General features: G+C 40.5%; 53 protein-coding genes and 2 pseudogenes (1 of these 55 running past the window's edge). 13 read left to right on the top strand and 42 right to left on the bottom strand.

All coding sequences use genetic code 11. The features are described 5' to 3' along the window. The 4 genes from PHA78_RS03635 to PHA78_RS03620 all read right to left on the bottom strand — a co-directional run. Window positions 1–3,668, bottom strand: partial view of a ZmpA/ZmpB/ZmpC family metallo-endopeptidase gene (locus PHA78_RS03635; RefSeq protein ID WP_272158464.1) — the start only. It extends 4,261 nt beyond the left edge of the window; the window shows 3,668 of its 7,929 coding nt (coding positions 1–3,668); the start codon lies at window positions 3,666–3,668; its stop codon lies off the left edge, out of view. 170 nt (window positions 3,669–3,838) lie between these two features. After that, entirely contained in the window at window positions 3,839–6,076 is a 2,238-nt protein-coding gene (locus tag PHA78_RS03630; protein ID WP_099807220.1) for a DNA internalization-related competence protein ComEC/Rec2, read from the bottom strand. Further along, entirely contained in the window at window positions 6,060–6,722 is a 663-nt protein-coding gene (locus PHA78_RS03625; RefSeq protein ID WP_099807221.1) for a helix-hairpin-helix domain-containing protein, read from the bottom strand. Before PHA78_RS03625 ends, PHA78_RS03630 begins: the two co-directional genes overlap by 17 nt. Before the next feature lie 69 nt (window positions 6,723–6,791). Beyond that, on the bottom strand, window positions 6,792–7,538 hold the full coding sequence (locus tag PHA78_RS03620; RefSeq protein WP_014735985.1) for a lysophospholipid acyltransferase family protein: 747 nt from the start codon (window positions 7,536–7,538) through the stop codon (window positions 6,792–6,794). Window positions 7,539–7,685: 147 nt separating this feature from the next. Here PHA78_RS03620 and PHA78_RS03615 point away from each other — a divergent pair, with 147 nt between their 5' ends. The 5 genes from PHA78_RS03615 (at window position 7,686) to PHA78_RS03595 (ending at window position 13,047) form a co-directional block, all read left to right on the top strand. Beyond that, window positions 7,686–9,131 carry a UDP-N-acetylmuramoyl-L-alanyl-D-glutamate--L-lysine ligase gene (locus tag PHA78_RS03615; RefSeq protein WP_272158463.1) on the top strand — a complete coding sequence of 482 codons (1,446 nt, stop codon included), beginning with the start codon at window positions 7,686–7,688 and terminating at the stop codon, window positions 9,129–9,131. Between the two features lie 151 nt (window positions 9,132–9,282). Then, on the top strand, window positions 9,283–10,068 hold the full coding sequence (locus tag PHA78_RS03610; protein WP_272158462.1) for an ABC transporter ATP-binding protein: 786 nt from the start codon (window positions 9,283–9,285) through the stop codon (window positions 10,066–10,068). 12 nt (window positions 10,069–10,080) lie between these two features. Next, a complete protein-coding gene (locus PHA78_RS03605) occupies window positions 10,081–11,010 on the top strand; it encodes an ABC transporter substrate-binding protein (RefSeq protein WP_029178642.1) in 930 nt (309 codons plus the stop codon). Between the two features lie 13 nt (window positions 11,011–11,023). Continuing rightward, window positions 11,024–12,049, top strand: a complete 1,026-nt coding sequence (locus tag PHA78_RS03600) for a FecCD family ABC transporter permease (protein ID WP_272158461.1) — start codon at window positions 11,024–11,026, stop codon at window positions 12,047–12,049. Beyond that, window positions 12,046–13,047, top strand: coding sequence for a FecCD family ABC transporter permease (locus PHA78_RS03595; RefSeq protein WP_024377155.1), 1,002 nt, complete (start codon window positions 12,046–12,048; stop codon window positions 13,045–13,047). The genes PHA78_RS03600 and PHA78_RS03595 overlap by 4 nt, the downstream gene beginning before the upstream one ends. Before the next feature lie 18 nt (window positions 13,048–13,065). Here the strand turns inward: PHA78_RS03595 and PHA78_RS03590 are convergent, their stop codons facing one another. From PHA78_RS03590 to PHA78_RS03580, 3 genes are read right to left on the bottom strand one after another with little or no spacing between them, the layout of a single operon-like run. Continuing rightward, a complete protein-coding gene (locus PHA78_RS03590) occupies window positions 13,066–13,506 on the bottom strand; it encodes a glutathione peroxidase (RefSeq protein ID WP_272158460.1) in 441 nt (146 codons plus the stop codon). Beyond that, window positions 13,503–13,700, bottom strand: a complete 198-nt coding sequence (locus tag PHA78_RS03585; RefSeq protein WP_029176557.1) for a hypothetical protein — start codon at window positions 13,698–13,700, stop codon at window positions 13,503–13,505. The genes PHA78_RS03590 and PHA78_RS03585 overlap by 4 nt, the downstream gene beginning before the upstream one ends. Before the next feature lie 13 nt (window positions 13,701–13,713). Continuing rightward, window positions 13,714–14,430, bottom strand: coding sequence for a pseudouridine synthase (locus PHA78_RS03580; RefSeq protein ID WP_024377156.1), 717 nt, complete (start codon window positions 14,428–14,430; stop codon window positions 13,714–13,716). Window positions 14,431–14,568: 138 nt separating this feature from the next. On the opposite strand from PHA78_RS03580, the gene PHA78_RS03575 reads away from it, so the two are divergent. After that, window positions 14,569–15,525, top strand: a complete 957-nt coding sequence (locus PHA78_RS03575) for a glutathione S-transferase family protein (protein WP_099807132.1) — start codon at window positions 14,569–14,571, stop codon at window positions 15,523–15,525. 73 nt (window positions 15,526–15,598) lie between these two features. After that, a pseudogene (locus PHA78_RS03570) lies at window positions 15,599–16,716 on the top strand (low temperature requirement protein A). An 88-nt stretch (window positions 16,717–16,804) separates the two neighbouring features. Here the strand turns inward: PHA78_RS03570 and dltD are convergent. From dltD to PHA78_RS03530, 7 genes are all read right to left on the bottom strand, one after another. Then, window positions 16,805–18,070, bottom strand: coding sequence for a D-alanyl-lipoteichoic acid biosynthesis protein DltD (gene dltD, locus PHA78_RS03560; RefSeq protein WP_029175855.1), 1,266 nt, complete (start codon window positions 18,068–18,070; stop codon window positions 16,805–16,807). Then, window positions 18,063–18,302, bottom strand: a complete 240-nt coding sequence (dltC, locus tag PHA78_RS03555) for a D-alanine--poly(phosphoribitol) ligase subunit DltC (RefSeq protein WP_002937198.1) — start codon at window positions 18,300–18,302, stop codon at window positions 18,063–18,065. Before dltC ends, dltD begins: the two co-directional genes overlap by 8 nt. Window positions 18,303–18,344: 42 nt before the next feature. Next, window positions 18,345–19,586, bottom strand: a complete 1,242-nt coding sequence (gene dltB / locus PHA78_RS03550; RefSeq protein WP_024399067.1) for a D-alanyl-lipoteichoic acid biosynthesis protein DltB — start codon at window positions 19,584–19,586, stop codon at window positions 18,345–18,347. Further along, entirely contained in the window at window positions 19,583–21,145 is a 1,563-nt protein-coding gene (gene dltA / locus PHA78_RS03545) for a D-alanine--poly(phosphoribitol) ligase subunit DltA (protein WP_029694236.1), read from the bottom strand. Before dltA ends, dltB begins: the two co-directional genes overlap by 4 nt. Continuing rightward, a complete protein-coding gene (gene dltX, locus PHA78_RS03540) occupies window positions 21,135–21,260 on the bottom strand; it encodes a teichoic acid D-Ala incorporation-associated protein DltX (protein ID WP_002937209.1) in 126 nt (41 codons plus the stop codon). Before dltX ends, dltA begins: the two co-directional genes overlap by 11 nt. Before the next feature lie 519 nt (window positions 21,261–21,779). Further along, entirely contained in the window at window positions 21,780–22,073 is a 294-nt protein-coding gene (locus PHA78_RS03535; protein ID WP_050572102.1) for an SSU0592/SSU0593 family protein, read from the bottom strand. Between the two features lie 903 nt (window positions 22,074–22,976). Then, window positions 22,977–23,681, bottom strand: coding sequence for a glucosamine-6-phosphate deaminase (locus tag PHA78_RS03530; RefSeq protein WP_024378249.1), 705 nt, complete (start codon window positions 23,679–23,681; stop codon window positions 22,977–22,979). Between the two features lie 348 nt (window positions 23,682–24,029). Between PHA78_RS03530 and queA the strand changes: the two genes are divergently transcribed. After that, window positions 24,030–25,058: a tRNA preQ1(34) S-adenosylmethionine ribosyltransferase-isomerase QueA gene (gene queA, locus PHA78_RS03525; protein ID WP_002941714.1), complete on the top strand. Its 1,029-nt coding sequence runs from the start codon at window positions 24,030–24,032 to the stop codon at window positions 25,056–25,058. 63 nt (window positions 25,059–25,121) lie between these two features. Continuing rightward, window positions 25,122–25,595: an arginine repressor gene (locus PHA78_RS03520; protein WP_002941715.1), complete on the top strand. Its 474-nt coding sequence runs from the start codon at window positions 25,122–25,124 to the stop codon at window positions 25,593–25,595. A 324-nt stretch (window positions 25,596–25,919) separates the two neighbouring features. Here the strand turns inward: PHA78_RS03520 and PHA78_RS03515 are convergent, their stop codons facing one another. The 16 genes and pseudogenes from PHA78_RS03515 to PHA78_RS03440 form a co-directional block, all read right to left on the bottom strand. Next, window positions 25,920–27,260: a dipeptidase gene (locus PHA78_RS03515; RefSeq protein ID WP_272158458.1), complete on the bottom strand. Its 1,341-nt coding sequence runs from the start codon at window positions 27,258–27,260 to the stop codon at window positions 25,920–25,922. A 115-nt stretch (window positions 27,261–27,375) separates the two neighbouring features. Next, a complete protein-coding gene (locus PHA78_RS03510) occupies window positions 27,376–28,881 on the bottom strand; it encodes a YfcC family protein (protein ID WP_172012833.1) in 1,506 nt (501 codons plus the stop codon). 488 nt (window positions 28,882–29,369) lie between these two features. Beyond that, entirely contained in the window at window positions 29,370–30,317 is a 948-nt protein-coding gene (gene arcC, locus PHA78_RS03505; RefSeq protein ID WP_002941719.1) for a carbamate kinase, read from the bottom strand. 117 nt (window positions 30,318–30,434) lie between these two features. After that, the gene (gene argF, locus PHA78_RS03500) at window positions 30,435–31,448 is read right to left on the bottom strand and encodes an ornithine carbamoyltransferase (RefSeq protein ID WP_002941720.1); all 1,014 of its coding nucleotides are present in this window, start codon (window positions 31,446–31,448) and stop codon (window positions 30,435–30,437) included. Between the two features lie 18 nt (window positions 31,449–31,466). Then, complete coding sequence (locus tag PHA78_RS03495; protein ID WP_002941721.1) at window positions 31,467–31,907, bottom strand: GNAT family N-acetyltransferase; 441 nt, start codon at window positions 31,905–31,907, stop codon at window positions 31,467–31,469. Then, window positions 31,907–33,136, bottom strand: coding sequence for an arginine deiminase (gene arcA, locus PHA78_RS03490; protein WP_029694239.1), 1,230 nt, complete (start codon window positions 33,134–33,136; stop codon window positions 31,907–31,909). Before arcA ends, PHA78_RS03495 begins: the two co-directional genes overlap by 1 nt. Window positions 33,137–33,397: 261 nt before the next feature. Then, entirely contained in the window at window positions 33,398–34,093 is a 696-nt protein-coding gene (locus PHA78_RS03485; protein ID WP_024377168.1) for a Crp/Fnr family transcriptional regulator, read from the bottom strand. Between the two features lie 129 nt (window positions 34,094–34,222). Beyond that, the gene (gene whiA / locus PHA78_RS03480) at window positions 34,223–35,134 is read right to left on the bottom strand and encodes a DNA-binding protein WhiA (RefSeq protein WP_272158457.1); all 912 of its coding nucleotides are present in this window, start codon (window positions 35,132–35,134) and stop codon (window positions 34,223–34,225) included. Beyond that, window positions 35,131–36,105: a YvcK family protein gene (locus PHA78_RS03475; protein ID WP_024399077.1), complete on the bottom strand. Its 975-nt coding sequence runs from the start codon at window positions 36,103–36,105 to the stop codon at window positions 35,131–35,133. The genes whiA and PHA78_RS03475 overlap by 4 nt, the downstream gene beginning before the upstream one ends. After that, window positions 36,102–36,989 (bottom strand): RNase adapter RapZ, encoded by an 888-nt coding sequence (rapZ, locus tag PHA78_RS03470; protein ID WP_024378988.1) that lies wholly within the window; start codon window positions 36,987–36,989, stop codon window positions 36,102–36,104. The genes PHA78_RS03475 and rapZ overlap by 4 nt, the downstream gene beginning before the upstream one ends. Window positions 36,990–37,010: 21 nt before the next feature. Then, the gene (locus tag PHA78_RS03465; protein ID WP_002937263.1) at window positions 37,011–37,388 is read right to left on the bottom strand and encodes a RidA family protein; all 378 of its coding nucleotides are present in this window, start codon (window positions 37,386–37,388) and stop codon (window positions 37,011–37,013) included. A 50-nt stretch (window positions 37,389–37,438) separates the two neighbouring features. Next, a pseudogene (locus PHA78_RS03460) lies at window positions 37,439–38,284 on the bottom strand (MATE family efflux transporter); the annotation flags it as partial. A gap of 197 nt (window positions 38,285–38,481) precedes the next feature. Next, entirely contained in the window at window positions 38,482–39,081 is a 600-nt protein-coding gene (locus PHA78_RS03455) for an MATE family efflux transporter (protein WP_272158456.1), read from the bottom strand. A gap of 103 nt (window positions 39,082–39,184) precedes the next feature. Then, complete coding sequence (asnS, locus tag PHA78_RS03450) at window positions 39,185–40,531, bottom strand: asparagine--tRNA ligase (protein WP_002941729.1); 1,347 nt, start codon at window positions 40,529–40,531, stop codon at window positions 39,185–39,187. A 14-nt stretch (window positions 40,532–40,545) separates the two neighbouring features. Next, the gene (locus PHA78_RS03445) at window positions 40,546–41,727 is read right to left on the bottom strand and encodes a pyridoxal phosphate-dependent aminotransferase (protein WP_272158455.1); all 1,182 of its coding nucleotides are present in this window, start codon (window positions 41,725–41,727) and stop codon (window positions 40,546–40,548) included. Next, window positions 41,724–42,221: a cell wall elongation regulator TseB-like domain-containing protein gene (locus tag PHA78_RS03440; protein WP_024415987.1), complete on the bottom strand. Its 498-nt coding sequence runs from the start codon at window positions 42,219–42,221 to the stop codon at window positions 41,724–41,726. The genes PHA78_RS03445 and PHA78_RS03440 overlap by 4 nt, the downstream gene beginning before the upstream one ends. A 213-nt stretch (window positions 42,222–42,434) precedes the next feature. Here PHA78_RS03440 and PHA78_RS03435 point away from each other — a divergent pair, with 213 nt between their 5' ends. Next, on the top strand, window positions 42,435–42,884 hold the full coding sequence (locus PHA78_RS03435; RefSeq protein ID WP_024415988.1) for a MarR family winged helix-turn-helix transcriptional regulator: 450 nt from the start codon (window positions 42,435–42,437) through the stop codon (window positions 42,882–42,884). A 62-nt stretch (window positions 42,885–42,946) separates the two neighbouring features. Then, a complete protein-coding gene (locus tag PHA78_RS03430) occupies window positions 42,947–43,492 on the top strand; it encodes an NADPH-dependent FMN reductase (RefSeq protein ID WP_272158454.1) in 546 nt (181 codons plus the stop codon). A 250-nt stretch (window positions 43,493–43,742) separates the two neighbouring features. On the opposite strand, the gene glf is transcribed toward PHA78_RS03430, so the two are convergent. Genes glf through PHA78_RS03410 form a run of 4 tightly spaced genes read right to left on the bottom strand, consistent with a single transcriptional unit; the run spans window position 43,743 to window position 46,304 of the window. Then, entirely contained in the window at window positions 43,743–44,861 is a 1,119-nt protein-coding gene (gene glf / locus PHA78_RS03425; RefSeq protein WP_272158453.1) for a UDP-galactopyranose mutase, read from the bottom strand. An 18-nt stretch (window positions 44,862–44,879) separates the two neighbouring features. Next, window positions 44,880–45,101, bottom strand: a complete 222-nt coding sequence (locus tag PHA78_RS03420) for a hypothetical protein (protein WP_024378909.1) — start codon at window positions 45,099–45,101, stop codon at window positions 44,880–44,882. 12 nt (window positions 45,102–45,113) lie between these two features. Continuing rightward, window positions 45,114–45,347 (bottom strand): hypothetical protein, encoded by a 234-nt coding sequence (locus tag PHA78_RS03415; protein ID WP_029176568.1) that lies wholly within the window; start codon window positions 45,345–45,347, stop codon window positions 45,114–45,116. 12 nt (window positions 45,348–45,359) lie between these two features. Then, window positions 45,360–46,304 (bottom strand): Rpn family recombination-promoting nuclease/putative transposase, encoded by a 945-nt coding sequence (locus tag PHA78_RS03410; protein ID WP_029185292.1) that lies wholly within the window; start codon window positions 46,302–46,304, stop codon window positions 45,360–45,362. A gap of 425 nt (window positions 46,305–46,729) precedes the next feature. Between PHA78_RS03410 and PHA78_RS03405 the strand changes: the two genes are divergently transcribed. Continuing rightward, window positions 46,730–48,085, top strand: a complete 1,356-nt coding sequence (locus tag PHA78_RS03405) for an ATP-binding protein (RefSeq protein ID WP_024378234.1) — start codon at window positions 46,730–46,732, stop codon at window positions 48,083–48,085. Further along, window positions 48,075–48,818 (top strand): hypothetical protein, encoded by a 744-nt coding sequence (locus PHA78_RS03400; protein WP_044673300.1) that lies wholly within the window; start codon window positions 48,075–48,077, stop codon window positions 48,816–48,818. The genes PHA78_RS03405 and PHA78_RS03400 overlap by 11 nt, the downstream gene beginning before the upstream one ends. 86 nt (window positions 48,819–48,904) lie before the next feature. Here PHA78_RS03400 and tnpB read toward each other — a convergent pair whose 3' ends face one another. The 8 genes from tnpB to PHA78_RS03355 form a co-directional block, all read right to left on the bottom strand. Next, window positions 48,905–49,255 (bottom strand): IS66 family insertion sequence element accessory protein TnpB, encoded by a 351-nt coding sequence (gene tnpB / locus PHA78_RS03395; RefSeq protein ID WP_105129658.1) that lies wholly within the window; start codon window positions 49,253–49,255, stop codon window positions 48,905–48,907. 535 nt (window positions 49,256–49,790) lie between these two features. Continuing rightward, the gene (locus PHA78_RS03385) at window positions 49,791–50,987 is read right to left on the bottom strand and encodes a polysaccharide biosynthesis C-terminal domain-containing protein (protein ID WP_024415928.1); all 1,197 of its coding nucleotides are present in this window, start codon (window positions 50,985–50,987) and stop codon (window positions 49,791–49,793) included. Window positions 50,988–50,998: 11 nt separating this feature from the next. After that, window positions 50,999–52,174 (bottom strand): non-hydrolyzing UDP-N-acetylglucosamine 2-epimerase, encoded by a 1,176-nt coding sequence (gene wecB / locus PHA78_RS03380; protein ID WP_172042709.1) that lies wholly within the window; start codon window positions 52,172–52,174, stop codon window positions 50,999–51,001. A 6-nt stretch (window positions 52,175–52,180) separates the two neighbouring features. Beyond that, window positions 52,181–53,212: a polysaccharide biosynthesis protein gene (locus tag PHA78_RS03375; RefSeq protein WP_044755403.1), complete on the bottom strand. Its 1,032-nt coding sequence runs from the start codon at window positions 53,210–53,212 to the stop codon at window positions 52,181–52,183. Further along, the gene (locus PHA78_RS03370; RefSeq protein WP_105104889.1) at window positions 53,205–54,161 is read right to left on the bottom strand and encodes a glycosyltransferase; all 957 of its coding nucleotides are present in this window, start codon (window positions 54,159–54,161) and stop codon (window positions 53,205–53,207) included. Before PHA78_RS03370 ends, PHA78_RS03375 begins: the two co-directional genes overlap by 8 nt. Continuing rightward, window positions 54,161–55,021 (bottom strand): hypothetical protein, encoded by an 861-nt coding sequence (locus tag PHA78_RS03365; RefSeq protein WP_044755402.1) that lies wholly within the window; start codon window positions 55,019–55,021, stop codon window positions 54,161–54,163. The genes PHA78_RS03370 and PHA78_RS03365 overlap by 1 nt, the downstream gene beginning before the upstream one ends. A 17-nt stretch (window positions 55,022–55,038) precedes the next feature. Then, a complete protein-coding gene (locus PHA78_RS03360) occupies window positions 55,039–56,283 on the bottom strand; it encodes a lipopolysaccharide biosynthesis protein (RefSeq protein ID WP_105104888.1) in 1,245 nt (414 codons plus the stop codon). Window positions 56,284–56,293: 10 nt separating this feature from the next. Then, complete coding sequence (locus PHA78_RS03355) at window positions 56,294–57,649, bottom strand: O-antigen polymerase (protein WP_272158452.1); 1,356 nt, start codon at window positions 57,647–57,649, stop codon at window positions 56,294–56,296. Window positions 57,650–57,671: the final 22 nt, after the last annotated feature.

Below are 57,671 nucleotides of genomic sequence, written 5' to 3'. Positions count from 1 at the left end.
GATACTTGTTCAGACAAGGTCACATCTGCCCGATTAACCAGTGAAAGACTTTGGATATTTTGTAAGTTAAGGCCATAAACACGCGCAGTATCAATTGTAACAGTATTGTCTAAACTCGCACTTCCATCTATGGATTTCAAACTGCTAGATTTTGAAATGACTGCAACTGGGCCCTCAACAAGAGCCCCATTGGCACCAGAAAGAATAATTCCATTATCGGCACTAACAAAATCCGACAAAATCGAAATCGTCACCGGAATGCTACTTGTCGAATCAGCATTTCCTGCGTAGATTGTGTTAAATCGTGTATCTGAACTTCCGTTAGTAATGGTGATTTGACCATGACTTCCTGCTGGATCGCCCGTACGAGAGCCGGCAACCAGGCTTGGACGGAGATTGCTTTGAGCTTGACTTATGGTTGTAGAAACCCTATCAAAGGTCAAATGGTAACCATTGGCATAGATTGTTGCTTGTTGACTGGCATCTACAATCATATTCAGCGTCATGTTGGCAAAGGTTACATCATTCCCCAATTCTACATTTGGACCTCGGAAGGTGAGGCGATGCCCTTGACCATCAATTGTGACTGCCTTATTGATAAGGAAAGGCGTTTCTTGACGATGTTGAACATCACTTACCAATTTGATTGTATCACCATCTTTAGCTTGAGAAAGTGCATAAGATAAACTTTGATATGGATTTGTTTCCGTTCCCTGACCATCGGTAGAGGTCTCAGCACCATCGGTAACATAGAGCTCACGCGCCTTTGGTTGACTGTAAATACTTGTACGGAATTCATTTGTATCTTTCAAATATGCTTGGAAAATCTGATTTTTCAACTCTCTAACAGCATTTACACCAGTTGACAAAAGAACGTTATTATTTGCGTTGACTTTAAGTTGTTGTAAGTCTTTAGCAATGGCTTCATCCATTTTAGTTTGAATTGCAGTAAAATCACTGGCTACACTAGTGGGTTTTAGCTCAGACACCTTGGCAATGCGGCGATTGAACATAGCCTTCTTAAAGGTTGCTAAATTCCCATCGAATTCAGGCATAATAGCTGCAAGAGCTTCCTTATCGTTTGCATATTGGTCAGAAAGGTAGGCCACCATCCCTTTTTCATAGCCGTACTCGCCTAAAATTTCATAGGCATTCCGTTTAAAGCTAATATCACCTCCGCTACCCGAATCATTTTGTAGAGCCGCATAAATCGGTTCAAAGAGAGGAATGGTATAGTAAGAATTGGTTCGAGCAGTTCCTCTGGTTTCCATACCATTGAACTTATACCGTCCCGAAATTAAGCCTTGATCTACAAAATCAGCAATCGTCTGTAAGTTAGCAGCTGAAGTCGTATCAATGGAGTTTACAATTTCAGTCGTTTTTCCGCCACCATTATTAGCTGGATTTGGAATGAGACTGATTTTATTAAGCAGAACAGCCCTTTCATCAGGAGCCTTCTTCAAGATTGACTGGGCCTCTGCATAATCTAAAGTATAGAGGACATCTAGCATTCCCTGCATATAGGTTTTCAAATCTGTAGAGGTTTGGAAACGACTTGGATGCCCATTTTGGGTTCTATCGCCCGAAATAGTATAAGCAGTATTGAGGTTAAAAATCGGATCTGAAGTCGGTGATGCAGACATATTCAACGATTCAAATAACCCTCTCGCAAATACTTCCTGCAACTGATCTGGTCGACGACCATGCCCATTTAACCAAACGGTCTTATCCAACATGTGTGTCAACTCATGAGTGTAGACAGCATGACCATCATTAGTTAATGACTTATAGAGGAAATTGTTCATACTATTTGTGCCATTTGCTTGACCGCCTGCACGAACAAAATTGATATAAAGATTCATGGGGCCGATAAATTCCTGCACTCCTGTCAAGGCTTTAGGACCTGATTTAGGCGACCACAATTGTTCTGCAGAAGCCTTTCCAGTTGAATAGGCTTGCAGAGAATCGGTTACAATAATCGGCTCATAAGTTTTTAATCGTTCACTCTGTTCACTAATACGATACCAAAAATCCAAAAAAGCTTGTTGATGAGTTGCATAATCAGCTATTGTAGTTTTTAAAGCAGCTCGGTTGCTATCGTTTTTTTCGGCCAGATAGGTATCTACCGCACCATAAGTGATGGTATTTGTCGTACTAATGGCATAGAGCGAATCATCACTCAGGTTCAGAAGAGGCAAAATGTGGTTCTGCCACCGCTGGCTATCTCGCAAGGTGGTGTAGAGTTTTGTTTGACCATGAGGACTGCTAGCTTCAACAATATAAGCCTTGGAAGTATCTTTAAACCAAGCTGAAACATCTTCTTGACCCGTCCAACGTGGAACTTGACTTTCAATAAACTGAATTGCATCAGCATGATTAGTAATCGAGCTTAGTTTCCGTTGGTAGGTCACTAAGTTATTTCTCAACTCCAAATCAGCATAAGCCAAATCGCCTATCGCCAATAAATTGGTCAAGGGTTCACTGCTATTTCCAAACACTTCTGGATGGTACAAAATGAGGTCTTTGGCTGAAAAATTACCAAATTGAAACCCATACTGACGGTCAAGATAGGTCAAGCCTAGTAAAATCTTCTCTTTGTTTGCTTTGATTGTATTAGCATCGACTGTAGTCGTTTTTTCAAAAACACCAGCCAAAATACTATCCAAATTTGTCTGAACAACATTAAAGCTATCCCGCATATCTAACTGGTCCATATAGACCTGTCGCTTGCGATTGGCCAACTCTTCAGCCGTTGGCTCTTGCCCATTCTTCTCTCTCTTCAACTCCTGGGCAATAGCAAAGCCATCTAAGAAACGTTCCGTATGATTTAAGCCATCATAGAGACTTTCATAGGTGACTGCTTTTAAGTCTGATGAAACAGCAGTGACCAAATCAGCTATATTTTGACTGTTCTTGACGGTTGGGGTGTTGGCTGTAGTGACCGCTTCTACTTGACTGGTACCATCTGCAAACACTGTTTGTAGTTTAACAGCCGATTGATTAGTCAAAGAAGTTACCAGCTTTCCATTGGCATCTAGTGGCAGTCTAGCCAACTCCTGAGCTGCCACACTGCGTGCTCTTCGTGCTGAACGTAACACAGGCTGAACGACTTCTTCTACTGTTGCTGTCTCAGTTGGCTGAAATGGTTGAGTAACCTCGTCCGTTGAACCTGTTGGTTCTTGTGCCGTTTGAATAGATTTTGGTTCTACTTGCTCAATAATCTGATGAGAATTTTCGACTGTGAGAGTGCTCTCATCACCAGCTGTATTTGACTGCTCTTCTACAGTCTGTTCTTGCCCTGCTTCTGCTGGAAGTGCTGCTTGGGGGGCTGAAATGTCTTGAAAGACCACTTCCTTCTGAATAGCTGGTTCTACTTCCACAAGCTGGCTTTCTTGAGCTGGGTTCTCCTGTGTGGCTTGGTTTAATGAGGAACCAACAGTTTCTGGAATTTGAACAGTTACCTCATTGGTTTCCTGCAGTTGATTTGCTTGATCTGTCACTGCCTGACTCGTTTGCTGGCTACTAACAGGAGTTTGTCTTGCCTCTTGGGCAGCCGCAACCTGCCCTCCAGCAACACTAAAGCTAATTGCTAAGGCAACAGATACGACACCGATAGAAAACTTACGGATTCCAAAATGGTGCTTTTTTTGTAAAAAATGTAAATTCATTAAAATATAGTCTCCTTTTTGAGCCAAATAAAAAATCTACTACAATTATACAATAAATAAGAATGCAACACAAAGAAAACGCTGACAAATTTATCGCAACGAAAAATTTCCCAACAATAACCGTCAGGAAACCAATAAAAACTATTATTTTGTATCAAATCGTTCAAACTTCATTCCCTCACCGTTTCAATCCTCCACTCCCTCCAACCTCGGAAGCGAATGGCTCCTTGCTGGTCTGTGCGATAGACTTGGATATTCCGATTGTCAAATCGTTCCAAGGTTGCTTGGTGGGGGTGTTTGTAACGATTGTTTTCTCCTGCTGATACCAGAGCAATCTTGGCTCCGATATGGTCTAGAAATTCAGGATAGGAAGAACCTTTTGAGCCATGGTGCCCAGCCTTGAGGACATCGACAGGCAGGTTGGGATAGGTTTTAAGCAAGTCCAACTCCCCCTGCTCCAAGTCCCCAGTAAAAAGAAAATTAGTTTTCAGCAAGCGGCCATAAAGAACGATGGAATCATTATTCCCACCGTCTCCTGTCCCATCTGGATAAAGGACTTCCAGGTAAGAGTCAAAAATCGGCAATCGGTCGCCCACCTCCACCACATGAACAGGTACATTGATTTCTTTCAGAGTTGCTACAAAGTCAGGCTCAGTCAGACTTCCCGGCGACACGATAATCCGACCAATCTGGACCTGCTTGGCCACTTCCAGCACATCGCCCACATGATCTGTGTCTGTGTGGGTCAGCACTAGACTATCAATCCTATCCATACCTCGACTGTGCAGATAGGGAATCAAGGTCCGCTCTGCATTTGTCTGCCGAGACCGCTCCTGCCACTCTTCCTTGGCCGCGAAATCGATTCGTCCGCCTACATCAATCAGAACCGTCCGCCCCCGCATATCCCGCAAAAAGATGCTGTCCCCCTGCCCGATGTCCACCACCGTCACCTCGTTTTCCAGCGGGTGTTTGGTAATGAAAAATAGCAGAGCGAGGACCAGCCCTAGTCCTAAGAGCCATTTCTTCCTCCTGTGAAAATCGTAGAGCATGAATAGGCTGACCAGCAAGAGCAAAAGGACCAGCTCAGACGGCTTGCCCAGTATCCAAGGCCGAAAACCCAAATCAGCCACCCAGACAATGATTTTTTCCATAAAGACGAAAAATCCGTTGACCCAAGTAATCTTAACCAAGGGCGATAGAAGAAAAATGACCGACAATCCTGGCAAAAGCAGGACATCAAAGACAAAGGAAAAGACAAAGGTCAAGAGGATAGACAAAGGCTGAAAGGCATAGAAATAGGTCATAAGCACCGGCAAAATTCCCAGCGAAATACTGAGGCTCTCCACCGCAGCCTTTTTGACCTGCCCCAAGTCTTCAAAATCAAAGACTGTCAGTAAAAAAGCATAGGTAAAGGTCAGGACACCACCAGCTGTCAGCAGAAATCGGGGCAGTATCAACAGACAGACAAAGACTGTCACCGCAAAGTTATCCAGCTTCCGCAAGCCCAGATTGCCTAAAATTTTTTGGACCAAGGACCGCACCACAGACACAGAAAAACCTGTCAAACCAGCATAAACAATGGAAAAGGGAAGCTGCAATTTATCCACCGTTTCCTTGGTCAAGCCCAGACGCAACAACATCCAGCGAAACTTGTCGATGAAAAATCCAACCTGCATACCAGACAGGGCAAAGAGATGAATGATACCCAGACTAGAATAGAGGTCACTCATCTGGTCAAACTCACTATCCAACTCCCCAAACAAGAGCCCTGTCATGTAGTGACTCATAGGAGCTGGAAAATTGGTTTTGACATAGACCAGGGCTTGCCTCCGCAAGCTTGATAGCCAGTCAAAGACATTCCAAGACTGGACTGGGGAAATCTTTTTTATCGCCGTTAGCTTGACAGTCCGATAGATGCCCTGGGTTTTCAGATAGGCCTGATAATCAAAACCGTTGAAATTCCGCTGACCAGCTGGCAGGCTAATCTCTGCTTCCACTTCTAGCTGGACCAAATCTGTCAACTTTTGAAAATAAGCCTGCTCCTCCTGACTAGCTAATTTGTAGAAAACCTGATAGGTTTGTCCGTCAGCCCGACCACGAAAAGACAAGCTGTCCCCGTTTACTTCAATCGTATCTGGAATAATCTGCACAGTCGTCACTTGCTCTGGGGCTGACTGGTCTGCCCGCTCCCATTGGACCTTCTGGCATCCGAAAAACAAACTACACAGGGCTAGAAGCGGCAGCGTTTTGAGAAAAACTGCCTTACCTTGCCGAAACCCAAAGACAACTAGTAAGAAACTCAACAGGCCCATTGTCAACAGGGAGAAAGAGTGGACTGCAAAGTAGGCCGCCACCGCTAAGACAGCCAGGTGAATGGGCTGGCAGGGGAGCTTACTCAACCGTGACATAAGGTCGGATACTTTCCATGGTCTTGTCGCCGATGCCCGATACATTGTTGAGGTCGTCCACCGACTTGAAGCCGCCATTGGCCTCACGATAGGCGATAATGTCCGCCGCCCGCTTGGCACCAATACCTGAAATGGTCTGCAGGTCAGCCTCAGTCGCCGTATTCAGATTGACCAGACTGGTGCTTTTTTCTTCTTGGGACATAGCAGAGCTGGCAGTCGTGCTGGCAACCACCGAGATATTTTCATCCTTGCTGGCCACATAGACCACCGCTTCGTCGCTGAGCTTCTGAGCCAGATTGATAGACTTGGGGTCTGCCTGACTGGTCAAGCCGCCAGCTGCATCAACTGCATCATTGACCCGACTTCCTGCATCAAGGTAGTAAATGCCAGGTTCCGTCACCGCTCCTTTGACATCGACGACCAGCTGGCTCGGCTCTTCGCTTTCTTCTGTACTGGTTTCCTCGACCAACTCAGAGCTGCTAGAAGTTTGCTCTAGCTGGGGAAAATCAGTCAGACCCGTCTGGTCAGACTTGGCTGGTTGACTGAAGATTAAAAATGTCGCCATTAGCAAGCCAGCCACTGCGGGCAGAGCAATTTGCCACTTGTATTCTTTAAGCATTTCTATATAAGTTTTAATCGTATCCATAAATTACCTCCACCTATATAGTTCGTAAAAGATACAAAAAAAACTCGCAAATTTACGAGTTTCATCATATTATTTTTTATCCAACTGAGTACTTGGTTGCCAGAAGAAGCTGGCAATATAGCTAAAGGCATAGGTCAATCCCAAGATAAGAGCAACCAGCAAAAGAACTGGGATACGATAGATATAAGTCAAGATATTTGGTTTTTTCTTGGTTTGGAAAGATGCCGCATGGTCATCTAAGCGTTTGAACTCAGCCTCAATTCGGCTAGTTACTTCTGCTGTACCTGCATCATCCATACGCTTGATGTCCGAAACATCGATAGGATTTCCAAAAGCCACATCGATTCGCTCACCAGCTAAGAGCCCTTTGATAGTCATGGGACCCACATAGGTTGCTGGCATGAGTTTGACCTTTGCTGACTTAGCAATGACCGCCACACCACCTTTGAGCTCAGATGAATGACGACTACCAGATGGAAACATGACCAGCGAACGGTCACTCTTTTTCAACATGTTAACTGGATACTTGATGGCTGCCATGCCAGGATTGTCACGGTCAATTGGAAAGGCACCGCATTTTGATATCCACCAGCCAAAGCCGCGGTCCTTGAAGAGTTCTTTTTTAGCCATAAAGATGAACTGCTTGGGAGCAGCTGCGTAGCCAAGAAAGACTGGATCCCAGAAGGTTTTGTGTGGGGCGATAAGAATATAATTTTCCTCCTGTGGCAAAATCTTTTCTCTATCATGATAGTGAATGTTGCCATTGATGGCCCACAACAAGAATGTTAATAGTGTTCGTAGATAAGAATAAAACATAAACTTCTCCTTTTTCAATCCCTCCTATTATAGCACAAATTTGCTTCAGGACGAAATGTCATATTCATTCAAATTTACGGTCAAAATACCCACTAATTACAGAGGTCCCGACTTGTAAAAACCACTAGATAGTTTTACAATAGAAACATGATTACAATTGAACGTGTATTAGAAATATTGAAGGCGGATACTAACTTCTGCCATATCAAGCAAAATAACCAGACTGACAGCACTTGGACAGATGTGCAGTTTGACGCTCTCAGCTATGACAGCCGGACTGTTAGCCCAACGACACTCTTTTTTGCCAAGGGTTTGGCCTTTAAGAAAGAATTTCTGGAAAAGGCTATCGAGGCTGGGCTGGCTTTTTACGTGTCTGAAATCGACTATGAGGTCGGCATTCCTGCTATCATCGTCCACGACATCAAGCAGGCCATGAGCCTGATTGCTATGGAGTTTCATGGTCATCCCCAGAAACAGCTCAAACTCCTGGCCTTCACCGGCACCAAGGGTAAAACAACGGCGGCTTATTTTGCTTTTAACATTCTTAAACAAAGCAAGAAACCTGCCATGCTTTCAACCATGAACACCACGCTGGACGGTAAAACCTTTTTCAAATCTGCCCTGACCACGCCTGAAAGCCTAGACCTCTTTGCCATGATGGCGGAGGCGGTCAAGAACGGCATGACTCACTTGATTATGGAGGTGTCCAGCCAGGCTTACTTGGTCAAGCGGGTTTACGGGCTGACCTTTGATGTCGGTGTCTTCCTCAACATCAGCCCCGACCACATCGGCCCCATTGAGCATCCGACTTTTGAGGACTATTTCTACCATAAGCGTCTTTTGATGGACAATAGCAGAGCGGTTATTGTCAATGCAGGAATGGACCATTTTGAAGTCGTGAAAGAGCAAGTCAGCTCCAAAGACCATGACTTTTATGGACCGACTTCTGACAACCAGATTAGCCAATCAGCAGGTTTTGACTTCACAGCGACTGGCAAATTGGCTGGCCATTACGACATCCAGCTGATTGGTGCCTTCAACCAAGAAAATGCCATCGCAGCAGGACTGGCCTGTCTCCGTTTGGGAGCAAGTCTGGAAGATATTCACACAGGGATTGCCCAAACCAATGTCCCTGGTCGTATGGAAGTCCTGACCCAGCAAAACGGAGCCAAGGTCTTCGTGGACTACGCCCACAATGGCGACAGTGTCAAGAAGCTGATTGATGTCGTCTTGGAACACCAGACAGGCAAGGTCATCTTGATTTTAGGAGCTCCAGGTAACAAAGGAGAAAGTCGCCGCAAGGACTTCGGACTTCTACTCAATGACTATCCACAGATTGAGGTCATTCTGACAGCTGATGATCCCAACCGTGAAGATCCTGCTACTATCGCTGAACAAATCCGCGCCCACATGACCCGTCCAAGCGACCTTATCTTGGACCGGGAAGAAGCCATTCGCACAGCTATGAGCCAGACGACTTCTTCTCAAGATGCCGTCATCATCGCAGGCAAAGGAGCTGACGCCTACCAGATTGTAAACGGCGAAAAGGCCGCCTATGACGGTGATTTGGAAGTAGCAAAACAATATTTGTAACATACGGTCCTTGTTCACAGACAAGGACTTTTTTATAACGATTCTTGTTAAATTAAAATTTTCAGAAAACTCTTTGTTTTGGTAAATTTTTTTGATATAATACTGGTCGGAACAAATTATTAATAAATCATATTCTGGTAAGGAGGAGTTTGTGTCTTCGATTCAAGCGGAAAATATCCAAGTCTCTTACGACAATCGGATTATTATTGATGAATTATCAACAAGTATTCCAAAAGGAAGTATAACGACAATCATTGGTGCCAATGGCTGTGGAAAATCGACCTTGCTTAAGGCGTTGACAAGGATTATTCCTGTTCAAGAAGGGGCTATCTATTTAGATGGACAAGCCATTTCACAACTGCCAACCAAAGAAGTTGCAAAAAAATTGGCCCTGCTCCCTCAGGTCTTAGAAGCGACAGAAGGGATTTCCGTTTATGAACTGGTCTCCTATGGTCGCTTTCCGCATCAAAATGGGCTGGGACATCTCACTGATCAGGATAGAGAGAAAATCAACTGGGCCTTGGAAGTCACCCAGACCGCTCCCTACGCTAGGTTACCAGTTGATGATTTATCAGGTGGTCAGAGGCAACGTGTTTGGATTGCGATGGCACTTGCCCAAGATACGGATACCATTTTCTTAGATGAACCAACAACCTATCTTGATCTCAATCATCAATTGGAAGTCTTAGAACTTTTAAGAGAACTGAATCAAAGCCGACAGAAAACCATTGTGATGGTCCTTCACGATGTCAATTTATCAGCTCGATTTTCAGATTATATGATTGCCATGAAAGAGGGAGATATTCGCTACCACGGGTCTGTGTCCAATATGATGACAACTGAGATACTGAGGGACATTTTTAGCATTGAACCTCAATTGATGCAGGTTGCTGGTCAAGATTACCCTATTTTGCTAACTTACGATTTAAAAAAATAATAAGGAGAAAAAATGAAAAAGTTTTTAGCTATTTTTAGTTTATTTGTCGGGCTGTTTTTCTTAACAGCTTGTTCTACCTCTTCCTCTTCAACAGATGTAGAATTGTCTAGCATGCCAAAGATTGAAGGCATTACTTACCACGGTGACATTCCTAAAAATCCTAAAAAAGTTGTCAACTTTGCTTACTCTTACACAGGCTATCTCTTACAATTAGGAATTGATGTATCTAGCTATAGTCTAGATTTAGAGAAAAATAGTCCCGTCTTTGGAGATAAACTAAAGGATGTTCCACAATTGACAACGGCAGATACAGAAGCGATTGCCGCACAAAAGCCAGATGTCATTCTAGTATTTGCTGGTGATGATAACTTAGAAACACTGAAAGAAATTGCTCCAGTTATTGAAATCACTTATGGAAAGAGTGACTACTTGAAAATGCTGACAGATATTGGTCAGATTTTTGGAAAAGAAAAGGAAGCACAAGCCTGGTTAGATCAATGGGATAAGAAAGTTGCTACTGCGAAAGAGGAATTGAAAGGATTGATTGATACAAGTTCAACATTTACCGTCATGGACTTCTTCGATAAGAACATCTTCCTTTATGGTAATAACTTTGGTCGTGGTGGAGAATTAATCTATCGCGCTCTCGGTTTTGCCGCTCCTGCAAAGGTTCAAGAAGACATCATCAATAAAGAAGGCTGGTTTGGGGTATCTCAAGAAGCTCTTCCAGAATATGTTGGCGACTATGTCCTTGTTAACGTCAATGATAAAACAAAAGAAGCAGCTGCCTCTCTCAAAGAAAGTGATATTTGGAAAAATCTACCTGCTGTAAAGAATGGTCACGTCATCGAGATAGACTATAACCTCTTCTACTTCTCCGATCCGATGTCTTTAGATTTACAAATTGACGCCTTTGTTTCAGAAATTCAAAAACTTCAGTAAAAGGACTGGATATATGAACAAACTAGTAAGTTCTCGTTATCCCAAAACAAAGCCAAAGAATATTTGGCTTGTTTTTTTCATCATCTGTCTTTCTTTCATAGCTGGAGTCTATCTTAGTTTACGCTTTGGAGCTATTTCTTATAGCCACCAACAACTGATAGAAACCCTAAAACATCCACTGACAGATTCTTCCGCTCAGGATGTTATCATCGATTTGCGCTTTCCTAGAATGGTAGCCGCCATCTTGGTGGGAGCTGCCATGGCCCAAGCTGGGGCAATGATGCAAGGAATTACACGCAATCCGATCGCCGATCCTGGCTTATTAGGAATCAATGCTGGAGCAGGACTTGCTCTCATTGTTGCCTATGCTCTGTTCGGTGGTTTGCACTACAGTCAAATTTTATTAATATGTTTACTGGGCTCCTGTCTGGCAGCCGGTCTAGTCTTTGGTCTAGCTTATCAGGTGCAAAAAGGCTACAATCAACTACGTTTAATTTTATCTGGCGCCATGGTAGCAAGTCTATTTTCTGCTATTGGTCAGGCTATTACTATCTACTTTGATTTATCAACTGCAGTGATTGGCTGGCAAGCAGGGGGATTGGTACAGGTAAACTGGAAGATGCTGGCCATCATTGCTCCTCTTATCATCATTGGCCTCATCCTTGCTCAACTCTTTTCGCATCAGCTGACCATCCTGAGTCTCAACGAAACCGTTGCTAAAAATCTAGGTCAACGAACCTTACTGATGACCTTGGTTTTGTTGGGAATTGTCCTTCTACTCTCAGCTTCTGCGGTAGCTCTTATGGGCTCGCTTTCTTTTATCGGGCTCATTATTCCTCACTTTATCCGCATGTTTACAGGGAAAAATTACAAGCTACTCTTGCCATTAACTGCCTTTGCAGGGGCTAGTTTCCTCATCTGGGTAGATTTGGTTTGCCGTTCTATCAATCCACCTGTTGAAACTCCCATTAGCGCAGTCATCAGTATCATTGGTCTCCCTTGCTTCCTATGGTTGATTAGAAAGGAGAAACACTTTTGATAAGACATCACAACTATCTAAAAATATTCACATTCCTGCTGATCCTTTTATTTGTCATTTTCCTACTTTCCTTATCTATCGGCTATAGCAATTCATCCTTTTCGGATCTCATCGACATCATGAGCGGGCGTGCCAGTTCATCGACTCTACTTATCATTGGACGAATTCGCTTACCTAGAATAATCGCCTCCATTATCGGAGGGGCTTCTCTGGCTTTGGCGGGTTTGTTGCTACAAACTTTGACCCGCAATCCTCTGGCAGATTCTGGAATATTAGGAATCAACGCAGGAGCTGGTCTTGTTGTGGCACTATTTGTCGGTCTCTCTTCAAAAATCAGCCCTGTCTTATTGAGTCTCATGCCTCTATTTGCTATGATGGGCGGTGGATTAACCATTTTTCTAGTTTACTGGATTGCACGTAAGAAGCTGTACGGCATCCATCCTGCACGCTTAATTATCACGGGAGTTGGAATTTCGAGCATGCTGTCTGGTATCATGGTCAGCATCATCAGCCAATTAGATGACTTTAAGATGGAATACATTGTCCAGTGGCTCAGCGGTCGAGTAAATGGTGGAGATTGGAAAACTATCGCAATCTATACTCCTCTTCTTCTATTGGTGTGGATGGCAACATTTAGTCGAAGTCGCTCACTCAATATTATGAATCTAAATGACCAGACAGCTATGGCTTTGGGACTCCACTTACAGCGTGAAAGACGGATTACCTTGGTATTGGCTACCGCCCTAGCCTCTCTTAGTGTCATTTTAGTTGGTAATATCACCTTCGTTGGTCTCATTGCTGGTCACATTGTGCGCAAATGGTTAGGAAATGACCATCGTGTCATCATTCCAGCTACTATGATAATAGGAAGCTTCATTCTACTTCTAGCGGATACCATAGGACGGGTACTACTTGTCGGAACAGGCATCCCAACCGGCATCATCGTCTCACTTATCGGCGCTCCCTATTTTCTGTGGTTACTAAAACAAGAAGGCTAGATGACTCCAGCCTTCTTGTTATTTTTCTAGGTAAAGTTCAATATCCTCTTTAAGTTTTAATGGACTAGTTGTTGGTAAATATCGTTCGACCACACGCCCTTGTCTATCCACCAAAAACTTGGTAAAATTCCACTCGATTCGACCTCCCAATAAGGTCGATTTTTCTTTCTTAAGATAGCGATATAGCGGACTAGCTTCAGATCCATTCACAGCAATTTTAGCAAAACGAGGAAAAGTTGTACCATAATTCAAGCTACAGATCTGATTGATGTCTTCAGCAGAACCGGGAGCCTGATTTAAAAATTGATTACAAGGGAAATCCAACACTACAAAACCTTGGCCTCGATGAGGCTGGGCAAAAAGCCCTGGCCCACTTCTCAGTGTTTGTGTCAACATCTCAGCGCAGTGGTTGATTGGTAGATTTGTTCGTGTTTTACACTCCAAATCTAACCTAATCAACTGTGCGGGGGTGGGAAGACGAACTCTTTTTGACTTAGTCGAGTTCTTTCCCACTCCCCCTGTAGTTCCTTGTATTGGGGTGCCAATCCACAACCTGGCGCTGTATTGACTATAAGTAAAACTTGTCCTTGATACTCAGCCATGGACTGATCTGTTCCATCTTGTTTTTGTACTGTAAAATCATAAATGTTCATTATATATCCTCCTCTAGTCAAAATAAGTGAATAAATGTTCCATTTCATTTGGTGTGAGTTGTCTGTATGTACCTCGTTCCAAATCCCCCAGTTCAAAACCACCAAAGGAAATCCGCTTGAGATATGTGACCTTGACACCATAGGCTAAAAACATCTTTTTGACCTGATGAAACTTACCTTCTGCCAGCTTGATGGTCGCTCTGCTATGGTCCAAAGAAGCCTCCAAGACAGTCAAATCTGCAGGCTGACACCGTGTTCCATCCAAGAAAGTAACACCTGAGGCAAAAAATTTTGAAGCATCCTCAGCCAAGCATCCATTTACCTCCACATAGTAGACCTTGTCCACATGGTGACTGGGATGGAGCATGCGATAACCGAGCGGACCATTGTTGGTAATGAGGACTAGGCCTTCGGTATCCCTGTCCAGGCGACCGACTGGGTAGAGACATTCCCTACTGTCTTGCGGAGAAATCAAGTCGATGACTGTCTGATGCTCCTGGTCTGTCACGGCAGAAACGACTCCTGCTGGTTTATGAAGCAAATAATAGGCGGAACCTTCTAAGGCAACTTTTTTACCCGAAACTTGGATAGTTTGTAACTCTGGGTCAACAATCTGGCTTAGGCTTTGAGCAGGTCGTCCGTTAATCTTGATTTGCTGGGCTTTGAAAAGTTTTTTTACTTGCTTACGCGAGCCAACTTTGGCTTTCTCTAAACATTTGTCCAATCTCATGGGACTATTGTATCACAAATCATATAGCTTGACTCTTTTTGAAAAAAGTTTATAATACTAGTTAGTGATATATTTTTTTACAAAGGAAATCCAATCATCCTATTGGATTTCCCATTTTTTCAGTAAGGGAGAAAATTCATGGGACTTTTACAAGATGGCAAATGGGTCGAGCAGTGGTATGATACCAAATCAACAGGCGGTAAATTTGTCCGTACTATCACACAATTTCGCAACTGGATTATGCCAGACGGACAGGCAGGCCCAACAGGAGAGGGCGGTTTCAAGGCTGAGTCTGGTCGCTACCACCTCTATATTTCTCTGGCTTGTCCTTGGGCTAGTCGGACCTTGATTATGCGAAAATTGAAGGGCTTGGAAGACCATATTTCCTTGTCTGTCGTTCATCCCCTCATGTTAGAAAATGGCTGGACTTTTGCAGACGGACCTGGCGTGATCAAGGATTCCCTCTTTAACAGCGACTATCTCTATCAGGTATATTTGAAGGCTGATCCACACTATACAGGACGTGTCACCGTTCCAGTTCTTTGGGATAAGAAAACCAATACAATCGTAAGCAACGAGTCTGCCGAGATTATGCGGATGTTCAATACCGCCTTCAATGACATTACAGGCAACTATGATGACTACTATCCAGAACACCTACAGGCTGAGATTGATGCCATGAATGACTTTGTCTATCCAAACATCAACAACGGAGTCTACAAGGCTGGATTTTCAACCAATCAGAAAGTCTATGAGAAAGAAGTCAACAACCTCTTTGCTGCCTTGGACAAACTAGAAGAACATTTGGCTGTCAGGGACTATCTAGTGGGAAATCAATTGACCGAGGCTGATATTCGCCTCTTTACCACCTTGGTGCGTTTCGACCCTGTTTACTTTGGGCATTTCAAATGCAATATCAAGGCCTTGGTTGACTATCCAAACTTGTGGGATTATACCAAGCGGATTTACAACCACTCTGGTATTGCGGAGACGGTTGACTTTGACCATATCAAGCAGCACTACTACGGTAGCCACAAAACCATTAACCCAACAGGTATTGTCCCAGTCGGACCAGACTTGGACTGGACATTGTAAGAAATAAAGGGAGATGACAGCCTCCCTTTTCGTATGGTATAATATTTCAGATTTTTTTGAAAAGGAGATTGACATGTCTGAAATTATCGCAAAACGCGTATCCAACTATGAATTATTTTATGATTTGGTCTTTGTCTTGGCCACTTCTTCACTGACTGGACTTTTGCACGGTGACCATATCGGTCTCAGGGAAATTCTAACTTTTATCACCGCTAACCTGATTATTATGACCTTGTGGATTAATGAGACGATTTACCTCAACAAATATGGTGAACGGGATTTGTTGGATATTATCACGATTATTGCGTCCATGTTTGTGGTGGGGCAATTATCCCTAAACTTTAGTCATGATTTTGAAGCAACAGCCCTGCCCTTTACTATCTTTTTGACCCTGTCTTATTTGCTACTTTGCTTGCAGTACTACCTTCGGGGGCGAAAAATCGGTTTTACGGCAGATATAAAAAATAGTCTCTATATGTTTGGGATTTATGTGCTGGTATTTTTCTTGGCTTCGGTAGCTATCTACTTCAATTTCTGGACCTATGATGAAAAGAGCCTCTTACTTTTTTATCTTCCATTTGTCATTTCCTATTTCTTCAAGGACAAACTCAGTCACGATGTCATGAACTTTCCTCATATCGTAGAACGCTGCCAGTTGATTACTATTATTACTTTTGGTGAAACGGTCATTGCGATTTTGAAGAATTATCCGATTCAGACGCATCTACTCACTGGTGTTCTCTTCTTCTTGGCTATGGCGTTCTCCTTTATGTTTTACATTTCGCAAACCTATCTCAATATCAACCATCACCGCAAGGCAGATGCGACTGTTCTGCTATACGCTCATTTGGTGATTGTTCTTGGCTTGAATTTCTTCACAGTGGCAATGGAGCTTTTCCCTAGTCATCATAATGATTTTTGGCCTTGCCCATGCTGATTGTAGGAAACCTTATCTTCTATAGTGGTATCCTTTCGACCTCCTTCTATAATCAACAAGTCCATCAAGTTGGCAGGAGAGGGCTGTTCATCTATGCTCTCATTTTACTAATTGGAAATGTTGCCTTATTGCTGGATGGGCATTCAAATATCCTACTATTTGTTATCTTAAACCTGCTCTCACACGCTATGGTTGCCTATCATGTTATTCGCTTCCGCAAAGCCAACCACAGTTTGTTGGGGGAAGATATATAATCATTCAGTTTATTACAGTAAAAGAACAAAAAAGCAAGGAGACTTCCTAATTCAAAGCCTTCTTGCTTTTTATTATAACTGTATCTAACTATTTTAAAAATAAGTTTAAATCTCCCTTATATGCAGCCCATTCAGAAGTTAAAAATTCTTTTTTTAACTGATAATGAACAGGTGCTTGTTGTTCTGTCAAGAATGGGTGGATATACTTATCAAGCTCCAGCCAGCCTTGCCAACCGATGTGGATCGTATCTTGCATAAAATAATCTATCCCCCCCTGCTCCGACAAATCAGCAATATGATTGAAACCTTGACTGGTCAACTGGTACTTAATCTTTGCTACTGTTGCCTGATACATATCTTTATTGAGACCAGTGTAGTTCATCCAACGTTCATTAACTGGGGGAATTACAAATAGCACATCAGTCTGATGTTTAGCAAATTCATTCAAAACCAGCTGAAAATCATTGTACTCCGGTGATTGCAGATAAGATATTTTTGTCTGGGATTGTTTGAGTTTTTTGATTTTTGACTGAAGACGATTTCTATAAAACCTATCATCAATTTGGAAATCATTTGATTGAGTAGAACGACTCCCGTCCTCATTAGCCACTTTACTCAAGCGGTCATAGGAAAAAGGCTCTGGAAGTTTCATCGCTTCCGTTTCTACCAATCCTAAATTACTACCAGAATCAGCAAAGCGACTAAATAAGGCATCTTGCTTTTCTAATAAATAGGCTTGCCAGGTCAACTGCTCTCTATCCCATTTCGACAATTCCTTACCACTAGCTACTTTTTGAAACATTCCTGTCAAACTACAGTCTGATTTAAGCTCTAAGAAACGCTTTGCTGCATATCTATCATAGTCATCCTCAGCACTTGTTTGCAGAAAATGAGTGGCTTGATCACTACTAAAATATTGTTCAAATGCCTTAGATGATGCCCCTTTGGGTGAAAACCATTGAGGAGAAACAACATAGATAGCCTGACTATTTTTTAAATGTGCCCCAATCTGTTGCATGCCAAAATATTGTGTCAGCGAAGCTGCACCACGTTGTCCTAACAAATAGGGAGTATACTCTCTCTGATAGGCATCTGCCAACACTGACGGATGCATACTATCAAAACGTGACCATTCACTTGACCCAAAGAAAGGAACAAAGCGATGATTTTTGTCTCCCAGAGCTCTATTTTTCTTATATTTGCTCTTAAAACTAATATAAGACAATGCTACTGCATCTTGTTTTTCTTCTTTGAAATTTGACCGAGAAGAACTCGGGAAAAACAACAAGGTGAGAATAACTAAAAACGTTGCACAAATCACAGGCCCAAAAATCTGCCACAATTGCTTACGCATGCATCAACTCCACAACACCAGAAATGATTTTGTTAGCTGTATTCCAATCTTCACGACCAAACTCTGAAACTGGAACTGTAATATTAAAACGACTTTCTAACTCCACAATAAGTTCTACAGTTCCCATACTATCCAAAACACCCGCATCAAATAGGTCTTCATCCATCATTTCAGATACATCTTCCATAAATAATTCTTCGATAATATTCAATATTGTTTCTTTTACATCCATTTTATATTCCTTTCTACGATTCATACAATCGTTACCTATTGTCTACTTGAACCACAATTTATCTAAAAATCCTGAAAATATCAAGAAAGAGAACATGACCGTATGGAAGGTCACAAACATACCAGCGAAACTCGTCCAACGATTATCCAGCAGTGGTTCTTGCCCAGCTTTTTTTCGAGCTAAATTAATTGATTTCCTCTTACGAATCCAAGCGTCATTGATGATCAACCCCAAAGCATGAAAGAGACCATATGCAATATAATACCATGTTACACCATGCCACAAGCCCATCAAGAGCATATTTAACAGATAGGCAACATTAGATACCGTATTTCGATTTTTGAAAACCTTATGTTTTAACAAAGTCTTAACCAGACGCATGAAGACGAAATCACGGAACCAAAAAGATAAGCTGATATGCCATCGATTCCAAAATTCCTTAAGATCACGCGATTTGAACGGTTGATCAAAGTTAATTGGGCAGCGAATACCCATAAGATTGGAAATACCTATGGCAAACATGGAATAGCCTGCAAAGTCAAAGAATAATTCAAAACCATAGAGATACATAACTCCAATAGTAGGTAAGTTAAACCATCCACCTTGATCCAAAGCTACTGCCTTTAAAGGCTCCAGTAAAGTATGCCCGATAAAATAGGCTAGAATAAACTTATATAAGAAGCCCATCATAATATAATGCACAGTCTGATCGAGCATATTTAATAACTCCGTTCGCTCAGGAATTTGTTTGTAATCTTCCGTAAACCGTCTATAACGATCAATAGGACCACTCGAAATAGTTGGCATAAATAGCAAAAATCGTAAAAAACTCCCTAAACTAAATTCCGTTAGTAAACCGTCCCGCATTTCAATCACCATTCCGACCGACCGAAACGTTAAATAAGAAATACCTAAAAAACCGAAAATTGCCCCATGCTGACTAAAAGTCGGGGCCAACTTTACCCAAGTCAACGGAAAAACAGCTAAACACACGATTAAATAGAAGACCCAGCTTTGATTTGCCCGTTGACGATAATGCTTGTAGAAAAAAATCAACATTGTCTGCCAAATGATATAGGCCAATAAAGACAGCAATTGCATTGTCTTTGTATCTGTAAACATCAAGACAATGAAGGCTAAACTAACACCTGTTTCATACAAGGGGAAACGTTTTTTAAAAAGGAGTCCTATAAAAATTGGTACTAGCGCCAAGACTAGATAGAAAAAGTACAATGGATTCCCATAAGGCTCTAACTGAGGTAGCTGTTTGAAAAACTCCATCATTGAGCATTCACCTCAGCAATCAATCCCTTAATATCAATCTTCCCATTTGCAGTCAAAGGAAGACTGTCTCGATAAATAAACTTCGAAGGCATCATATAATCCATCATCCGTTCTTTTAACTCCTGCTTGATGACCTTGGTTAACTCCAACTCTCGATCGAACTGCTCCATAATCCCTGCTTTAGGGACAACATAAGCTAACAGATTTTGCACTTTATGGTCAGCATTATAACGTGGAACAGCTACCGCAGCCTCAATATAGGTTGATTTATTTAAGTGTTGGGCAACTTCTTCCAACTCGATACGATAACCATTATATTTAATTTGGAAATCCATACGCCCACCATAGAGTAACAGACCTTCATCTGTCATTACACCCAAATCCCCAGTATGATAGGCCTGTAAGCCGTCAAACTGGAAAAATGCCGCCTCGGTTCTCTCAGGATTATTCAAATATCCTTTAGAGACAGCAGGACCTGATACAACAATTTCTCCCTGTTGACCATTCGGTACTACTTGACCATCCTCATCCAAAATAAAAGTTGGTGAGTCTGGTTTGGTATAACCAATCGGCAAACGTTTATAATTCACTAACATCTCATTAGTTATAGCAACTGCTGATAAGGCGACTGTAGCTTCGGTCGGTCCATAAGCGTTAACAATCACAGCTTTTGGAAAACGTTCGCGGAGCTTCTGAGCTGTTTTTACAGTTAACTCCTCTCCGTCAAAATAGAAATGCGTCAAATTTGGTAAATGTTTCCCATCGAACTCACGAGATAGCAAAGCCATATCGACAAATGATGGTGTCGAAGTCCAAATCTTAAATGGCAAAGTTTGAATAGCTGCAAATAAGGTTTTAAAATCCAAAGTCAACTCTTTCGGTAGGGCAAATAAGGTCCCACCAAGGGCAAGCGTCGGAGCCCAATACATAACCGACAAGTCAAACGAATAGGAAGGTTGAGCCAACATTTGCGGTCGCTCTGGTAGCGCAAACTCCTTATCCCTTATCATCCAGTTGGTGAAGCTGAGCAAATTGTCATGCGAAATTTGCACCCCTTTTGGTTTACCCGTTGTCCCAGAAGTGAAGATAATATAGTAGGTATCATCTCCACTTACAGGATGCATCAACTGATAAGTCGACTTCTTCTCAAAAATGGCTTCAACTTCAGACAAACCAAGCACTGGCAAACTTGTCTCTAGCGGAAAGTCTGCTACCGCAAACACCAAACTCGGCTCTGCTATTTCCAGAATAGCTTCAATCCGATCCAAAGCAGAATGACTATCTACAGGGATATATGGATGGCCAGCCTTGGTTAAGGCAACAAAGATTGCCAACATCTGGTACTCCTGTCCGCCAAAAACAAGAACAGGAGAGTTTGCTGGTAAATCCAAACTATCAATATGGGCTGCTAAAGAATCTGAATCTGCCTTTAAATCCCCATAACTGTACAACTGTCCTAGATAATGGTAAACAGGGTAGTCAGGATTTTCTGTCGCAAAATGCTCTACCCGCTCTAACATACTGCTAATCTTTTTTATACTCTCCTCTTTAAAACTCATTATAGATAAATCCTCCCTGTCCAATGTCTAAATAACTATACAGATACAAAAGTAGTAACAATATAAAAAAATAGAACAGGGTTCTACAGATAAATCGTACAACTGGATGTTGCATGTTCTATCTCCTTCCATCTCTTATTCCTGCGAATTACTTTAAATACAATGTCTAGTCAATCTTGACTTACTTCGAACTCATTCCATTCATTAAATGATTAATTTTAAATCAACCTACATTTTACCATAATTTTGTCAATTTATTTCTTTTTTCACTAAAAAATACAAGAATATACCTGTTACACAAAGCCTGTATTTTTTTATCAATGCAATATAAAAAGTTTAGAACAATTACATCCTAAACTTTTCACTCTTTAATTTATCTAAGAAAAATTACAACCGAGACTCAAGAAATATGGAATTCGTGTCAACATCTCATTCGCAAAAAATGTTTAAAACCCTCTATTTTCATAGAGGGCATACTATTTTGAGTGATAGTATTAAAGTTATGAATGTATAGATGAAAAAGATTTTTAAGAGGGTAATATATAGAAAATTAAATAATTTAAGAAAGTTAGTGAAGTATGAAGGATTTTCAAATTAATTGACTAAATATTACAAGATTATAACTCTAGATTACTTATTTAACTTTACACCAAGTTAATCCCACAGAACAACATAATGCATTCCACAATTTTTGTACACCTCCCCAAAATGAACCAAACCATGATGATTTTTGTACAGAAGGAGCCATTTGAGTCACAGGTGGGTTGATAGGCTCTAAATGTTGAACACCTTGACCAAAAGGTTGGGTTGATTCTTTCAGCTCTAGAAGTACTTCGTCACGTTGCTCAAAACCAACTGGTGAATGAAGTCGTTGCTCTGCATTTACAACTGCACCACCTGCAGTGGTCATTAGCACTGCAAGTGCCATAGCACATGCGCCAACTTTATACTTACGTTTTGTTACAATGAGAGTGGGAACTCGACTAGTTAAAAAAGAGTTCGTCAACAAGTCCTTATTTCCAGTTGTTGAGCTGAAACAGTCTATTCCCAGACATCAATTTATGTGAGCTGACTGCCGTCAGCTTATATCTCCCACTTTAAAAGGTCTCCCAGACCTTTTAAACTCCCACCCCCGTATAGCTCCAAAGGTTCGGGGAACCTTTGGAGGTTGGAGATATAGCGAACGAAGTTCGCAACAGTCGTTAAGTCAGAGTAGTGACTGTTAGAGGTTGGAAATGAAGCGAACTCTGTTCGCATCAGTCGTAATGGTCAGATTTGGAGTGTAAAACACGAACAAATCTGCCAATCAACCACTGCGCTGAGATGTTGACACGAACTCTGAGTAGTGGTCCTGGGCTTTTTGCCCAGCCTCCTCCTTTGTATAGATATTTGCTTCCTCCTATCGGAAACGTAGTAACAGTATAGCACAAAAAAATAACTCAAAAACCAACTTTAGAAAAAGATTATATAAAAACCATAAAACTACCTAAAAAAAATGAAAACGTTATACAAAACGTAGAGAAAATGATACTATTTTGCCCATTTCACTTGTTCCTATCAATTTTCAACATGATAAAGGACAGCAATTTAGTAGTACCTCTTGTCGAAATTTTCTCTCACATCCAACTTAATGTTATAATCCATTCAATATATAACAACTGATATTGATTATCAGAATAGCAAAAGGCATGCCCTTAAAAATATAAGTTACATGCCTTTTCACAATTTTTGTCAAATTCATAATGGAAAAAGAACCTAGATTCATTCAGACATTATACTTATTGCACTGTTACAACCAACTTTATGTCTAAGAATAATCGTTTACAACATACTACACTAATTTACTTGCTGCTGCTTGGTCGAGGATAAGGATGACATTGTCGTGGTTTTGGAGGACGCTTGCTGGGACATCTTCTGTCACTGCTCCTTCCACAGTCGCCTTAATCGCGTCAGCTTTTTCAGGACCATAGGCCATGAGAACAATGGTTTTGGCTGCCATAATGTTGGCGATGCCCATGGAGATAGCTTGTTTTGGCACATCTTCTGGATTGTCAAAGAAGCGCGCATTGGCTTCAATGGTTGATGGCGCCAATTCAACCAGATGGGTTTGACCATCAAATGGAGCACCTGGTTCGTTGAAACCGATATGGCCGTTGCGACCGATACCCAAAATTTGGAAATCGACCGGATGTTCAGCCAAAATTTTATTGTAACGTTCTGTTTCAGCAACTACATCTGTCGCCAAACCATTCGGTAAATAAGATTGTTTAAACGGTTTAGCATTGAAAAGATTTTCCTTCATAAAATGAATATAGGATTGGTCGCTCTCCTCACCTAGACCAACATACTCATCCAAGTTTACAGATGTCACATCCGAAAAGTCTAAATCCGACTCACGAATCAATCTGTAAAATTCTAACGGACTGGAGCCTGTTGCCAAACCTAATACCTTGGCACCTCCGTTCAATTTTTCTCTCAAAATGTCTAATGCTACAGTTGCTCCTTCAACTTGATTGTTTACTACATGAATTTTCATAACACACCTCTTTGGTCTATACCATTTATTGTTTTTTCTTTATTATATGGTATAGACCAATTTTTGTCAAGAATTTATACTTATAGAGTATTACATCAGCACGAATAATTTTAATTCTCTTCCCATCCATCAAGACTTAAGTGTCTAACTATGATATAATACATTTATGACAGATGTGCTTTTTTACTTATTTTTTATTGGTATTCTGTTCTGCCTTACTGGCTATTTTATTTCTAAATCAAAGGTCCTAAAGTTTATTTTCTACCTGATTGGTAGTCTATTGGTGGCTTTGCCATTTGCCCTATTGATTTATTTTACCTATATTTTATTTTAGTCTAAGGAGTGAATATGAATACTGCAGATTTTGATTTTGATTTACCCGAAGAGCTTATCGCTCAAGTTCCCCTTGAAAAGCGCGACAGCTCTAAACTATTGATCCTCGACCGCGAAAAACGGAGCATGGTTGACAGTCACTTTGACCATATCATCGACCAACTAAATCCCGGTGATGCTCTGGTCATGAACAATACACGTGTTCTGCCTGCCCGTCTCTATGGCTACAAGCCTGAAACTATGGGACATGTTGAGCTTTTGCTTTTGAAAAATACCCAAGGTGATCAGTGGGAAGTTCTTGCCAAACCAGCAAAACGTCTGAAGGTCGGTACCACAGTTGCTTTTGGTGACGGACGATTAACTGCTACTATCGTAGAGGAATTAGAACACGGTGGAAGAATAGTTGAATTCTCCTATGAAGGTATCTTCCTTGAAGTCTTGGAAAGTCTAGGCGAAATGCCACTTCCACCTTACATTCATGAGAAATTAGAAGACCGTGAACGCTATCAAACAGTTTATGCCAAGGAAAACGGTTCTGCCGCAGCTCCAACTGCTGGACTACATTTCACCCAAGAATTACTCGAAAAAATCGAAGCTAAAGGAGTGAAACTAGTCTATCTGACTCTTCACGTTGGGCTTGGGACCTTCCGACCAGTCTCTGTTGATAACGTTGATGAGCATGAAATGCACTCGGAATTCTATAATCTATCAGCAGAAGCTGCTCAAACCCTCAATCAGGTCAAAGGTAGCGGTGGTCGTATCGTCGCAGTCGGCACTACATCCATCCGCACCCTCGAAACCATCGGTAATAAATTTGATGGCCGTTTGGAAGCTGATTCTGGTTGGACAAATATCTTCATCAAACCTGGCTACACCTTCCGAATCGTTGATGCCTTCTCAACCAATTTCCACCTGCCAAAATCTACTTTGGTTATGCTAGTTTCTGCCTTTGCAGGTAGAGAATTTACCTTAGATGCCTATAAACATGCTGTTGAAGAACGCTACCGCTTCTTTAGTTTTGGGGATGCAATGTTTATTCAATAGGCTGTTATCACCAATTTATTCTGAGTTCAGATTTTATTTTCCTTACATCTCAAGGAGGGCCCTATGAACAAGATTGAAAGCCGCCATCAGCTGATCCTGTCTCTAATCATGGAGAAGAAAATACATACCCAGCAGGAATTGCAAGAATTACTAGAGGTCAACGGAGTCTCCGTCACCCAATCTACCCTCTCCCGTGACATCAAGATGCTCAATCTTGTCAAAGTCAACGAAGATGATTCTTCTCACTATGTCATCAACCCCATTGCTCCTACTCGCTGGGAAAAACGACTGCGACTCTATATGGAAGATGCTTTGGTCATGCTAAAACCTATCCAACATCAAGTGGTGCTCAAGACCCTACCTGGATTGGCCAACTCATTCGGTTCTATTTTGGATGCCATGGAGATTCCTCAAATTGTAGCGACCGTCTGCGGTGACGATGTCTGTCTCATCATTTGTGAAGATGTCGAGGGGGCACAAGCTTGCTTCGAGCACTTGAAACAGTTTACTCCACCATTTTTCTTTAGTAAATTATAAAAATTTTTGTTCACAAACAACATACTTAATTTTAAAGATAATTTTTCAAATAAATATCAATAACTTCCCTTTATACTCATAAACGAAAATATAACATGTACGCATTTTATTGTAGAATAGTCTAATTTGACTTATTCTATATGCAGATGGGGTCTATTTCTAAAACAGCATATAATAAGTCACACTTTCATATATTTTGTACACTTCTTGTAAACAGTGACACATTTCTATCTCATCTTTCAATGTTATTCTTCATAAGAAAAGCTCTTAGATATTTCACTAAGAGCTTTTAAACTGTAATTTACTATTCAATACTGATAATGGCTATTCCGCAGCTAGGCGATAGACTGCCTCAGCATAAATATCCATTGTTTTATATAAGTCTTCTAATGGCATGCGTTCATTTTCCTGATGCTCTGTTTGTTCTGTATCTGGGAAACATGCACCAAAGGCCACACAGTTTGGCATGGTACGAGCAAAGGTAGCCCCACCTGACGAGATTGGCTCGCTTGTCAAATCTCCTGTCTTATCTTGATAAACAGACATGAGCGTAGATACCAGCTGGCTGTCTAATGGCACATACAAGTAAGCAAGGTAGTCGTACTCTTCATAGGTCAAACCACATGATTGCGCTTTGGCTTGTAAAGTAGAAACTAGGGCTTCTTTATCCGCAGTAACAGGAATACGAATGTCCAAGCGAATTTCTGATTTTTTTGCGCTAATGGTTAGGCCTGCAATATTGAAACTGAGTGTCCCTGATGGTTCATCAGTCACATCACCCAAAAGCTTAAATCCTGTGGCATCTTCACCAACTGCATTGACGATAAAGTCCAAGGCTGGATGATTTTCGAAATGTTCCAAAGCCTTGGCCAAACGAACGATGGCATTGACCCCCTCAGCAGCATCCTTGGCGTGCCGCGAAATACCAAGAACCGTTACTTGATCATCTTTGGTTTCATAATCAAAGCCTAATTGATCTAATTCCGCAATAACTCCTGCTAATAAATGACCGGAATAGCTTGCCTTGGCAGGTACTACGTTATAGGCAGTTCCCGCTTCGATACTCAGACAAGGGTGACCTGGACCATGCAATTTGGCCTGCAGCAATCCTTTTTCAGCATAAGTCAAAGGGAAGGAAGAATCTGGCGCAAAGCCCATAGTTGCTACTTCTTCCAACTGATTGTAGCGGTTCATACACCGCCATAAGGTCTCTTCATCTGTTCCAAAAATGAAACGAATCCGTTTGTTAAATTGGACTCCCGCATCAAGAAGTGCTTTTACTGCAAATAAGGCCGCCATCGAAGGACCTTTATCATCCTGAACCCCGCGTCCAATAATGTAATCTCCCTCTACCACAGCCTCAAAAGGCGGCGTCTGCCATTGACTAAGATCACCAGCAGGTACCACATCTAAGTGGCAAAGGATTGCTAATAATTCTTCGCCTTGCCCAATTTCAGCATAGCCATAATAGCCAGCAGGGTCTAGATAGGTTTTAAACCCCATTTTCTCCGTCATGGCTAAAGTATGTTCCAGTACATCCTGAATTGCTTGACCAAATGGTGTATCTGCCTGATGTTCTTGCAAAACAGAAGGAAAAGCAACCAGTTCCTTAATCGCCTCTACACAAGCCTCTTGATGCTGTGCTTGAATAAAACTTGTTTCCATTGTTTCTCCTTTCAACAGATTAAAATATAGTTCTTTCTGTTTTCATTCTATCACAAATGGAAAAACTGAGCCAAATTTATCTGTATTCATGATAAAATCTGACCCAGAATTTCGATTAGAAGAATGTCGCAATGACAAGAATAGCAATTGATGCAAGTACAATAGCTGCAATCAATTTACCTACAAATTTATACCAAGTTCCGATTTCAACACGACCTAAAGCCAAGGCACCCATTACAATACCTGAGGTTGGTGCAACCAAGTTAAGTACACCTGAAGCTGCTTGGAAGGCTGTGATAATCAAGTGTGCTGGCACATTAACAAATTCTCCAAGAGGTGCCATGATACCCATAGATGCCCCTGCAAGACCAGATGTGGATGGAATCAAGAAGGACATTGGCAGGTAGAAGAGATAGGTCAAGATGATGAAGACTTGTGAAGACAGACCTTGCAAGCCAACTTCACCCCAATGCAGAATAGTCGCTGTAATCATACCGTCATTCATGATGACTTGAATACCACGTGCCACCGCACAGATAAGGGCAACACTGAGCAAGTCTGCCGCACCATTCATAAAGGCTTTTACCAGACGTGCTTCATCCATGCCATAGACAATACCGACCAAGACACCAGCAAAGGCAAAGAGCATAGCTCCTTCAGGGAAATACCACCAGCCAAATGGATAGGCTGAACTACCAATCACCTGACCGATTCCTGGCAAGCCAAGTAACCAGGTGTTAAAATCTGCAAAGACAGAAACACCCAAGTCTTCCCAAGGAATAAAGCTACAAATCATGACTACAAAAGTCAATACGAAGACCCAAAGGACACGTTTTTGAGCAGGCGTTAAGACAGCATTGACTTCTTCATTTGATGTGTTGACATTAAAGTGAGCCATATCTGCTTCACGTTGTTTGTAAACGAGGGATTTAGTTGGGTCGTTTTTTACTTTTTCAGCATAGTTGGCAACGAACCACACACCCAGACCCAAAATAACGATAAAGAAGATAATCCGCCATATCATACCATCGGCCAAGGAAACCCCTGCTGCATCCGAAGCCACACCTGTCGCAAATGGGTTTACAGTCGAAGCCAAACAGCCGATTTGAGAACCCAACAAGATAATAGCAACACCTGTAATACTATCAAAACCAACTGCCATCATAACAGGAACTAGGAGTGGGAAGAAAGCCATGGTTTCCTCACCCATACCGTAGGTAGAACCGCCCAAGGCAAACAAAGGCATGAGAATGTAAATCAGCATTTTCTCGCGACCCTTGAAGCGTTTCACAATGGAGGCAATCCCCACATCAAGCGCACCAGTTTCATTGACCACGCCTAAGAAAGAACCAACCATCAGAATAAAGAAGGCAACGTCAATAGCCTTACTAGTGTCGCCATGACCCAACATAGCACGGACAGGTGCCATCAGAATATCCCAAATTCCCTGCGGATTTTGAGCCACTGCTTGATAGGTGCCTGTGATAAATTTTCCAGCTTCGTCTTTTTCATACTGACCTGCTGGAATAACCCATGTCATCACTGCCATAAAGGCAATAATGAGCATCAAAATAGAATACGATGAAGGCATTTTAAAGCCTTTTTTCACTTTTTCGCTCATCGCAAAAACCTCCTATAATATTTTTTGAACGCAACCTGGATTGACAAGTAAAGTACTTTATATAAGAAATAGTTTTTCGCTCATCAAGGTAGTTTTTAAAGAAATACTGAAAAACTAACGATGAATAGCTCAACAACTAGTCTTAGATGAAAGTCCTGAACTGGGAATACAGGTTCTAAATCCCCTATTTAAGGGAAATTGTATCCGTAATAACCGTATCAAATATCCACCTATCTTCAAGAGATGTCTATCTCCTTCAGTCTATTATCTGAAATCATTGCTTATAGATAGATACTTGATAGGAAATGGATGAGAGGGGAGGGAGCTTAGACGCCCAGACCTTCATGTTTAGATTAAAGGGAACCCTTGTAGGACTATCAACATTCCCACTCCCCTAACTCCATCAATAAATAACCCGTCTAGTTTAAAAACTATATTTGCATGTAGAGTACATCAATAAAGAGAAGTCTCAACGAACATACAGCTGCTTAGCCTTTGACAATGATAGTGCCGCTATCGGATTCAATCAAAGCGCCTAAGTTTTCTAATGAGGTAATGACTGCTTTTGATTGCGGCTTATTGTTTACAAAAGCAATAGCTGCTTCAACTTTCGGTAGCATGGAACCTGGTGCGAATTGATTTTGTTTGATATATTCTTCCAATTCAGCTACGGTAACTGTTTCTAATTTTTCTTGGTCTGGTTTGTTGTAGTTAACAAAGACATAGTCTACACCGGTCAAGACGATAAACAAGTCTGCGTCAACCAATTCTGCCAAACATTGAGAAGCAAAGTCCTTATCGATAACTGCTTCCACACCGGTCAGGGTGCCATCTGCTTCTTGGACAACTGGAATACCTCCGCCTCCAGCAGCTACGACTACCTCACCTGCATTGAGAAGGGTACGAATGGTACCAATTTCTTTGATTCCTACAGGTTTTGGCGAAGCAACGACTTTGCGCCAGCCACGACCGGCATCTTCTTTGAAGGTTGCACCAGTCTTTTCTGCTTCTGCTTTCGCTTCTTCTTCTGTATAGAATGGTCCAATCGGCTTGGTCAAATTTTCGAAGGCGGGATCATTCTTATCCACGATAACCTGGGTCACAACAGATGCTACATCTTTTTCAATGCCTTCCTTGAGCAATTCATTTTCCAAGGCATTTTGCAACCAGAAACCAATCGAACCTTCTGTCATGGCTACCAAACTGTCTAGTGGAAAAGCTGGGTTCTTTTCCGAATCAGCAGCAAGGTTTTGAAGAAGTAAGTTTCCAACCTGAGGACCATTACCATGCGTGATAATAAGGTCATCCCCATTTTTTATCAATTTTACAAGGTGCTTGGCTGTTTGTACCAAGGCCTCTTTTTGTGCTTTAGCCGATGGGTCGGACGATAAAATAGCATTGCCACCCAAGGCTACTACAATTTTACGATTTGCCATATCTCTTGCTTTTTCCTCACTTTCGCGAAATAGTAATCGCTTACACATCTATCCTCAAAATATGGGGGCTGGGTGTCAGCCCCCGGAGGTTGCGATGCGTTATTAGATCGTTAATTATTACACACGTGGAACAAATGGATCCCCTAAAGTAGCCGCCATCACTGCTTTAATAGTGTGCATACGGTTTTCAGCTTGGTCGAAGTGACGAGCATATTTGCTACGGAATACTTCGTCTGTTACTTCCATTTCTTCTACGCCAAATTTTTCAGCGACATCTTTACCATAAACAGTGTTTGTATCATGGAAGGCAGGCAAGCAGTGCAAGAAGATGAGATTTTCATTTTCTGCTTTTTTCACCAATTCCATATTCACTTGGTATGGTTTCAAGAGGGCAACGCGTTCAGCAAATTTATCTTCTTCACCCATTGATACCCAAACGTCTGTATAGAGAACATCTGCGCCTTTGACTGCTTCATCAGCATTGTCAGTGATAAGAACACGCGCTCCGCTTTCTTTGGCAAAGCCTTCTGCCAATGCCACAACAGTTTCATCAGGGAAGAGTTCTTTTGGAGAGAAGATATGGACATTGACACCAAGGATAGCACCTGTCACCAATAGAGAGTTGGCAACGTTGTTACGGCCATCACCACAGTAAACCAGAGTCAAGCCTTCCAACTTGCCAAAGTTTTCTTTGACAGTCAAGTAGTCCGCCAACATTTGAGTTGGGTGCCATGCATCTGTCAAACCATTCCATACTGGCACACCAGAGAATTCTGCCAATTCTTCCACCATTTTTTGACTGAAACCACGGAATTCAATACCGTCGAACATACGTCCCAAAACTTTAGCAGTATCTTCTGTAGATTCTTTCTTACCAAGTTGGATGTCATTTGCACCAAGATATTCTGGATGGGCACCAAGGTCAATAGATGCTACTGTGAAGGCAGCTCGAGTACGTGTTGATGTTTTTTCAAACAAGAGGGCAATATTTTTACCTTCCAAATAACGGTGTGGAATATTGCGTTTTTTCAAATCTTTCAAATGAGCTGAGAAATCAATCAACCATTCCAATTCTGCGCGTGTGAAATCTTTCTCTGCAAGAAAATGTCTACCTTTAAATACGTTTGTCATTGTCTCTTCTCCTAATGTTTAAATAAATTTTGTCAATGTCTGGCACCATTCTCCATCTTCTTGATAAACTTCAGAAGTTGCTTGGTAGCCAACTGACTCATAAAAAGTCTTTGCAGTTAACTCCGAATGTATATTCAACTGATGAAAGCCTGCTTCACGTGCATAAGCTTCCAAAGAGCTGATAATCATTTTTCCATAGCCTTTTCCACGAAAATTCGGTAGAGTGGCTATTCGGGTTAGACGAGCTTGACCAGGACCGACAGGAAGAAAACGTCCCGTTGAAACAGGCTCTTCACCAATAAAGAGATTGGCGTAAACTCTTCCTTCCGTATCATTCTGGTCAAATTCATCTTCCTTTGCAATACCACGCTCAAGGACAAATACCTTATAGCGGACATAGATAGAGGCTGCGCGTTGCCATTCTTCCGAACCGATTGTTGTTCGTTCTATACTCGGCATTAGATGTCTTCACGTTCAAACGGCATTGACATACAACGAGGTCCACCACGACCACGAACCAATTCACTTCCGCCAATCTTAATCAAACGAAGCCCTTTGGACTCGAGGATAGCATTGGTAATCGTATTGCGTTTGTAAACAACTACCACACCTGGTGCAATAGTCAATGTATTTGAACCATCATTCCATTGCTCACGACCAGCAGCAACCATATCACCGCCACCACAACGAATCAATTCTACTTTTTCAAGACCAAGGTTCGCAGCCAAAAGTTCTGCCAAGTCACCATGTTCTTCTTCAATATGAAGCGTATCATTTTCATAGGTTACAGAGAAGACACGAAGGTCACCTTCAATTTCTGGGTGGATAGTAAACTTATCATAGTCAACCATGGTAAATACTGTATCCAAATGCATGAATTTACGGTTGTTAGCAAATTCGAATGCCAATACTTTCTTGAAGCCAACATGCTGTTCAAAGATATTTACCAATAGTTTTTCAATTGATGCAGCATCGGTACGTTGTGAAATACCTACTGCCAAAACATCTTTTGAAAGAACCAATTCGTCACCACCCTCTATACGAGTAGTTGCTTCACGATTGTAAACCAATGGAACTTTTCCACCATATTCTGGGTGATGGGTGAAGATATATTTACCATACAAGGTTTCACGGTTCCGTGTTTCTGAATACATGTGGTTAAGAGAAACAGCATTACCAATCGTAGCAAATGGATCCCGTGTGAAGTAAAGGTTTGGCATTGGGTCTATTGCAAATGGGTAAGAGGATTCAACCAAATCTGTCAAACCTTTTTCTTCAGAAGGGATTTCTGGCAATTCTGCCTTTTGAACACCAGCCATCGTTTTCTCAACCAGTTCTTGATTATCTTCAATAGACATCAACAACTTGCGAATTGCCTTCTTAGTCGCCCGACCACGAATGTTAGCTTCTTCGAGATATTCATCAATAAATTGTTCACGAATTTCAGGTGTAACAAGTGACTCAGCAGCTAATTTTTCCAAGTAGAGTACTTCGACACCTTCATCACGAAGAGCTTGAGCAAATGCATCATGCTCTTTCTGTGCATCTTCTAAGAATGGAATATCATCGAAGAGTAGGCGTTCTAGGTAGTCAGGCATCAGGTTTTCAATTTCCTTACCTGGTCTGTGTAACATAACTTTTTTCAGCTTACCAATTTCTGAAAAAACATGAATTGGATGGTTTGACATGATCTGTCCTCCTTGTAGATTTATACATGATGGGAAACGAGGAGGACCGTACGCTTTCCTGCCTCTCATTTCCTCTTTACATCCATAGTTTAACAGAGCAAAAAAACAAAAACTTGAAAACGCTCGCATTTATGTTGAGAAATTCTTCACATTTTCAACCTTATTTATAAATAATTATCGATTATATCGCCTATATTATGCATAATTCTTTCTATTATATCATTATGTGAATTTTTATTTTTTTATAAAAAAACAGAAACTTCAGTGAGTTTCTGTCAAATTTTCTAAGAAATAATCAATATCTAAATAAGTTAACTGTTTATGGCTATAAGCAATTTTACCATCCTGTTTCAGTTGCTTCAAAACATGGCTAACCGTTTCCCGTGTCGTAGCTGCTAAACGCGAAATCTCCTGAATATGAATTTCAAACGGTAAGGTAACAAACTGATCGCGCTGGCACATATCCCAATAAAGAAGAGCCAGGGCTTGAACGACTCGATCTGATGCCTTGGAACGCATCGCATTTCGCAAGCGCAACTCTTGAAAACGAAGCACTTTGGATAATTTTTGACAGATATAGACCATTTGACTAGGATTTATCTTCGACAAGGTTTCAAACAAGACCATCGGCACAATAAAATACTCTAGGTCCGTTATGGCAATGGCAGTATAATGATAAGGTTTATCCTGAAACATATCTCCAAAAGGAAAAGCACCGCCCTGCCGAATATAGTCTAAATACGTAAAACTATCCGTCTCATCATATTGCTCAATCCGAGCATAGCCCTTATACAATACAAATAGATAATCTCTAGGATCCTCTGCGTAAAAAAAGATTTGTCCCTTAGGAATCTTTCGAAAACGAATATGCTTAGCTAATTGATCGAAACTTTCCCTTGAGAAGTTTTCAAACGCAGGATGGTTTCGAAGAAAGTTGTATTGTTCGTTCGTAATCATCACTCTCTCCATTCTAATCAAAGTATTTCTCTACACATTCTAACATATATTAAGATATAATTCTAATAATATTCCGTAATTTCATATAATAATCTAAAAAACCAGCCCACAAGGAACTGGTTCTAAGTATTATAATTCATCCGCAATCTTATTGATTTTCCGCAAACGATGGTTGACACCACTTTTAGTGATCGGTACCGTTAGACTATCCGCCAATTGCTGAATGGAATAGTCTGGATGCTGAATTCGCAACTGGGCAATCTCCTGCAAGTCACCTGACAACTGATCTAGACCGATAGTATCCATAATTTTGATAATATTATTGATTGTTTTCATACTAGCATTGACCGTCTTTGCAATATTAGCGGCTTCCGCATTTGTAGCCCGATTTAGGTCATTGCGAGCCTCACGAAGCAATTTAACATTCTCAAATTCTGTCTTTGCCTCTTCTGCTCCAATCACCAAAAGAAAATCCATAATGTCCTCTGCACGTTGCAGATAGGTAATGGTTCCCTTACTTCGCTCAATGACTTTGGCATCCAAAAGAAATTTCTGCATCAGATTGGCCAGGTCATTGGCATGGTCACTATAGACAGAAGCTATTTCAAGCTGGTATTTTCCCTTTTCAGGATCCTTAACAGAGCCTGCCGCTAAAAATGCTCCACGAAGATAGGCTTGACTCCACGAATCATTTTCCAAAACCAAGGGAGAAATCCCCGTCTCTAATCCAAAGAAGCTATCAGCCAAATGCAAATCGTTCAATATCTCATTCACGCCGTCTTCTATCAAAACTGCATACACACGATTCTTTTTGAGATTAGGTTTTTGATGATGGCGAATCTCAGCCTTAATCTGGTAGAAATGGAGTAACAGTTCATAAATGTGACGGGCAATCTTTGCATTTTCCGTGCTGATAGAAAGAGTCAAACCTGATGAAGCTAAGCCCAAGCTACCTGATAATTTGATAATAGCAGATAGCTCGCTCTTATTTGAGCTAGACTGAAGCAGCAATTCTTCCTTTACTTGTACTGTAAAACTCATGGCCGCACCTGCAAAATCTTGAGCAACTCTTCTACCACCAAGTCACCATCATGGAAAGCTCCGCCATTTTTCAAACGAAGAAAATTCGAAGAAATCACACGATTAGCCTGTTTTTGCAAACCTGCAAAATCGTGTTTTACCTGTACCAAGTATTCATCAAACTGGTTGCTATTCATATACTCTTGTGGAACTGGCTCAATATTGACCAAAACTGTATCAATGAATTGTTCAGCTAGGTGTGCATTAAGAACCGCCACATGGTCTGCATCTGAGAAAAACTCAGTCTCTCCCCGTTGGGTCATAATGTTGCACACATAGGTCACTTCAGCCTTGGTTTCTTTTAGGGCTTTGCCAATGTCAGAAATCATCAGATTCGGCAAGATTGAGGTAAAAAGAGAACCCGGTCCAAGTACAATCATGTCACTTTCCATAATCGTTTCAACTACCTGGCGACTGGCTTTCGGTTCATCATCGTTATAAGAATTTGTCACATAGACATGATCAATCATCCCATTATGCTTGGAAATCTTGCTCTCACCTGCTACCTCGGTCCCATCTGTAAAAATAGCATGAAGGGTCAAGGCCTGTTCGCTAGATGGATAAATCCGTCCTGTCGTATGGAAAAAGCGCGTCAACAACCTCATCGCATTGTAGGTTGAACCCTGCATCTCAGAAATACCAGCGATTATTAAGTTTCCCAGTGGATGCCCCGCCAAAGGTCCATCTGAATCCGCAAAACGATACTGGAAAATTTGTTCATAAAGTTTGGGCATATCCGACATAGCCAATAGGACGTTACGCAAATCACCTGGAGGGGTCACCTGCAAAGCCTGACGGATTTCCCCCGAAGATCCTCCGTCATCAGCTACCGTCACGATAGCGGTAATCTCTACATCCTTATCCCGCAAACTCTTCAAGATGACTGGAATACCAGTCCCGCCCCCGATAACTGTAATTTTTGGTTTTCTCATGAGCGGTTGACCGTCTCCTTCCGTCTGTCCTTATCACGATGACTACGATTGACAATCCAGTTTTTCTCCAAATCATCTGCCAAGCGTTTAGCAAAGGCTACGCTTCTATGTTGACCGCCCGTGCAACCAACAGCAATGGTCAGTACAGACTTCCCTTCCTTCTGATAACCTGGCAGAATTGGCTCTATCAAGCCGAGCAAATGACTATAAAACTCTTCTGATTCCTGATGGTCCATAACATAGTCAAAGACGGGAGCATCCAGACCAGTCAGATTTCGTAATTCTTTCTGATAATAAGGATTTGGCAAGAAACGCACATCAAAGACCAAGTCCGCATCCAGAGGCAGACCATATTTGAAACCAAAAGACATGACTTCCACACGGAAGGATGGTTGGTTGTCCTGACTAGCAAACTGCTCTGAGATTGCCTTACGGAGATTACGAGGTGTCAGCTCTGTCGTATCAATGACATTCTGACTCATATTTTTCAAGGGAGCCAAAAGTTCACGCTCAAGCTGTATCCCGTCCAAAACCCGACCATCAGCCGCCAAAGGATGGGAACGACGAGTTTCTTTATAGCGAGCAACCAATTCACTATCCGTCGCATCCAAGAATAGGACTTTAAAATCTAAATCCTCTGCCCCCTCAATCTCATCCAACACCTCTCGAATCTCCGAGAAGAAGGAGCGACTCCGCATATCTACAACAAGAGCAATCTTATTGTTATCCTGGCTGTGGCGAATCAATTCTAAAAATTTTGGCAAGAGAGTCGGCGGCATATTGTCAATGGTAAAATAGCCCAAATCTTCAAAAGACTGGATAGCTACCGTCTTACCAGCTCCCGACATCCCTGTCACAATCACTAAATGGAGTTTGTCCGACATGACATTCCCTCCTTTTCTCTTCTAATCAATAACTGCAATAACTTCAATCTCAACCTTAACATCACGTGGCAAACGTGCAACTTCTACCGCTGAACGAGCTGGAAAATCTGCTGAGAAAGCTGTTTTATAAACTTCATTAAAAGCTACAAAATCATTCATATCTTTTAGGAAACAAGTCGTCTTCACCACATGGTCAAAGTCTGTTCCTGCTTCTGATAAAATTGCTGCAATATTTTTCAAGACTTGCTCAGTCTGCTCCTGAATGGTTTCACCAACCACTTCACCAGTTTCAGGTGACAAAGGAACTTGACCAGAGGCAAATAGGAAATTTCCAACAACCTTCCCTTGAACGTATGGGCCAATTGCTGCAGGTGCCTTATCTGTGTGAATGGTTTTCATCTGATGATCTCCTTTTTATCTTTCTATTGATATTATACCAAAAAACTGACCTATTCAGCCAGTTTTCGTGTTTGTACAATAAATCTCCAAGTCAGAAAAATTGCTCGCAACAACAGGTCAATCAGAATCGACAGCCAGACCCCAGCGATTCCTAAACCCAGCAACTGACCCAAGACGACAACGCCTAAAACGCGCAGCCCCCACATCCCGACTGCTGTGGAGTAGAGTGGCGACTTGGTATCCCCCAAGCCCTGCAGAGCGCCAGCCATGATCAAAGAAACCGCCAGCCCCGGCTGGTTAAAAGCATCGATACGTAAAGCTGTGACGACTTGGCTGACAGCTTCTAAGTCTTTGGTAAATAGCAGAGCAAAACTTGGAGCTCCGAAAAATAAGACGATTCCCAGCAGGGACATGATGGCAACACCATAGGCAGAGCTAAGAAATGCGACCCGTCTAACTGTGAGGATGTCCCCCTTTCCCAAGGCTTGACCGATCAAAACCGCCGCCGCTGTCGCAAGACCATAGGCAGGCATATAGGTAAAACTCTCGATATTACCTGCAATCATATGAGAAGCATAGACAGTCGTCCCCAGCCCCACAATCAAACTGAAATAGACAACCTGTCCCAACCGCATAACCAAGCGTTCGGCTGCTGCAGGTAAGGTCAAATCCACCATTTCCTTAGGACTTCCCAAGTGGAACAGTTGCTTGAGATCAACTGCCAAGTCAGTCTGTTGCACCTTTCGGTAAAGCAAGACTGTACCAAGCAAGCGAGCTAAGACGGTTCCCAAGGCTGTCCCTACAATCCCCCAACCTGACCAAGAGCCAATACCAAAAATCAAGAAATAGTCCAAGACAACATTAAAACCATTGGTCAGTAAGCTCATTTTCATAGGGGTTGGGCAAAAAGCCTAGCACCACTTTTCAGAGTTCGTTTCAACATCTCAGCGCAGTGGTTGATTGGGTTTAACAGTCCAGTGGACTGTTAAAGGTTGGAGATAAGATTTGCGAAGCAAATCTCAGCAATTCGTGTTTTACACTCCAAATCTGACCTCTACGACTGAGGCGAACAGAGTTCGCTTCATCTCCAACCTCAAACTGTCCCCCAGACAGTTTGAGCTGTGCGGGGGTGGGAGTGAAACAGTCTGGGGATAGACTGTTTCAGGTCAACAACCAGAAATGATGAATTGTTGACGAACTCTTTTTTAACTAGTCGAGTTCTTTCCCACTCCCCAGATGCCCGCAGGATTGTTCCCAAAATAGTCATCAAGGCCTGAAAAATCGTCAAACCACCAACCCAGTAAAAAAAGGCCTGGGCGCCAGCCAAACTCTCCGCATCTGCTCCCATTAAGACCAGCATCTGCCTCCCGAAAACAAGCGACAGGAGACCAAATACCAAGCCGAATACGGTTGCTAAGACAGCCGCCTGACGCACCTGATAGGCCACCGCTTCCTTGTTTCCCGCACCAATCGAACGAGAAACCAAGGCAGTAGCCGCCACCCCCAAAGCTATGTAAACAGCCAAATAGACGTTGAGAATGGTGTTGGCCAAACCCACTGCCGTCACCGCTACTAGACCCAGTTGGGCAATCAAGAGGGTATCCACAAAACCAACCAAGGTCTGAAAGATATTTTCCACCGTAGCAGGCAGGGCTAGTTTGATAATACGTTTTCCTAAACTTTCTTGCTTCATTTTCCTCTCCACGATTTTATTTAGAATAATTATAAATAACATTCATTAAAAAAGCAAGAAAACAGACCACGTTTGTAGTCTGTTTGTATATCTATTGATTTGCTTATGGATGCAAGCGGTGCAACATACGTGGAAACGGAATGGCTTCACGGATGTGTTTTGTACCAGCAACGAAGGTTACCATACGCTCAATACCGATACCGAAACCGCCGTGTGGCACAGAGCCGTATTTACGCAGGTCAAGGTAGAATTCGTATTCTGACTTGTCCATACCAAGTTCGTCCATCTTGGCTACCAAAGCATCGTAGTTGTCCTCACGCATCGAACCACCGATAATTTCACCGTAGCCTTCTGGAGCCAAGAGGTCCGCACAAAGCACGCGCTCTGGATTACCTGGAACTGGCTTCATGTAGAAGGCCTTGAAGCTTGCTGGATAGTTAACAACGAAAGTCGGTACACCAAAGTAGTTTGAAATCCAAGTTTCATGAGGTGATCCAAAGTCATCACCATGCTCGATGTGTTCGTAGTCTGTATCTTCATCAGCTTCATGTTCTTGAAGAAGGGTAATGGCATCATCATAAGCCACACGTTTGAATGGCTCTGCAATGTAGCGTTTGAGAGCATCCACATCACGCTCAAGAGTTTCCAAGGCTTGTGGCGCACGGTCGATAACCCCTTGAATCAAGGCTTTGACATAAGCTTCTTGCAAGTCAAGTGACTCTTCATGGCTGAGGAATGAATACTCGGCATCCATCATCCAGAACTCAGTCAAGTGACGGCGAGTTTTTGATTTTTCCGCACGGAAAACAGGTCCAAAGTCGAAAACACGACCAAGGGCCATAGCACCGGCTTCAAGATAAAGCTGACCAGATTGGCTAAGGTAGGCAGGTTGACCAAAGTAGTCTGTTTCGAACAATTCTGTTGAATCTTCTGCCGCATTTCCAGACAAGATTGGGCTATCAAACTTGATAAAGCCATTCTTTTCAAAGAATTCATAAGTCGCATAGATGATGGCGTTACGGATTTGCTGGATAGCGACCTGTTTACGAGAACGCAACCAGAGATGACGGTTATCCATAAGGAAGTCCGTACCGTGTTCCTTTGGTGTGATTGGGTAATCTTGTGACTCACCGATCACTTCAAGGTCTGTCACATCCAACTCGTAACCAAACTTAGAACGCTCGTCTTCCTTGACAATCCCTGTCACATAGACAGACGTTTCTTGGCTGAGGCGTTTTGCTACATCAAACTTCTCCGTACCTGCTTCTTCACCGAATTTTTCGATGAAGTTTGGCTTGAAGGCAACTGCTTGGAAGAAGGCTGTTCCGTCACGCAATTGCAGGAAGGCTAACTTGCCCTTGCCTGATTTGTTGGCAACCCAGGCACCAATGGTCACTTCTTGACCGACGTAATCTTTGACTTGGTTAATGGTAATCAATTTTCTAGACATTATTTTTCCTCTTTTTATTTTTTCATAAACGTATGTAGGCGAGCCACTGCTTCTTTGAGTGTGCCCATATCGGTCGCATAGCTGAGGCGGATATTTTCAGGAGCTCCAAAACCTGCACCTGTTACCAAGGCTACCCCTACTTCTTCCAAGATAGCAGTGGTAAATTCAGTCACATCTGTGTAGCCCTTCATTTCCATAGCTTTTTTAACATTCGGGAAGAGATAGAAGGCGCCTTCTGGCTTAATCACTTCAAAACCTGGTACTTCTGCCAACAAGGGATAAATGGTATTGAGTCGCTCTTCAAAGGCCTGACGCATAGTTTCTACCGTATCTTGAGGACCTGTAAAGGCTTCAATGGCTGCATACTGAGCAGCGGTTGTTAGGTTTGACGTCGTTTGTCCGACAATCTTACTCATGGCCGCAATAATCTCAGGATTACCAACGGCAAATCCAACCCGCCAACCTGTCATGGCATAGGCTTTTGCCACACCATTGACCACAATAGTCTGCTGGCGAATGCTTTCTGAAATACTAGAAATCGGTGTGAAGGTATTACCGTTATAGACCAAACGGCCGTAAATATCATCTGCTAAGATGAGAATGTCGTGTTCCACAGCCCAGTTTCCAATTGCTTCCAATTCCTCACGACTGTATATCATGCCAGTCGGGTTGGACGGGCTGTTGAGCAAGAGGACCTTGGTCTTGTCTGTCCGAGCCGCTTCCAACTGGTCAACCGTTACCTTGAAATTATACTCTTCCGTCGCAGTGACAAAGACTGGCACGCCTTCGTTCATCTTAATCTGGTCAGCATAGGAAACCCAGTAAGGTGTTGGAATGAGAACCTCATCACCAGGATTGATAACCGCCGCAAAGAAGGCGTAGAGAACAAACTTGGCACCTGTGGCAAGAACAACTTGATTGCGTTCGATGGAGTAGCCGTAGAACTTCTCAAAATAAGTATTGACCGCGTCCTTCAATTCTGGCAGACCTGAAGCCACTGTGTAAAAGCTGGCCTCGCCATTTTCAATAGAACGAACCGCCGCTTCTTGAATATTCTTCGGTGTGACAAAGTCTGGCTCACCCAAGGTCAGCTCTAAAATATCACGTCCTTCTGCCTTCAGGGCTTTTGCACGCGCACCGGCTGCCAGCGTGACACTTTCTTCCATTTCTAAGACACGTTTTGATAGCTTGCTCATAAGCCCTCCTTCTTGATAAAATCTCCTGTTTCAAAATTTACTAAATAATAAGCTGTCCCAGATTTGACCTCCCAAATTGGTTTGTCATCCCTAAAACCTAGAATCACCCTATCAGCTGCTGACGCACCATTCTCTGTAGCGACTGCCTGCGCTTCTTCCTTAGAAATACCATTCGCCATTGGATAAACGTACACAGTATTTGTCTCTTCAGGAATGATAACCGCAATCATTTCCCCCTGACTCGTCTTTCCTTGCACGCTAAAGTATGTTTCTGTCCCGTTGTAGATAGAGACATCATCAACAACCTCCATATCCGTATAGTCTCGAGCTACAGAAATAGCGTGATTCTGCACATCAGAAAAAGGCTTAGCTGCAAGGTCCCAAATAACGAATATCGAAAAAGTCATGACACTTAGGAGTATAAAGGAACCAGCTATCAGCTGTCCCTTCTTCGTTGCCAATACTTCCAAAAGTTGAAAAATCTTTTTTTCCATAGTAGTCCTATTATACTACAAGTTAAAGCATATTTCCATTTTTTCCGTAATTGAATTGTGAATAAACTTTCATTCTCCTTCAGACAGAGAACGAATACAAGAACTGAGACCCACAGTTCAGCTCCTCTATGCTATATAAAGTACTTTCCCTATGAATATAGGATTTAACTTTTTTTGCTTGATAACCGAACTATTTATTGCTAAAATATTCTCATGAGAACTGTTGAACAATCTTTAAACGAGAACAAGCATGCACTTCACAGTCTAGTCGTCTTTCGCAGAGCAGCTAATACTATCACAAAAGCAGAATTAGAAACAATCAAAAAATACGGACTGACAGTTTGTCAGTTTGGAGTGATGGAGGCACTCTACAACAAAGGAAATCTGCGAATTCAAGACTTAATTGATAAATTATTAAGTACATCTGGCAACATGACTGTCGTTATAAAAAACATGATTCGAGATGGTTATATCTACAAGACTATCGATACAAATGACCGTCGTGCTTCCTTGATTGCTCTCACTCCACTTGGACGCGAAACCATTGAAAAAATCCTTCCAGAGCATTATGATCACGTTGGAAAGATTTTTTCTGTCCTTAGTTCAGAAGAACAAGACCAATTAGCCGAGATACTTAAAAAATTCAAGAATCAGCAGACCTAGGATTGCCAACAAAAGACAAATACGATATACTAAATTTATGTTTTTATGAAAAGGAGGCCATCATGGCAAACGTATTGTTTTTAGTTGGTTCACTACGTGACGGTTCTTTTAACCATCAAATGGCCAAAAAAGCTGAAGCGTTCTTGGCTGATAAGGCTAAAGTATCTTACATTGATCTTGCAAAAATTCCCCTATTCAACCAAGACATCGAGACACCTATCCTTCCTGAAATTGCAGAGCTACGTGCACAAGTAGACGCTGCGGATGCTATCTGGATTTTCTCACCAGTATATAACTATGCAATCCCAGGCATCGTAAAAAATGCTCTCGATTGGCTCAGTCGTTCGCTCGATTTATCCAATCCAAAAGGACCATCTATCCTACAAGATAAAATCACAACTGTCTCTGCAGTCGCAAACAGTGGTCACGACCACCTATTCAAAGACTTCCAACACCTTCTTCCATTTATCCGTACTCAGATTGCTGGTGAATTTACAGGTTCAACCATCAATCCCGAAGCATGGGGAACAGGTGTATTGGAGTTATCTGACGAAACTCTAACAAAACTCGAGCAACAAGCAGCTGACCTGTTGGCAGCAATTCAATAATCAAAAAAAACCAGAATTTCTGGTTTTTTTTTTGATTAATATTTTGAGAGCATTTCATACTCAACGAAAATCAAAAGTAGCCTAGGAAACGAAGTCGAAGATAGAACTCTGTTACTATCTTATTTCAAGGTAACAGGCTGAAAACCTCCACTGGAGCTTTTCACTCATCAAGGCAAGTTGACAACGGATAATTTTGATTTTCGAAGAGTATCAACTTCTGCCAAGAATCAATTACTACTTTGATGACTTCTCAAAACCATTCCCCAACTTCATTTCTCACACATTGCAAGGCTGCTCCGATAACCTGGTGCATATCGTAGTAACGATAGTGACCCAGACGGCCGCCGAAAATAACATTTTCTTGTTGTTCTGCAAGGCGCTTATAGGCAGTATAGAGTTTATTATTACGGTCATTGTTAACTGGATAGTAAGGCTCATCACCACGCTTCCAAGTCTTCGAATACTCACGAGTAATAATGGTTTTTTCTTGAGTTCCGTACTCAAAATGTTTGTGTTCGATGATTCGAGTATATGGTGTCTCGCTATCTGTATAGTTGACAACCGCATTACCTTGGTAATTTTCCATATCCAAGACTTCAGTTTCAAAACGGAGGCTACGATATTCCAATTCACCAAGTTGGTAATCAAAAAACTCATCAATCATACCTGTGAACACAACCTTTGGAAAGTTTGACAAATATTCTTCTTTATTGGCAAAGAAATCAACATTTGTCTCAACATCAATATTCTCATGTTCCAACATTTTTTCAACAATCTGCGTGTAGCCACCGATTGGAATACCTTGATAAGTATCGTTAAAGTAGTTATTATCATAAGTCAAACGCACGGGCAAACGACGGATGATGAAGGCAGGTAACTCCGTACATGGTTTCTCCCATTGTTTCTCGGTGTATGACTTGATCAATTTTTCATAGATGTCTGTACCAACTAGTGAGATGGCTTGCTCTTCCAAGTTCTCAGGTGTTTTACCTCCCAATACAGCTCGTTGCTCAGCAATCTTCGCTGCTGCTTCAGCAGGGGTCACCACACCCCAAAGCTTGTTAAAGGTATTCATGTTGAAGGGAAGATTGTAAATCTCACCCTTGTAGTTAGCGACTGGTGTGTTTGTATAGCGGTTGAACTCCGCAAATTGATTGACATAATCCCAAATTTCTTTTTCGGAAGTATGAAAGATATGTGCACCATACTCATGAACTTGAATACCTTCTACTTCTTTTGTATAGATGTTACCTGCAATGTGTTCTCGTTTTTCGATAACCTTTATTTTTTTACCCTTTTTAGCTGCCTCATGAGCAAAGACCGCTCCGAACAGACCTGCACCAACAACTAAGTAGTCGTAATGTTTCATATATTTTGTATTTTCCTCCTAGAACTGATGTTCTTTCGAAAATCGAGTCAACTGTTCCGAAGTTAGTCCTGTTATTTCTAACACATCCTCTATGTCAAGACCTCTAGCTAATAATTTTTGTGCAACATCTAAACTTTTTTGTAGACTTCCTTCTTCCTTTCCACGATTTCTACCACGTATAAAAGAGCTTTCCAATTCCCCAAAATGATTGGAGGCATTACGCAACCATTGATCTACCATTTTCACTACCTCCTAAAACTGATGGTCTTGTGAAAGGGAAGCCAACTGTTCTGAAGTTAAGCCGGTGATTTCTAAAACATCTTCTATGCCAAGACCTCTGTTTAATAAGCGCTGAGCAACTTCTAAACTTTTTTGTATACTACCTTCTAATCGACCTTCTTCCTTTCCACGATTTCGCCCACGTATAAAAGAACTTTCCAATTCCCCAAAATGATTGGAGGCATTACGCAACCATTGATCTACCATTTTCACTACCTCCTAAAACTGATGTTCTTGCGAGAATTGAGTCAACTGTTCCGAAGTTAGTCCTGTTATTTCTAACACATCCTCTATGTCAAGACCTCTAGCTAATAATTTTTGTGCAACATCTAAACTTTTTTGTAGACTTCCTTCTTCTAGACCTTCGGTTCTTCCCTCCTCTAGACCTTCGGCTCTTCCTTCTTCCTTTCCACGATTTCTACCACGTATAAAAGAACTTTCCAATTCCCCAAAATGATTGGAGGCATTACGCAACCATTGATCTACCATTTCGATTTCCTCCTCTGTCCATGTATTTCTGTTTAGCAGATTCTCTGCCTTTTCAATAATATCTGATGTCGATTGACTAAATTCTCTATTTGCAAAAAATTCAATCCATTGGCGTTGATTTTTCCTAAGTTGACCCTTACGAAACTTTTTCAGCTCAATGATAACCATTTCAAATGGTTTCCTTAATTCTTCCTGGTCACCAAATGGTAATTCTAAGATTTGACCGCTATCTTTTTCAGTCATTACAAAACTGTGAATAGGTTTTTCGTCATCGAAATACTTACTCGCTACTAAAGCAATCGAATAAATCGGAGAAATTTTATTATACATATCATGCGTCTGCGTAACCTTCTCACGAACATTGGGCAAGTCCTTGACCAGATGTTGACAAGTATAGGTCCACAAACGCTTGATAAAACTATTCTGATAGGCAACCTGAATCTCGATAATAACCTGTGTCCCATCTTCTAACCGAGCCAAAATATCTACCGTTGTACTAAAGTGTCTAGTCCTTTCTTTTTTCACATCCGCGATAGTCCCATTCAATATCTGAACAGATTTGGGACGAAAACCTAAAAAGGTATCAATAAAGTCAATGGTAATTTCGTGGTCATTGAAAATCTTTTTTGCAATAATATCAGCCATAGGACTGATTGCCTGACGACGTTTTGTCATCTCTATCCTCCAAATAATATGATTAAGAAATACTCTCTATCTATTTATTCGGAAAATATTCTAGCTATATTATAGCATGACATCTAAAAATTTTCTAGTAACCGTCCTGTATAGTAGCACTAAAAAACGTTCCCCTAAAAACGCTCCAATTTCTATTTTTCCATATGCCTATATCTTCAGTCTCAATTGCTTATAATATCGTAGGCAATAACAAAATTGAACATAGCATTTGTATTGGTAAAAGCTAATGAATAGCTTTCTAGTCATTTATTGGATAGCAACAGACTTAATAAATTTGTTTAACAATTCTTTATTACCAAGCAATAATCAGATTTTATTTCAAAATCGTTATTTTTTATATCAATTTTGGCACTATTTAGCGAATTGTGATATAATTATTATATGAAAATATAGGAGATAATCATATGTCTATCAAATTAAGGGAACTAACAATAAAACATCTAAAAAATGTTGATTATGGAAATATCAAGTTTTGGGATAATAATGGATTTGTTAATGTTTTAGGAATATATGGTCAAAATGGATCGGGAAAAACTACTGTAGTTGATGCAATGGAAATTATTAAGCAGTTAATTGCTGGTAGACCTATCCCAGATAATAGTTTGGGAATTTTTAATACAGATAATGAGAAAAATGAGCTACCTTCTATTCTTATAGAAATAGAAGATGAAGACAATTTGGTTTTACGTTATAAGGTGGAATTTATTTCAAATGAATCCACGAATGAACAGACCGTCTTTGTAGCAAAAGAATCCATTTTATATAAATCATTGAAACCTTATGAAAGATTTAAATCTTTATATGAATTCTCTATTTTAAATATTTTAGATAATCCCGAGCAAAATGCGGGTATGTTAAAAAGTCGTACAAAAATTCTTAGCAATGATGCCATCGAATTCTTAACAAACTCATCTATGCGCGAATACTCTTCCTACTTATTTTCAAAAAATTTTACAACTAGGATTGAACGAAGCGAAGGAAATCTAACTGAAAAGGAAGTCATAAGTATATTTAAAAAATTCGGTGAACATATCCGAATTTATACACAACAATCAGCAAATATGATAGGTATGGGAACCATGCCCATAAATATAAATTATCAAGACGGTGACTATGGTTTCCAAGGGACACTCCCAGCTATATTAAGTAAAGGCGGTTTCCCAGTTCCGCGTGAAATCATTCCTATATATGAAGAAACTGTTAAATATATGAATGAAATCATACCTACGATTATACCGGATCTCACCATTGAAATGAACATTAGTGATACTAGTACAAACCAAAATGGTACTCAACTTGATACAGTTCATTTTTTCGCTAATCGCAATGGAAAAGTCTTTTCATTAATCCATGAATCTGAAGGAATTAAAAAAATTATTAGTATGATTGGAGTAATAGTAGAAGTATTCAATCAGCCTGATACAGTAGCAGTGATTGATGAATTAGATTCTGGAATATTTGAATATTTACTTGGTGAATTAATTGAAATTTTCTCAAAAGATACTCAAGGACAATTAATCTTTACATCACATAACCTACGTGTCCTAGAAATGTTGCCAACTCGACAAATTCGTTTTTCAACAACAAACCCTGATAATCGATATATTACATTAAAAGGAATAAAAACGACAAATAATTTACGAGATGTCTATCTTCGTTCTATTTTACTAGGTGGTGCAGATGAAGAGTTATATTCAGGGAAAAGTCAATCTAAAATTCGTCGTTCTTTAAGGAAGGCAGGTAGATATATTGGCGAATAAAACAGTAAATAAAGTTTTTCTTATTTTTGTTGAAGGCACTACCGATGCAGACTGTTTAGATCTTATTGTTGACTATTTTAAAGAATCATTCGAGCAGACAGATATTGACATTAGGGTACACGGTGGTGATATTTTTACCAATGATGAAAATTTCAAAAAAAGTGGACCAACAATTTTAAAAGAACAAGTCGAAAACTATATAAAGCATTACAAACTAAATCCGACAGATATTATACATGTAGCTTTTATTACAGATACTGATGGCATATATGTAAATCCTGTTGAATATATCGTTAATCCAACAGTTGCTGAATTCGAGTATGACTTGGAAAATAAAACAATCGTCTGTAGAAACGAAACCAAGAAAAAAGACGTGCTGCGAAGTCGACAAACTAAATCTACTAAATTGTCAAAAATTATTAAACCACTAGACGAAAGCATATTGACATTTAACAGAACGCAGATTTCTTATTCTATCTACTATAATTCATTGAACTTAGAACACGTGTTATTTGAGAAAATATTACCAGATAATCAAAAGAGGAGATCACTAGATGAACTCTTAGACTCAATTGATGAAGATCCAGAGCAGCTAATGGACATTTTTAATGCTAAAGCAATTACTAATGATTATTTGGACTCTTGGCAAAAAATTAAGAACTTAGAAATGTCTAGAGGACTATCCAATCTAAATATTTTATTTTCATTTCTGTCCAAACTACAGAATATGTAGAGTAACTTAGTATAAAAAAGGTTCCAGGTCGACAGGACTTTGGAGCCTTTTTCAATATACCTTGTTATTGGGCGGTTACCATGATTTCAATAGAAATCACGACTTTTTGAAACATTTATTTTTGGAATGATAGAAAATCCTTTCATGAGCCAATCTACTTGTTCGGAAGTTAGAGCCTTGACCTCCTCTTCATTGTTTGGCCAGGTCAATTTCCCATTTTCAAAACGTTTATACAATAACCAAAATCCTTGTCCGTCCCAGTAAAGAGACTTGAATCGGTCTTTTCGATCGCCGCAGAAGAGATAGACCTGACCGGAGAAGAGATTCAAATTGAATTGACTTTTGACAAGGTAGGCGAGAGAGTCAATCCCCTGACACATATCCGTTTTCCCGCAAACCAAGAAGACTTGGCCTAAATCACTGAGTCGGATGGTCAAAATGTAGCACCTTATCCAAGATAGTTTCCATTACTTCAGGGATTGATAGAGTGAAAGAATGTGACTTCCACTTTTCCGAGACGAATTTTCATCAGAATATCATTCCTGCCTTTCTTCTCAAAGTGGCAATATTGGGGAACAGTCAATGGGACGGGCTCTAACAGTATACTGGAGGAGGGAGGGAGTAGATAGATACCTTGTTATTGGGCTGTTACGAAATATGCAACTATTATTAACCATTTATCAGTACTACTCTTAAAATATCTCCACAACCCTTGCCTATCTAAGATATAAAATGAATCCATTAAAAATAACAATTGTAATTATAGTAAAACTTCAAAAAATACAATTAACCCTCACATTCTAGCTGACTCTTCAATACTTATTCTGAAAACATTTCGGACTACCAAAACATATCATTCTTGATAAAGAGTTGGAAAAGAACTATTCCAAAAACCACATAGAAATTATTAATCGTAGTTATGTTCCATAATTAGGAGAATTTTACTATATATTCAAGAAAACTGTCACTTTATCAAACTTCTTCAAAAAAGGTATCCGGTCGATTCGGATCAAAAATCTCATTACAGGTCATGACCGTGACTAAATTTTCTGTATCCGAAAGATTAATAATATTATGAGTCCAACCAGGAATCATATAGATAGCTTCAATGGTATCTCCAGACACTTCAAATTCCACAAATTCACCCGTGACAATATTTCTCTGCTGAATGAGACCTCTGCCACTAACTACTATGAATTGCTCCCACTTGCTACTGTGCCAATGTTGACCCTTGGTAATACCTGGCTTGCTAATATTGATACTAACCTGACCACAATCAGCTGTGTGTAACAACTCCGTGAAAGAACCTCTATCATCCACATTCATTTTTAGACCATATTTGAACTTTTCTGTCGGCAAGTAAGTCAAATAGAGTGAAAATAATTTCTTCGCAAAGGAGTTGGCTGGAATCTTGGGCATCATCAAGGTCAATGGTTGTTGCTTGAAAGATTCCAAGAGAGCAATAATTTCTCCCAAGGTGACACGATGAGTGGTTGGAATCCAAGCATATTTGCCACTAATATCCTCAACTGGAGTTAGCCCCTCATAGTTACAATAAACTTCCTTGCCCTCCAACAAATCCAACATACCATCTACTAAATCATCAATGTAGAGCAGTTCAACTTCCGCCTTAGGATCTGAAACTGAATAAGATTGATCATTGGCAATCGCCCAACAAAATGTTGATACAGCCGAATTGTAATTGGGTCTGGAATGCCCCATCAAATTCGGAAAACGGTAAACTGCTACCTTTACTCCCTGTTCCTGACCATATTGAAAGAACAATTCCTCCCCTGCCAGCTTGCTTTTTCCGTATTCCCCATCACCATAGCGCCCAATTAAGGTTGCCTGAATGGAAGAAGATAGCATAATAGGAGCCTTACTATTGTACTTTTTGAGCTGTTCCAATAGCTGACTGGCGAAGCCAAAATTACCCTGCATAAATTCCTCAATATTCTCGGGACGATTTACACCCGCAAGATTAAAAACAAAGTCCGCCTCTTGGCAATACTGCTCTAATTCCTCAATCGTAGAATCTATATCATATTCAAAAATGGACTGGATATGGATATTGGGCCTCGTTCTGTTTTTCCCACTTTGAATCGTCTTCAAGTGATTTACCAATGCCGTTCCAACCATTCCCTTTGCGCCTGTTACTAAAATTTTCATAGGAAGTCTCCTTAGTATTTACGCCAAACCATCTTATTGACGATGTTAGTATAGGATTGAATAATTTTTACAACCTTATCTGATACATTTTCATCCACATAATCAGGTACTGGCAAGCCTAAATGTTTGTGCTCATTCATAGCTACAGCCACATCAACCGCCTGCAGGAGACCAATTTCATCAATTCCAGAAAGAATGAAATCTGCCTTATCTAAGGCCTCTGGCCGCTCCGTACTGGTCCGAATACAAACTGCTGGGAAAGGCTTGTCAACTGAAGTGAAGAAACTCGATTCTTCTGGTAGAGTTCCTGAATCAGAAACGACAGCATAAGCATTCATCTGTAAACAATTATAGTCATGGAATCCTAGCGGCTCATGCTGGATAACACGTTTATCCAAAACAAAACCTGATGATTCCAACTTGTTTTTACTGCGTGGATGGCAAGAATACAGAATTGGCATATCGTATTTCTCAGCCATCTTATTTACAGCAGTGAACAAACTGATGAAGTTCTTGTCGGTATCAATATTTTCTTCACGGTGCGCAGACAACAGAATATAGCGCCCTTTTTCAAGACCCAAACGCTGGTGGATATCCGATGACTCAATTTTTTCTAAATTCACTCTTAAAACCTCAGCCATCGGCGAACCCGTCACATAGGTTCTCTCCTTAGGTAGGCCATTATCAGCTAGATAACGACGGGCGTGCTCGGAGTAAGCCATATTGACATCAGAAATAATATCGACAATACGGCGATTGGTCTCTTCCGGTAGACATTCATCCTTACTTCTATTTCCGGCTTCCATGTGGAAAATAGGAATGTGCAAGCGTTTAGCACCAATAACAGAAAGACAAGAATTGGTATCACCCAAAACAAGCACTGCATCTGGTTGAATCGCAACCATCAGTTTATAGCTTTCTGCAATGATATTCCCCATGGTCTCACCCAAATCACTACCTACAGCATTTAGATAGACCTCTGGCTCCTCCAAATTTAAATCGTGGAAGAAGATGCCATTTAAGTTATAATCATAGTTTTGACCAGTATGAGCTAGAACCACATCAAAATAACGACGGGTTTTCTTAATAACCTCTGACAAGCGAATGATTTCTGGGCGAGTTCCAACAATAATCAAAAGTTTCAGTTTGCCATTGTTTTTCCAATTTACTTCTGTATATTTTGTCATTCTTACTTATCCTAACTTTGCCATTTCTTCTTGAATGTAGGCCAAGGAAGCAATTTTTTCCTTGGTTTGTTCTACTGATAACAACTCTGTATTATTGCTATTAAATTCTGTCAGTGGATTACGTTCAACATCTCCTTGATTGAAATACTTATCGTAATTCAAATTACGGTTGTCGCAAGGCACACGATAGAAATCACCCAAATCAATTGCATTAGCACATTCTTCGTTTGTCAATAAGGTTTCGTACATTTTTTCTCCATGACGAACCCCAATGACACGAATCGCTTCTTTATCTCCTCCAAACAACTCACACACTGCCTCTGCTTGGGTTTGAATCGTACAAGCAGGAGCCTTCTGAACAAGAATATCTCCTGGTTGACCATTTTCAAAGGCAAAGAGAACCAAATCTACTGCTTCCTCAAGGCTCATGATAAAACGTGTCATGCTACCATCTGTGATTGTCAATGGCTGACCTGATTTAATCTGTTCAATCCAGAGAGGGATAACAGAACCACGTGAACACATAACGTTGCCATAACGAGTACAGCAGATTTTCGTTTTTGTAGTCGTTCGACTCTTAGCCACAACAACTTTTTCCATCATAGCTTTAGAAGTTCCCATAGCATTAACTGGATAAGCAGCTTTATCTGTTGATAAACAGATAACACTTTCAACACCTGCGTCAATAGCCGCTGTCAATACATTCTCTGTTCCAATCACATTCGTCTTCACTGCTTCAATAGGGAAAAATTCACAAGACGGCACCTGCTTCAAAGCAGCCGCATGAAATACATAGTCCACATCGTGCATGGCATTTTTAACCGACTGCAAATCACGAACATCTCCCAAATAGAAACTAATTTTATGAGCAACTTCGGGCATCTTAGCCTGAAATTCATGGCGCATATCATCTTGTTTTTTCTCATCGCGAGAAAAAACACGAATTTCTGCAATATCTGTCGCCAAAAAGCGATTTAACACAGCATTCCCGAAAGAACCTGTTCCACCTGTAATTAATAGTGTTTTTCCTTTAAACATGGGGGATTACCTTCCTAAATTTGTTTAATGTATATTTATAAAATATTCCTTCTAGCACATACTTTGATAGCCACGGTGTTTTGATTAATAGAAATAGTAAGAAAAGATACTGTTTCTTTGATTTAAAAGCTTTAAAATTTTCCCAGATTTGATTTCTCTTCTGAATATAAACAGGGTTGTCAAGCTGATACTGATTCACAAAAGCTAATAATTTTTCTTCAGAATGAGAATCTTGTCCCTTTCTGAGACGTTCTCTATACATTCTTCGTATATAATGGGTTAAGCATATTGTTTTATAGATGTTTGAGTGAGTCATACTATTAGGATTTATTCTGTAAGTCAATAATACATCACTTATTTTTTCAATGTTACATCCGGCAGTAAGTGCTCTTAAATAAAAATCATAGTCCTCAGCAACAGGCAAACTTCTATAGCCACCTAATTTTCTATAAACCTCTCCACGAACCATAATGGAAGAATGCAAAATTGGGCACCCCCATAGCAAGATTTTACGTAAACCATGCGGAGAAAGTTGATACGGTATTTCTTCTTGATATGCAAGTTGACTATCGTTTAGTAATGAGTGACAACTTGAAATAATAGCACAGTCCTTATTCGCCTCCATGTAAGCAAATTGGACCTCTAACCTATGTTGAAAAGAAACATCATCTGCATCCATCCTTACATAGTAACGGGCTTCAACAAGATTTATTGCCCTATTTAAGCTGGCTGCTAGACCTATATTTGTATCGTTTACAGAAATAGTTATACGAGAATCTACCATTTCATAGTCAGATAAAAACTCTAATAACTCTGAACGCATGGGATTATCACAAATAATAAGAAATTGAAAATCCTTTTTCGTTTGATTTAAAATTGAATCAATTGATTGTTCAACATACTCCAACGGTTCATTGTAAACACTCATAATAACACAAATATCTACCATTACCTACTCCTCATTAAACGATATTTAAGAAAACTGCCACAAATCGTTATGAAAGCCTTTGAACGGTTTTTCAAGATACTTGGAAGACGTAGCAAAATAGGTACGGATTTAGGCTCATCTGCCATCCAATCATATTCTATTGGACGCTTAGAAAAGTCAATCGTCAGATTATATTTTTCGATTATTTCATCCAACTTATATCCGACCCACTTTCCTCTATGAACGGCGCCACCATGCTCTATATCATATTTAAAAACTGGTTCAGTTTCTTGCTTGAGTCCATAGAATTTTGAGTTAGAAAACCAAGTCCGCATACTGCCAAAAAATTCCCATTCCCAAGGATTATCTGTGGCCCTGGTAAATTCAACAAGAGCTGATTTTCTCCAAATACCTGGCCCAGCATTTAATTTATAATATGCCTTTTGACCACGTTCAGCAAATTCTTCATAAAGAGAAGTTTTTTGATAAGATTCAAGTTCTTTAGAATCCATAGGAGAAGTTAGCGATAATGTCGCAATATCCTGATTATTTTTGAGATAGGTTAAATATTTCTCTATGAGGGTATGATTCACTTTTTCTTCAAAAAAGAAATCTTCTAATAGGAAAATCACATATTTCTCTTCTAAACGTCCTAGTACATCTAAGAGACGCTCTCCCCATGGAATACTCGGTGTTTTCCCTGGTAAAACATTCATAACCTTAACATCAAAATATTGATTTTGATATTGTTTTGTTTCTGTATTTAAAATGATTCTATAATTTGAAATTTCTGGCCACGTTTTTTCAAGTATTTTGAAAAATGGTTCCCAGACATCTGAATAAGCATCGCAACTATTTATTAAAATAACAGTATCCTTCATTTTCCCCTCGCGTGATTCTAGTCAATATTTCTTAGTACAACCATCATAGTCAACACAGTATAAATAATATGTCCCATAACATAGTTTATAACAACACCTTGGAACTGAAACTCCTTTATTAACACAAAACCAATCGTTGCCATTGCCGCTCCTGGTACAATGGATGATACTAAGAGTTTTCTGGTCTCCCCTCGACGATAGATTTCAATAGTTGATGACATGGCCAACACATACAGTATTGCACTTAAAGTAGTGATTGGTAAATAATCTAGTATTGACAGATATTTGGGATCTGCCAACAAAATAATCAACCATCGTCCCAAGAGTACAATAGAAATAAAGTAAACAGCGAAAAATCCTGATAGAATCGCAAGATATTTCCCCAATTCCTTCCTGGTAAGTTTCTCAGTCCGTGAAAATACAAGTGGCATGATATAGGCATTACAAACTGTATAAACCATATTAGGCACAAAATAAGATAGTGATGTTAATATTGTGTAGGCGGCAACAGCTTCTAAATCTAAGAACATATCTAGGTACCACCTACCAATCATATTTTGCAACCAGCCAAAGATTGCCCAAACCATCAATGGAGCTGAAAATTGAACAATATTTTGAAATATCTTTTTAGTAGCAATTTTATCTATAGAAAGACGAATTTCTTTTATGTAGTTTCTTTGAAAAACTAATACTAGAAGATTACTTAAACATAGAACAATTAAGACTGCCTTGATGGAAAATAGACCAATTTGAAATAGTAACAGGTACGGAATTATTCTACTTAACAAGTCCAATAATCTGATAAGTAACACGCGTTTTCTATAGCGATATGCATTATCCAATACAAGATAAGTGTTCTTGAAAATTTCTGTAAATGCATAAAAAAGGAATAGAAATAGGTAGCCATCCGCAAAGAAACTTTCACCTTGAATTATATTTAGAAAGACCAAAACTAGAGTGTATATGCTAAAACATATAGAATAAACTCGTGCAATCAGCGAATACAGTTGCCTATCTTGACCATTTTTCCTCGCAGGAATAGCTTCCTTATATATTCCCTGTTCTAATGCTGTAAATGGTAACATTGAAATAAATACATAGGCTGATGATAGCAGTGCCCATTGTCCAAAAACAGATGTCTCAAAATAACTAGCAAAAATCTTATTTTGAATTAGCCCTTGAAAAAGATATAAGAACTGCCCTAAGCTTGTTATTAAAACCTCTTGTAAATTCCTACGATTATTCTTTAATTTATTTAACATTATGCCTTTCTCAACTTGGGTATCTTTTCTTTCGGAAAATAAACACTAACACAATCGCGTAGATGAAGAAATATTTGGTTTGTGCAAAAAAACCAGTAAAACTCATCCACATAGATGTTGTTACGAGTGCAGACAAGCTAGCAATATATAAGTATCTAAAACGATTAGACAAGCGCATTTGCTCGAGCAATCCAAATACTAAGCCTATGGGAATCAACAAAAGTAGACCCCAGTAGTCAAAATTCAAGAGTAACTCACCTGGCATTGTTATTGCATCCATCGTCGTGTTTGGACTGTCCATCGCAGTTGTTAACGTAATGATTCCATACTGAGTAGGTTTGTCTGCCCATATTGACTTAGGAATAAAAGAATAAAACATTTGAAATATACTTTCTCCCCAAAACAGGCTATTACCAGAATTTAGGTACTCCACACTACGGGCACAAGCAATTAAAGACGTCCCCATGGTGTTGGTTAACATTGTAACAAATGAATCAATAAAACCTAATTTCTCCTCTCCCCAGTAAGAATAATTCAAACTGGTTCTGACAGCTCCATACACCACAAATGCCAGAATAAACAAGAGCCCTATTCGAACAATTCTTCCCCGTAATTTTTTAACCAGCTGCCAATCATACTTGTACTGTAACGATAATATGAGTACAATTCCATATTGCAGAATTGTGCCACGATACATGGTTGTCAAAGTCAATATAAAAGCAAGAACAGGAACTACTATCCCCCAGAAAAACGGACGCTTTAGTCTCTCGCTATTTACAAGCCCAACTGACATAGTTATGAACAAAATAATAAGAGTAAGTTCTGAAGCTAGTGCTATACTTTTAGCAAAAAAAGTTGTGTGTTCAATAGTTGCTAGATAAATTCTAGAAATCTTGTACTGATAAAACAAATCCCAACTTCCTAGAGAAATAAATTCAATGAGCAGGTTTATGACCATTACGGCAACTACAAAAAGAAACGACAACAATAGAAAAGTTTCTGAAATAACATACTCTTGGTTAGGATTTGGTTTTAACTGCTTAATAGAAATATAATCAGCTGACTTGAATCCTAATGCAAAAAGCATAGTGCCAATGATAAAAATAATTGTTGCAATTAAGTAGGAACTTTCATTTTGAATAGTGAAATATGGAAATTTTTGATAAATACCAGTAATAGCCCCAATAAAGGCTGGTAAAAAAACATCAACTATGAGCAATATCAAAAAAAAGTTTTCATAATTAACATATTTATTTCTATTAAAAACGTTTGTTAGTAAGCGACTACTGCATAAACCAATTGCCGCCAATGATAAAAAAATCTGGATAAATATAATCATATTTTGACTTTCTTGAATACTATACATTTTTTTCTGATATAGTACAAAT

The organism is Streptococcus sp. HN38 (assembly GCF_028335765.1).
GTDB classification, from domain to species: Bacteria; Bacillota; Bacilli; order Lactobacillales; family Streptococcaceae; genus Streptococcus; species Streptococcus suis_P.
The sequence above is the reverse complement of the archived record's forward strand: the minus strand, read 5'-3'. Positions and strand labels throughout refer to the sequence as shown.

What these genes read in the sequence shown, in the direction of transcription:
- rapZ (WP_024378988.1), bottom strand. Translation starts at nt 36,989, where the DNA reads ATGTCGGACAAACTCCATTTAGTGATTGTGACAGGGATGTCGGGAGCT.
- argF (WP_002941720.1), bottom strand. Translation starts at nt 31,448, where the DNA reads ATGACAAACGTATTTAAAGGTAGACATTTTCTTGCAGAGAAAGATTTC.
- PHA78_RS03515 (WP_272158458.1), bottom strand. Translation starts at nt 27,260, where the DNA reads ATGGAAACAAGTTTTATTCAAGCACAGCATCAAGAGGCTTGTGTAGAG.
- PHA78_RS03445 (WP_272158455.1), bottom strand. Translation starts at nt 41,727, where the DNA reads ATGAGCAAGCTATCAAAACGTGTCTTAGAAATGGAAGAAAGTGTCACG.
- PHA78_RS03485 (WP_024377168.1), bottom strand. Translation starts at nt 34,093, where the DNA reads ATGATTACGAACGAACAATACAACTTTCTTCGAAACCATCCTGCGTTT.
- dltC (WP_002937198.1), bottom strand. Translation starts at nt 18,302, where the DNA reads ATGGATGTAAAAGAAACAATATTGAATATTATCGAAGAATTATTTATG.
- PHA78_RS03530 (WP_024378249.1), bottom strand. Translation starts at nt 23,681, where the DNA reads ATGAAAATTCATGTAGTAAACAATCAAGTTGAAGGAGCAACTGTAGCA.
- dltD (WP_029175855.1), bottom strand. Translation starts at nt 18,070, where the DNA reads ATGCGTAAGCAATTGTGGCAGATTTTTGGGCCTGTGATTTGTGCAACG.
- PHA78_RS03475 (WP_024399077.1), bottom strand. Translation starts at nt 36,105, where the DNA reads ATGAGAAAACCAAAAATTACAGTTATCGGGGGCGGGACTGGTATTCCA.
- PHA78_RS03385 (WP_024415928.1), bottom strand. Translation starts at nt 50,987, where the DNA reads ATGAAAATTTTAGTAACAGGCGCAAAGGGAATGGTTGGAACGGCATTG.
- dltB (WP_024399067.1), bottom strand. Translation starts at nt 19,586, where the DNA reads ATGATGGAGTTTTTCAAACAGCTACCTCAGTTAGAGCCTTATGGGAAT.
- PHA78_RS03375 (WP_044755403.1), bottom strand. Translation starts at nt 53,212, where the DNA reads ATGTTTAAAGGAAAAACACTATTAATTACAGGTGGAACAGGTTCTTTC.
- PHA78_RS03585 (WP_029176557.1), bottom strand. Translation starts at nt 13,700, where the DNA reads ATGAACATTTATGATTTTACAGTACAAAAACAAGATGGAACAGATCAG.
- PHA78_RS03520 (WP_002941715.1), top strand. Translation starts at nt 25,122, where the DNA reads ATGAACAAGATTGAAAGCCGCCATCAGCTGATCCTGTCTCTAATCATG.
- asnS (WP_002941729.1), bottom strand. Translation starts at nt 40,531, where the DNA reads ATGTCTAGAAAATTGATTACCATTAACCAAGTCAAAGATTACGTCGGT.
- PHA78_RS03430 (WP_272158454.1), top strand. Translation starts at nt 42,947, where the DNA reads ATGGCAAACGTATTGTTTTTAGTTGGTTCACTACGTGACGGTTCTTTT.
- dltX (WP_002937209.1), bottom strand. Translation starts at nt 21,260, where the DNA reads ATGCAACATCCAGTTGTACGATTTATCTGTAGAACCCTGTTCTATTTT.
- whiA (WP_272158457.1), bottom strand. Translation starts at nt 35,134, where the DNA reads ATGAGTTTTACAGTACAAGTAAAGGAAGAATTGCTGCTTCAGTCTAGC.
- PHA78_RS03360 (WP_105104888.1), bottom strand. Translation starts at nt 56,283, where the DNA reads ATGTTAAATAAATTAAAGAATAATCGTAGGAATTTACAAGAGGTTTTA.
- arcA (WP_029694239.1), bottom strand. Translation starts at nt 33,136, where the DNA reads ATGTCAAACCATCCAATTCATGTTTTTTCAGAAATTGGTAAGCTGAAA.
- PHA78_RS03625 (WP_099807221.1), bottom strand. Translation starts at nt 6,722, where the DNA reads ATGGATACGATTAAAACTTATATAGAAATGCTTAAAGAATACAAGTGG.
- PHA78_RS03615 (WP_272158463.1), top strand. Translation starts at nt 7,686, where the DNA reads ATGATTACAATTGAACGTGTATTAGAAATATTGAAGGCGGATACTAAC.
- PHA78_RS03355 (WP_272158452.1), bottom strand. Translation starts at nt 57,649, where the DNA reads ATGTATAGTATTCAAGAAAGTCAAAATATGATTATATTTATCCAGATT.
- PHA78_RS03435 (WP_024415988.1), top strand. Translation starts at nt 42,435, where the DNA reads ATGAGAACTGTTGAACAATCTTTAAACGAGAACAAGCATGCACTTCAC.
- PHA78_RS03605 (WP_029178642.1), top strand. Translation starts at nt 10,081, where the DNA reads ATGAAAAAGTTTTTAGCTATTTTTAGTTTATTTGTCGGGCTGTTTTTC.
- queA (WP_002941714.1), top strand. Translation starts at nt 24,030, where the DNA reads ATGAATACTGCAGATTTTGATTTTGATTTACCCGAAGAGCTTATCGCT.
- PHA78_RS03535 (WP_050572102.1), bottom strand. Translation starts at nt 22,073, where the DNA reads ATGGCACTTGCAGTGCTAATGACCACTGCAGGTGGTGCAGTTGTAAAT.
- PHA78_RS03575 (WP_099807132.1), top strand. Translation starts at nt 14,569, where the DNA reads ATGGGACTTTTACAAGATGGCAAATGGGTCGAGCAGTGGTATGATACC.
- PHA78_RS03620 (WP_014735985.1), bottom strand. Translation starts at nt 7,538, where the DNA reads ATGTTTTATTCTTATCTACGAACACTATTAACATTCTTGTTGTGGGCC.
- PHA78_RS03410 (WP_029185292.1), bottom strand. Translation starts at nt 46,304, where the DNA reads ATGACAAAACGTCGTCAGGCAATCAGTCCTATGGCTGATATTATTGCA.
- PHA78_RS03415 (WP_029176568.1), bottom strand. Translation starts at nt 45,347, where the DNA reads ATGGTAGATCAATGGTTGCGTAATGCCTCCAATCATTTTGGGGAATTG.
- PHA78_RS03630 (WP_099807220.1), bottom strand. Translation starts at nt 6,076, where the DNA reads ATGTCACGGTTGAGTAAGCTCCCCTGCCAGCCCATTCACCTGGCTGTC.
- PHA78_RS03465 (WP_002937263.1), bottom strand. Translation starts at nt 37,388, where the DNA reads ATGAAAACCATTCACACAGATAAGGCACCTGCAGCAATTGGCCCATAC.
- PHA78_RS03365 (WP_044755402.1), bottom strand. Translation starts at nt 55,021, where the DNA reads ATGAAGGATACTGTTATTTTAATAAATAGTTGCGATGCTTATTCAGAT.
- PHA78_RS03405 (WP_024378234.1), top strand. Translation starts at nt 46,730, where the DNA reads ATGTCTATCAAATTAAGGGAACTAACAATAAAACATCTAAAAAATGTT.
- PHA78_RS03580 (WP_024377156.1), bottom strand. Translation starts at nt 14,430, where the DNA reads ATGAGATTGGACAAATGTTTAGAGAAAGCCAAAGTTGGCTCGCGTAAG.
- glf (WP_272158453.1), bottom strand. Translation starts at nt 44,861, where the DNA reads ATGAAACATTACGACTACTTAGTTGTTGGTGCAGGTCTGTTCGGAGCG.
- PHA78_RS03440 (WP_024415987.1), bottom strand. Translation starts at nt 42,221, where the DNA reads ATGGAAAAAAAGATTTTTCAACTTTTGGAAGTATTGGCAACGAAGAAG.
- PHA78_RS03420 (WP_024378909.1), bottom strand. Translation starts at nt 45,101, where the DNA reads ATGGTAGATCAATGGTTGCGTAATGCCTCCAATCATTTTGGGGAATTG.
- PHA78_RS03455 (WP_272158456.1), bottom strand. Translation starts at nt 39,081, where the DNA reads ATGAAGCAAGAAAGTTTAGGAAAACGTATTATCAAACTAGCCCTGCCT.
- arcC (WP_002941719.1), bottom strand. Translation starts at nt 30,317, where the DNA reads ATGGCAAATCGTAAAATTGTAGTAGCCTTGGGTGGCAATGCTATTTTA.
- wecB (WP_172042709.1), bottom strand. Translation starts at nt 52,174, where the DNA reads ATGACAAAATATACAGAAGTAAATTGGAAAAACAATGGCAAACTGAAA.
- PHA78_RS03495 (WP_002941721.1), bottom strand. Translation starts at nt 31,907, where the DNA reads ATGCCGAGTATAGAACGAACAACAATCGGTTCGGAAGAATGGCAACGC.
- PHA78_RS03370 (WP_105104889.1), bottom strand. Translation starts at nt 54,161, where the DNA reads ATGGTAGATATTTGTGTTATTATGAGTGTTTACAATGAACCGTTGGAG.
- PHA78_RS03510 (WP_172012833.1), bottom strand. Translation starts at nt 28,881, where the DNA reads ATGAGCGAAAAAGTGAAAAAAGGCTTTAAAATGCCTTCATCGTATTCT.
- dltA (WP_029694236.1), bottom strand. Translation starts at nt 21,145, where the DNA reads ATGAGTTTTAAAGAGGAGAGTATAAAAAAGATTAGCAGTATGTTAGAG.
- PHA78_RS03600 (WP_272158461.1), top strand. Translation starts at nt 11,024, where the DNA reads ATGAACAAACTAGTAAGTTCTCGTTATCCCAAAACAAAGCCAAAGAAT.